This is a genomic window from Streptococcus mitis NCTC 12261, from assembly GCF_000148585.2.
Lineage (GTDB): Bacteria > Bacillota > Bacilli > Lactobacillales > Streptococcaceae > Streptococcus > Streptococcus mitis.
This window is the reverse complement of sequence record NZ_CP028414.1, coordinates 177501-235171: the sequence shown is the minus strand read 5'-3', so window position 1 is coordinate 235171 and position 57671 is coordinate 177501. Positions and strand designations below refer to the sequence as shown.

Here is a 57671-nt window from a genome sequence, read left to right as displayed (position 1 = left end):
CTGCGGCTAGTTTCCTAGTTTGCTCTTTGATTTTCATTGAGTATCAGATTTAAGAAATTAACTTCCTCGTCTCCAGAAAATCGCTAAGACAATCATGGAACCTAGTACTGCCGGAATAATGGCAGTTCCTGCTATTATCGGTCCCCAAGTCCCAAAAAGCAAGTGCCCTATAAAGGCACCAATCCAGCCTAGAAACATTTTCCCAAAACATCCCATGCGCTCTCCACGATTGGTTAGAGTACCTGCTAAAAATCCCACTAGGAGACCAACGAACATACTTCCTAACATATTATCTCCTTAATTTGCCCAATCTCCGTTACGGAAGAGTGGTACACGTGTCCCATCCTCACGGATACCATCGATATCCATTTGACTAGACCCAATCATAAAGTCCACATGAACATCTGAACGGTTAAGCCCTGCAGCTTCAAGCTCTTCTTCGCTCATCTCTGCTCCACCAACGACGCTAGTCGCATAGGCTGCACCGATAGCCAAGTGGTTTGAAGCATTCTCATCAAAAAGGGTGTTGAAGAAGGTAATGCCTGACTGAGAAATTGGACTTGGATCTGGTACCAAGGCACATTCACCCAAGGCACGCGCACCCGCATTTTCAAAGACAAGGTCTTTCATGACTTGATCGCCTTTTTCTGCAGCAATATCCACAATTTGTCCATCCTTGAAGGTTACTTTAATTCCTTCGATGATATTTCCATTATAGCTAAGCGGTTTTGTAGAAGTGACATAACCATCTGCGCGACGGAAGTCAGGTGCTGTGAATACTTCCTCTGTCGGCATATTCGGCAAGAATCCTTCACCCTGCGCATTGATAGCACCAGCTGATTCCCAAACGTGGTTCTTCGGCAAGCCAAGTGTCAAATCAGTTCCTGGTGCTGTGTAATGAAGGGCTGAAAATTGTTCTTTATTAAGCATATCAGCCTTACTCTTGAGGATGGCTGCATGCTCTTCCCAAGCCTTAACAGGATCTGCTTCGTAGACACGGCAAGTTTTGAAGATTTGGTCCCATAGGAGATCAACTGCTTCTTCGTCGCTAGCAGCATTTGGAAAGACTTTTTTAGCCCACTCAAGTCCAGCAGCAGCTGCTACCGTCCAGCTGACCTTGTTGGATTGCGTTGCAATACGCATTGGCTTCATAGCAAGTCCCATAGCTTTAGCAGAAGCTGAAAGCTTGTCAGCATCCACTCCGTTCAAGGCACCTGGATCAGAAGAACGGACACCAAGACGGCTAGCCTTGTTCTCCAAGAGATAGTTCATCTCAGCAATCTTATATTCTGGCACATTGTCCAGACGCTCCATCGGCGCATGGAGAAATTTCTCACGGTTAATCACATCATCTGTCCACTGAACAATAACCTCATGCGCACCCAAGGCGTAAGCTTCTTTCACAATCAAATGCGCCAACTCGCGTTGCTCCACATCGATAGAAAGAGCCAAAGTGTGACCAGGTTGCACGTTGATTCCATTCGCAACCAATAATTTCGCATATTTTTCTAGATTTTCTTTAAAATTTGGTAAAACCATTCTATTCTTCCTTTTCTATTTTTATTTTTCTTTCAAAGCAGAAAATAATCCTGCCAAAGCAATAGCACCAGACAAAAATGCTGTTGATAGAAGTATTGTCTGGTCAGCAAGTTCCAATTGATACTCAAACACCTTCTCAGCCGGCTTGTCTTCCGCAAAGATTCTTAGTTTCATCTTTTTTCCTCCAAGACCTTAAAACAACTCATCAAACAAACTGAGCTGGTTATCCTCTGGCATATTGCCCAGAATCCCCATTTCATCCATCTTTTCAACCAAGGTAGATGAGAGGCCACCGCGTTTGCGTAGTTCTGTTTTGGAGAGGAATTCTCCCTCTTCACGCGCTCGCACCAACTGCTTAGCAACGTTCTCTCCCAGACCATCCATTGCTACAAATGGTGGAATGAGGGTATCCCCATCGATGAGGAACTCTATCGCCTGACTACGGTAGAGATCGAGTTTACCAAACTTGAAACCTCGTTCCCACATCTCATTGACAATCTCAAGAGTTGTATAGAGATCAATTTCCACATTAGAAGCCTCATTGTTCTTCCGTTTTTCAGAGATTTCTTCCATTCTGCGCTTGATGGCATCCAAGCCCGCACCCATAGTCTTGATATCAAAGGCTTTAGCACGGATTGAGAAGTAAGCACAGTAGTAATAAATAGGATGGTGAACCTTGAAGTAAGCTACACGCAAGGCCATCATAACGTAGGCTGCCGCATGGGCTTTAGGGAACATATACTTAATTTTCCCACAGGATTCGATATACCACTCTGGCACCTTATTGGCCTTCATAGCTTCGATATAGCCATTTCTCTCCTCTTCGGAAATCTTGAGCCACAAGCCCTTACGTACCCGTTCCATGATGGTAAAGGCCATCTTAGGTTCAAGACCAGCATGCATGAGGTACACCATGATGTCGTCCCGACAACCGATAACGGTTGATAGGTCCGCTATTCCTTGCTTAATCAAATCTTGGGCATTGCCCAGCCAAACGTCAGTACCGTGGGACAGACCTGAGAGCTGAAGCAACTCCGCAAAAGTCGTCGGATGCGTCTCATCTACCATCCCACGTACAAAGTTGGTTCCAAATTCTGGAATCCCCAGCATGCCCGTAGGCGTTCCAATTTGTTCAGGTGTTACCCCAAGCACATCCGTCCCAGAAAAGAGGGCCATCACACCTTCGTCATCCATAGGGATTTCATTAGGATCAATCCCAGACAAGTCCTGGAGTTTTCGAATCATAGTCGGATCATCATGTCCCAGTACATCAAGTTTGAGGACGTTCTCGTCGATATCATGGAAGTTAAAGTGAGTGGTCTGCCATTCAGCGGTCACGTCATCCGCTGGATACTGAACAGGAGTAAAATCGTAGACATCCATGTAGTTCGGAATAACAACAATTCCCCCCGGGTGTTGACCTGTTGTCCGCTTGACACCCGCCGCTCCTTGAGCGAGGCGTTCTACCTCTGCATCACGGTAAAACTTTCCATAGTCCCGCTCATAACCCTTGACAAATCCATAGGCAGTCTTGGCAGCTACCGTACCAACCGTTCCCGCACGGAAGGCATATTCCTCACCAAAGATATCACGCACATCCAAATGGGCGCTAGGTTGATCTTCTCCCGAGAAGTTCAAGTCAATATCAGGAACCTTGTCTCCATCAAAACCAAGGAAGGTTTCAAACGGAATATCCTGCCCATTTTTGCTGAGTTTGTGACCACACTTTGGGCAGTCCTTATTAGGCATATCAAATCCTGAACCGTACGAACCATCGGTGATAAACTCACTGTATTGACATTGACCACAGACATAGTGAGGAGAGAGAGGATTGACCTCTGTAATACCAATCATGGTCGCAACAAAACTAGATCCTACAGACCCACGAGAACCAACCAAGTAGCCCCGTTCATTGGAACGTAGCACCAGCATCTGCGATGCCAGATAAATCACGGCAAATCCATTCCCCAGAATGGAAGTCAATTCTTTTTCAATCCGCAAATCGACAATATCTGGCAGCGGATTTCCATAAATCTCAAAGGCCTTCTTATAGGTCAACTCGGCAACTGTTTCTTCAGCCTTGTCGATGAAAGGCGTATACAAGTCCCCCTTAACAACCTCAACAGGTTCAAAGATATCTGCCAAGGCATTGGTGTTTTCAATAACCAATTTCCGAGCTAATTCCTCTCCCAAGAAGGCAAATTCATCCAACATCTCATTGGTTGTTCGAAAATGAGCCTTCGGAAGAGGAGCTGGTTGGGCATGTTCCCCATGACCGATAGTTCGGTTAACCATAGCTCCCTGTCCCAAACTACGGACAATAATTTCACGGTAAATTTCTTCTTCTGGTTCGATATAGTGGACATTTCCCGTAGCCAAAACGGGCTTACCAAGGCGTTCTCCAACCTCTATCAAACTTTTGATAATGGTCTGGAGTTCTTCCATATCCTTAACCTGCTCCTTGGCAATCAAGGGAGCATAGATAGCTGGTGGCATGACCTCGATAAAGTCATAATACTTGGCCACCTCAACCGCCGCATCCACGCCCTGGGAAACGACTGCATCAAAAACTTCACCTTCTGCACAGGCTGAGCCTAAAATCAAGCCCTCCCGATGGGCATCTAGAACCGTTCTCGGAATTCGTGGCACCCCTTCAAAGTATTTGGTATTGGACAAAGAAACCAACTTAAAGATATTTTTTAGACCTACCTGATTCTTGACATAAATGGTCGCATGCTTGATTCGAGCTTTTTTATAAGAATCTGGACTAACCAAATCAATATTGAGTCTAGCTAGATCGGTCACACCATGTTTTTCTGCTACTTCTTTGATAAAGATGAAAAGCAGGCGACCTGTAGCTTCCGCATCGTAGTTGGCCATGTGGTGATGCTCTAAGGCCACACCAAAACGCTTGGTCAAAGGCCCCAAACCATGACGTTTATACTCAGGATAGAGATTTCTAGCAAACTCGAGCGTATCAATAACTGGCTGACTAATCTTTGGCAGACCATGACGTTCATAGTTGGCATTCATAAAGCCAACGTCAAAGGTGGCATTGTGGGCGACTAGGACCGTATCCTTACAAAATTCTTGGAATTCTTGCAAAACTTGTTCCAGTGGCTTGGCATTTTTGACATGATCATCTGTAATTCCAGTCAACTCAGTAGTAAAAGCTGACAAGGGATGCCCAGGATTGATAAATTCATCAAATTCAGCAATGACATTCCCCTTGTACATCTTAGAAGCTGCAACCTGAATCAAGTCATTATAGATAGCTGAAAGTCCTGTCGTTTCCACGTCAAAGACCACGTAGGTCGCTTCTGACAAGTCCATCTCCACTTCGTTATAGACGATAGGGACACGGTCCTCCACGATATTGGCTTCCATTCCATAGATTAGCTGGATTCCCGCTTTCTTAGCAGCCTTATAGCCGTGTGGGAAGGACTGGACATTCCCATGGTCCGTGATGGCAACCGCCTTGTGTCCCCACTTAGCAGCTGTCGCAACGATTTCTTCGACCTCTGGCAGAGCATCCATAGTCGACATGTTAGTATGAGCATGAAACTCAACTCGACGCTCTCCTTCTGGCATCAAATCCTTCCGCTCATAGTGAACAACTTCCTGCACATCCTGTACGTTCATAGTCAAATCACGTGTGAAGTTATTCATCTCCACATTCCCACGAACTCGGAGCCAAGAATTTTTCTTAATTAGGTCAAACTTCTGGGCCTCTTCCTCGTTCTTAACCCACTTTTGCATAGAAAAACTTGAAGTGTAGTCAGTCATTTTAAAGTTGATCAAAACACGCCCTGTTCTGGTCACTTTTTGCTCCACATCAAAAACAACCCCTTCAAAGACCAGACGATTTTCCTCCGTCGTCACTTCGATCATAGGAGTAATCTCTGCCTTATCCAGCTTGGGTTTAGCTGCAGCTTTTTTAGCTTGAAAATCAAAGGATGGTTTCTCTTCCGCTGGAGGAGGTGCCATCTGTTCTAGTTGTTCCATAGCACGGAGCGCTTCCTCATTGGCCGCTTGAACAATCTGCTCATTTTCAGCTTGAAAGGCTTCTTCCTGCTCATGAGTCAGCATATCATTCTTCTCTACTTGACAGTTAAAAGTTGGAAATCCAAATTTTTCAAGTTGTTTCGCTAAATTAGGAAGGTGATTCTTCTTAAAGTGTTCCTTATCAATCGCCTCGGAACCTTCAATAAAGAGTTGGTTCCCCTCCGCACGAACTTGCAAATTTTGATAAAGGGACTTAAAACCTTGACTCGAACACGGACCTTCAGAAAAAGCCTCTCTATAGTAGGACTGCAAGAGCTGATTTGAAAATTCTTGAGACAGAGTCTTGATTTCGAAAATAGCTTTATTGCCTGTCTTAAAAAATTCTTCCCTCAAACCTTTCTTTAATTCTAAAAAGATTTCAATCGGTAAAATATTAGAAAATACGAAATGAAACTCCAATACCTTACTAATTTTATGAACCACAACTCGCTCAATATCGGCCTGTGCTAAAGCAGGAGCCTGTCTCATTTCAGCAGGCATCCCCAGTTGATTCATCAAAATTTCAAAACTATTTGACATTCATTTTCCTCACATTATTCTCCTACTATTTTACCATACTTAGAGGTGTTTTCTAAAGACAAAAGGAAGCCACTAAGTGACTTCCTTCTAGAGTGAGGACTGATTAGTCTTCACCTTTGTTTTTCTTAATGATTTCTTCTTGTACTGACTTAGGTACATCTTCGTAGTGGTCAAATACCATCATGAATGTACCACGTCCTTGAGATGCAGAACGAAGAACTGTTGCGTAACCGAACATTTCAGCAAGTGGAACGTAAGCACGAACGATTTGGCTGTTACCGTGTGCTTCCATACCATCTACACGTCCACGACGAGCAGTTACGTGACCCATAACATCACCAAGGTTTTCTTCTGGAACAGTGATTGTTACAAGCATCATTGGCTCAAGGATAGCTGGTTGTGCTGATTTAGCAGCTTCTTTAAGAGCAAGTGAAGCCGCAATCTTGAAGGCAGTTTCAGATGAGTCGACATCGTGGTATGAACCATCGTAAAGCTTAGCTTTAACGTCAACCATTGGGTAACCTGCAAGTACACCGTTAGCCATAGATTCTACCAAACCTTTTTCAACCGCTGGGATAAATTCACGAGGAACCACACCACCGACGATTGCGTTTTCGAATTCGAATCCTTTACCTTCTTCGTTTGGAGTAAATTCAATCCATACATCACCGAATTGACCTTTACCACCAGACTGACGTTTGAAGAATCCACGTGCTTGAGTAGAAGCGCGGAATGTTTCACGGTAAGATACTTGAGGAGCACCTACGTTTGCTTCAACTTTGAACTCACGACGCATACGGTCAACAAGGACGTCAAGGTGAAGCTCACCCATACCAGAGATAACTGTTTCACCAGTTTCAACGTTTGTTTCAACGCGGAATGTTGGATCTTCTTCAGCCAATTTTTGAAGGGCGATACCCATCTTGTCTTGGTCAGCTTTAGATTTTGGCTCAACCATCAATTGGATAACTGGTTCTGGAACGTTGATTGACTCAAGAATGATTTTAGCTTTTTCATCTGTCAATGAGTCACCAGTTGTAGTATCTTTCAAACCAACGGCAGCAGCGATATCACCTGAGTAAACAGTGTCAATTTCTTGACGGCTGTTGGCGTGCATTTGAAGGATACGTCCGATACGCTCACGTTTACCTTTAGAAGTGTTCAATACGTATGAACCTGATTGAAGAACACCTGAGTAAACACGGAAGAATGTCAAACGACCTACGAATGGGTCTGTCATGATCTTGAAGGCAAGAGCTGCAAATGGCTCTTCATCAGATGCTGGACGAGTTTCTTCTTCATCTGTATCTGGGTTGATACCTTTGATCGCTGGGATGTCAAGTGGGCTTGGAAGGTAGTCAATAACCGCATCAAGCATCAATTGAACACCTTTGTTCTTGAAGGCAGAGCCACACAATACTGGGAAGAATTCAACGTTGATAGTCGCTTTACGGATACCAGCTTTCAATTCTTCGTTAGTGATTTCTTCACCTTCGAGGTATTTCATCATCAATTCTTCGTCAGTTTCAGCAACTGCTTCGATCAATTTTTCACGGTATTCTTGAGCTTGGTCAAGGTATTCAGCTGGGATGTCTTCTTCAAGGATATCTGTACCAAGGTCGTTAGTATAGATTTCAGCTTTCATCTTGATCAAGTCGATGATACCACGGAAGTCATCTTCAGAACCGATTGGCAATTGGATTGGGTGTGCATTTGCTTGAAGACGATCGTGAAGTGTGCTTACAGAGTAAAGGAAGTCAGCACCGATTTTGTCCATTTTGTTGGCAAATACGATACGTGGAACTCCATACTCAGTTGCTTGACGCCAAACTGTTTCAGTTTGAGGCTCAACACCTGATTGTGAGTCAAGAACGGTAACAGCACCATCCAATACACGAAGAGAACGTTGTACTTCGATTGTGAAGTCCACGTGTCCTGGTGTGTCGATAATGTTTACGCGGTGGTTGTTCCATTGAGCTGTTGTCGCAGCAGATGTGATAGTGATACCACGTTCTTGCTCTTGCTCCATCCAGTCCATTTGTGACGCACCTTCGTGAGTTTCACCGATTTTGTGGATTTTACCAGTGTAGTAAAGAATACGCTCAGTAGTTGTTGTTTTACCAGCATCGACGTGAGCCATGATACCGATATTACGAGTTTTTTCAAGTGAAAATTCGCGTGCCATGAGGTTTGTTTCTCCTATTTATTTTTGATTTCTATTCTATTATAACATGATTTTAATAAAAACGGATAGGCAGGACCTACCCGTTCTCAATGTTTTCATGCTATTGTTGGTTTCAACTTGTAGATTTACAAGTTGAATTGAACTCGGGCTAAAGTTAATTAGCCGATTTGAGCCGGAACGGGATGCTGTGTGAAAAAGATAAACTTCCTTGTATTCGTCGAATACTGCGTCAGTTTTCTATTTTCACCTTGCATCCTTACCGTTCCTAGCATCATGATTTTACCAACGGAAGTGTGCGAATGCACGGTTAGCTTCAGCCATACGGTGAGTGTCTTCACGTTTCTTAACAGCTGCACCAGTGTTGTTAGCAGCGTCCAAGATTTCTTTTGCAAGACGGTCTTGCATTGTGTGTTCACCACGAAGGCGAGCGATTGTTACCAACCAACGAAGTCCAAGTGTTGTACGACGTTCTGGACGAACTTCAACTGGGACTTGGTAGTTAGAACCACCAACACGACGTGCACGTACTTCAAGTACAGGCATGATGTTTTCCATAGCTGTTTCAAATACTTCAAGTGCATCGTTTCCAGTAGCTTCTTTGATTTGCTCAAAGGCACCGTAAACGATTGAAGCAGCTGTACCACGTTTACCATCAAGCATAACGCGGTTGATAAGACGAGTAACTAGTTGTGAATTGTAAAGCGGATCTGGCAATACGTCACGTTTTGGAGCTCTATTTTTACGACTCATTTCTCTTTATCCCCTTTCCTTATGCTTTTGGACGTTTAGTACCGTATTTAGAACGGCCTTGTTTACGATCGTTAACACCTGCAGTATCAAGTGCACCACGGACGATATGGTAACGTACCCCTGGAAGGTCTTTTACACGTCCACCACGAAGAAGAACCACGCTGTGCTCTTGCAAGTTGTGTCCGATACCTGGGATGTAGGCAGTAACTTCGATAAGGTTGCTCAAACGTACACGAGCGAATTTACGAAGGGCTGAGTTAGGTTTTTTAGGTGTCATTGTTCCAACACGAGTTGCAACACCACGTTTTTGTGGTGAAGAAACGTTTGTTTGAACTTTTTTATGACTGTTGTAACCAACGTTCAAAGCTGGTGATTTAGATTTTTCTACTTTTGATTTACGCGGTTTGCGAACCAATTGGTTAATTGTAGGCATCTACATTCTCCTGTGTTTTTTTATTTTTGGTGATGATACACTTGGTGACAGCTATCATCTGTGTGTACTTTTGCAACATTTGTCAGCACGTCCCTGTACACTCTTGAGAGACCAAAAGTAAAAAGTACCGTGTATTATTGTAACAAAATTTTCCCTTGGTTGTCAAGATATTTTTCTTTTTTATTGTTAATTTTAGCTCTTTTGTAGTGCTCCCTAAAAAAGAAAAAGGAGGAATCCCACCCTCCTAAAGTTAGTATTGTTCCATTCAATCCCATCAATTTTAGCACATAATGGTTTTCGAGATATGATAGTATCACAACCAACCAGATTCTTTAGCGATATTGGCTGCCTCTGTTCGATTACCTGCATCTAGTTTCGAAAGAATATTGGTGACATAGTTTCGGACTGTTCCGTTGGATAGATAAAGTTTGTCTGCAATTTCTTGGTTAGAGAAGCCCTGAGCAATTCCCTTTAAAACTGCGATTTCTTGTTCTGTTAATGGATTGGGATGCGTCATCACCACTTCCATCAATTCAGGCGAATACTCCTTGCGTCCTTCTAGGACGGTGTGCAAGGTTTGCATGAGGTCTGCAATGTTTCTTTCTTTTAATACATAAGCATCTACTCCAGCCTTGACCGCACGTTCAAAATACCCAGGACGCTTGAAGGTCGTCACCACAACCACCCTTGTTTCAAGCTTTTCTGCTCGTATCCATTCCAAGACTTCAAGACCTGTCTTAACAGGCATTTCTACGTCAAGGATGGCGATATCCACAGACGCCTTTTTTAATAGTTGGATTGCTTCTTGCCCATTCTTTGCTTGAAAGACAGACTCTACATCCGGTTGAAGCGTGAGCAACTGGCACATGGCATCTCGCAACATACTTTGATCTTCTGCGACTAATACTTTCATCTACTTTCTCTCCTTATAAGGTAGTCGAACCTGAACTACTGTCGGTTGTTTCTGACTAATTACCTTTACTTCTCCCGAAAATGGAAGAACACGATCTCGAACTGTATGGAGGTCATCCCCCTTTATAGAAGTAAAGCCACAGCCATCATCTCTCACTGTTAGAATGAGTTCTTTCTCTGTCCGTTCTAATTTTAAGTAGACTTTAGACGCTTTAGCATGCTTGATGATATTGGTCACTAACTCAAGCAAAATCATGGAAGCCGTTGACTCCAATTCCTGAGTAAGGCTAGCGGTATCTAGTTGATTAGCCGTTTCCACCTCAATTCCAGCAATCTCTAGCATCTTTTTGACAGTTTCAAGTTCTGATGCTAAGGTCCGTGATTTCAGATTTTCCACAATGGTTCGCACTTCATTCATGGAATCCTTACTGATCTGGTGAATTTCTTTTAATTCCTTTTCCACCTGTGGATAAGCCTCCATCTGAAACAACTGCAAGGCTAAATCTGTCTTGACACTCAGCATAGCAAAAGTGTGTCCCAGACTATCATGCAAATCCTGACCGATACGACTGCGTTCATTTTCAGCAAGCAATAGATTTATCTGGGCATTTTGCTTAGCCTGCGCTTCTTTCAAATCCTCCACAATCCGAATCCGAACCAATCCAAAAGTCATTAAATCGACAAAAGTAAGAATTACAAGTAGATAGAATAGAAACTCAACTTCGATTCTCTGAAAAATCAAAAGTTGGCCCACAACAAGGACTTGAGCAAGAAGAAAAGTCCAGACATGTAAAGACTTTAAACTACGTACGCCAAAATGATAACTTAAGAGGTTAGAAAGGAAAAAGAAGAACCAGATATAATTAACAGCAACAAAGGCAGTATTCCCAACTACATAAGTCAGCATGAGACCCCAATATATCCAAGATAGGCGCTGGCTCTTAGTTGTTAAAACACCCAAATATGCCACTACAAATAGAATATCAATGAATAAATGCCAGACAGAAAGCCACCCAGTCACTACAGGTAGGATGGGGAAAATCATAAAAATTAAACTGGCCCAAAACATATAGTGTATGCTTTTCAGTCTTTCAAGCATTAAGAATTCTCCTTATGACCTTGAAGGTAAATGGTCAAACCAAACAAAACTGCTGAAAAAACAAGTAGATAAACTGTGGCTGATAGATTGATGCCACCCTCGTTTAAGAAGGTCTTGAGCAACTCCATCAACTGATAGGTTGGTAGGCACTTCCCGATTGCTTGCATCCAGTCTGGAAATAAAGAGATGGGCATCCAGAGTCCACCTAACACAGCCAAGCCTAGATAGAGAAGATTGCCCACTACAGACATCAGCTGACTAGACGGTAAGAGTGTCAGGGTCAAGCCAAGTGCTACAAAGGCTATACTTCCCGCAATCAGCAAGAGCGCAGCCCAAATCCAGCTTCCTAAAGGCATATCCACACCTCTAACCAAGTGCCCAACTGAGAAAACAACCAGGATTGAGACCAAATAATCAACCATCATACTTGTTATCTTTGATAGATAATATTCTACCATATTTACCGGAGTATGGCGCAATGTTTTCTGCCAGTTGTTGATTTTATCGGTATGTAAGACAGCTGGAAATGAAAACATGGCTGTCGACATCATGGAAAAAGCCGTCATGGAGATGAGGTAATCACGCATAAAATTAGCTGGTCCACCGGGTGTGTCCTGGTACATGCCTGAAAAGAATAAATAGAAGGCTGTCGGCATACCTACTGATAATAAATAATAGACTAATTGTCGTTTGGTCAATAGAAATTCTATCTTGTTTAGTGCGATCCATCGTTTCATCTTAGTCATCTCCCTTTTGTGTTTCTTCAAAGATTGTATCCAACAAACTACGATTATTGACTTCAATTTCTTGAATCCTACATCCTGCTTGCACTAACAGTTCCCAGAAAGCATTTGCCTCTCGTGTGACTACTTGCAGAGCATCTTGTTTTTGTACCCACCTTTCAACCAAGTTTGACTGCTCAACGACTTCCTTGTAAGCTAGAGGAAGGATAAAATGCTTTTCAATCTCCTCACTACGCATAGCAAGAGGCGTCGTGTCACGAATCAATTCACCCTTGTGGAGCACCAAGATTCGATCAGCCGTATGCTCCACCTCTTCGATATAGTGAGAAGAATAGACAATGGTGACTCCTTGCGCTTTTAGGTCCCGAACAATTTCCCAAAAACGTTGACGAGTAGAGGTATCCATGGCAGCAGTTGGCTCATCTAAAAAAACAAGCTTTGGTCGCCCAATTAAGGTCAAGACAAAAGAGAAAAGACGCTTTTGCCCACCTGATAATTTTTCTGCAAATTGCTCTTTTTGTTGCTTATCAAACTGCAATAGTTGATCGATTTCCTGGTTACTCAAGTGATTTGGATAAATTTTTTGAAAGAAAACAATCAACTCTTTTACCTTTAGTTTCTGAACGATTACATTCTCTTGAGGGAGGTAGGATCTTGTATAGTCTAACTTAGAGCTCGTTACCGGCAAATCTTGGATAGATACTTGCCCACTGGTGACCAGTTTATCTCCAAGCAAACATGCCAAAAGTGTCGTCTTCCCAGCACCATTGGGACCAATCAAGGCAACACATTCACCATCGTTGATTTCAAAAGAGATGTTCCGCAAGATCTCCTTGTCTTTTATTTTCTTACACAATTTCTCAACTTTAATCACAGTCATGAGATTCTCCCTTCAACCACTCCATTCCCATAGGGAAAACGACGAAAATCATAAATCCTAGTCCCCAGGCACCACGGATGAATTGGTGAAGGAAGGCTTGATCAAACCAACCTGTAAACATTTCCACCAACCATACCACTAGTGATAGTCCAATAAAAAGATAGAGAAACGCTTTTTTCATTTTTCAAACTCCTTTTTCACATCACTGACTAATTTCAAACCTTCTCTGATAAGCCAAGACATCATTCCAAAGCCAGCAAAGAGCTCCCAAGGAAAATGGTAGAAACCCTCATCCAACCCTGAAAACATGAGATAGGTCATAACTCCTGCTACTACTAAACTCACTGCTATAATCATTTTATTTCTCATCTCTTCTTCCTCCATTTCATACTTCAATTATAGCCTTTTGAAGTTAGCGGAGCTAGATGCTTCTGTCACTAGGAAATATGACAAATGTCATAAAAGATTCTGTTCAAAACAAGAAAGATACACTATACAATGAAACACAAGTAGAAAAACCTAAGGCAGCTTCCTCAAAAGAAATATCAAACCCAATCCACACTATAATGTAAACTAATACACATTCAAAATCAAAAAAGCAGAAATTTTTATCATACAAACACATATATTATACGTTGAACAAAACTCTTCTATTGCTTTCTTAAAAATTTATAAGAGTTATAAAATCTGTTAAATTTCAATGTGTATAATTAACTACTGTATTTATTAAACGATTTTTATTAAAATCATTATATAAAATGAATTACTAAAATTCTTCAACACACTACAGTTGACAAAGAAACAAAAAAGAGAGAACCAAACTGATTCCCTCTTAATGTATATAATATCGGCTCTATAATATTTGTAGTGGGTAAATCCCCTATAAATATTATGGAGCCTATTTTTGTGTAGAAAAAAAGTCCCATATGACCTATAATGAAAAGTGACCAAACAACTCATTAGAAAGATTCATATGGAACAATTACATTTTATCACAAAACTACTCGATATCAAAGACCCTAATATCAAATTTATGGATATCATCAATAGGAATACTCACAAAGAAATCATCGCTAAACTAGATTATGAGGCACCATCTTGCCCTGATTGCGGAAGTCAAATGAAGAAATATGACTTCCAAAAACCGTCGAAAATTCCTTACCTCGAAACGACTGGTATGCCTACTAGAATTCTCCTTAGAAAGCGTCGTTTTAAGTGCTACCAGTGCTCGAAAATAGCGGTCGCTGAGACTCCTCTAGTAAAGAAAAATCATCAAATCCCTCGTATCATCAACCAAAAAATTGCTCATAAGCTGATTGAAAAGACTTCTATGACCGATATTGCACATCAGCTTTCCATTTCAACTTCAACTGTCATTCGAAAACTCAATGACTTCCGTTTTAAGCATGATTTTTCTCATCTTCCTGAGATTATGTCCTGGGACGAGTATGCCTTTACAAAGGGAAAAATGAGTTTCATTGCACAAGACTTTGATAATCTCAACATTATCACCGTTCTTGAAGGTAGAACACAAGCTATCATCCGAAATCACTTTCTGCGCTACGATAGAGTCGTTCGTTGTCAGGTGAAAATCATTACGATGGATATGTTTAGTCCTTATTATGCCTTGGCTAAACAGCTTTTTCCATGTGCTAAAATCGTTCTAGATCGATTTCACATTGTACAACACTTAAGCCGTGCTATGAGTCGTGTTCGTGTCCAAATCATGAATCAATTTGAGCGAAAATCTCATGAATACAAGGCTATCAAACGCTACTGGAAGCTCATCCAGCAGGATAGTCGTAAACTGAGTGATAAACGTTTTTATCGCCCTACTTTTCGCATGCACTTAACGAATAAAGAGATTCTAGACAAGCTTTTGAGCTATTCAGAAGAGTTGAAACACCACTATCATCTCTATCAACTCTTACTTTTTCACTTTCAGAACAAGGAGCCAGACAAATTCTTCGGACTTATTGAGGACAATCTAAAACAGGCTCATCCTCTTTTTCAGACTGTCTTTAAAACCTTTCTCAAGGATAAAGAGAAAATCGTCAATGCCCTTCAACTACCCTACTCCAACGCCAAATTAGAAGCAACAAATAATCTCATTAAACTCATCAAACGCAATGCCTTTGGATTTCGGAACTTTGAAAACTTCAAAAAACGGATTTTTATCGCTCTGAATATCAAAAAAGAAAGGACAAAATTTGTCCTTTCTAGATCTTAGCTTTTCTTCAACCCACTACAGTTGACAAAGAGCCATAATATCTAGTTAAATAAAAAAGATACGCTTGCGTATCTCTGTACTAAATCGGGAAGACAGGATTCGAACCTGCGACACCTTGGTCCCAAACCAAGTACTCTACCAAGCTGAGCTACTTCCCGAGTTAAATAGAAAAATGCACCCTAGAGGAGTCGAACCTCTAACCGCCTGATTCGTAGTCAGGTACTCTATCCAGTTGAGCTAAGGGTGCTCATTATATTATGCCGAGGACCGGAATCGAACCGGTACGATCGTTACCAATCGCAGGATTTTAAGTCCTGTGCGTCTGCCAGTTCCGCCACCCCGGCCTCTCTAAGCGAACGACGGGATTCGAACCCGCGACCCCCACCTTGGCAAGGTGGTGTTCTACCACTGAACTACGTTCGCACTGTTTTCTTCTATCTAAAAATGCCGGCTACATGACTTGAACACGCGACCCTCTGATTACAAATCAGATGCTCTACCAACTGAGCTAAGCCGGCTCATTTATTATATCTTAATGCGGGTTAAGGGACTTGAACCCCCACGCCGTTAAGCGCCAGATCCTAAATCTGGTGCGTCTGCCAATTCCGCCAAACCCGCATATATGACCCGTACTGGGCTCGAACCAGTGACCCATTGATTAAAAGTCAATTGCTCTACCAACTGAGCTAACGAGTCTAAAATAACTTACGTTATTCTAACGGTCCCGACGGGAATCGAACCCGCGATCTTCGCCGTGACAGGGCGACGTGATAACCGCTACACTACGGGACCTTTGGGAGTTAACGGGATCGAACCGCTGACCCTCTGCTTGTAAGGCAGATGCTCTCCCAGCTGAGCTAAACTCCCTAGAGCTAAGCGACTTCCATATCTCACAGGGGGCAACCCCCAACTACTTCCGGCGTTCTAGGGCTTAACTTCTGTGTTCGGCATGGGTACAGGTGTATCTCCTAGGCTATCGTCACTTAACTCTGAGTAATACCTACTCAAAATTGAATATCTATTCAAACCAAGAAAACCTTGCGCTTTCATATTCTCAGTTACTTTGGATAAGTCCTCGAGCTATTAGTATTAGTCCGCTACATGTGTCGCCACACTTCCACTTCTAACCTATCTACCTGATCATCTCTCAGGGCTCTTACTGATATAAAATCATGGGAAATCTCATCTTGAGGTGGGTTTCACACTTAGATGCTTTCAGCGTTTATCCCTTCCCTACATAGCTACCCAGCGATGCCTTTGGCAAGACAACTGGTACACCAGCGGTAAGTCCACTCTGGTCCTCTCGTACTAGGAGCAGATCCTCTCAAATTTCCTACGCCCGCGACGGATAGGGACCGAACTGTCTCACGACGTTCTGAACCCAGCTCGCGTGCCGCTTTAATGGGCGAACAGCCCAACCCTTGGGACCGACTACAGCCCCAGGATGCGACGAGCCGACATCGAGGTGCCAAACCTCCCCGTCGATGTGAACTCTTGGGGGAGATAAGCCTGTTATCCCCAGGGTAGCTTTTATCCGTTGAGCGATGGCCCTTCCATACGGAACCACCGGATCACTAAGCCCGACTTTCGTCCCTGCTCGAGTTGTAGCTCTCGCAGTCAAGCTCCCTTATACCTTTACACTCTGCGAATGATTTCCAACCATTCTGAGGGAACCTTTGGGCGCCTCCGTTACCTTTTAGGAGGCGACCGCCCCAGTCAAACTGCCCGTCAGACACTGTCTCCGATAGGGATCACCTATCTGGGTTAGAGTGGCCATAACACAAGGGTAGTATCCCAACAACGTCTCCTTCGAAACTGGCGTCCCGATCTCATAGACTCCTACCTATCCTGTACATGTGGTACAGACACTCAATATCAAACTGCAGTAAAGCTCCATGGGGTCTTTCCGTCCTGTCGCGGGTAACCTGCATCTTCACAGGTACTAAAATTTCACCGAGTCTCTCGTTGAGACAGTGCCCAAATCATTACGCCTTTCGTGCGGGTCGGAACTTACCCGACAAGGAATTTCGCTACCTTAGGACCGTTATAGTTACGGCCGCCGTTTACTGGGGCTTCAATTCATACCTTCGCTTACGCTAAGCACTCCTCTTAACCTTCCAGCACCGGGCAGGCGTCACCCCCTATACATCATCTTACGATTTAGCAGAGAGCTGTGTTTTTGATAAACAGTTGCTTGGGCCTATTCACTGCGGCTGACTTAAAGTCAGCACCCCTTCTCCCGAAGTTACGGGGTCATTTTGCCGAGTTCCTTAACGAGAGTTCTCTCGCTCACCTGAGGCTACTCGCCTCGACTACCTGTGTCGGTTTGCGGTACGGGTAGAGTATGCTTAAACGCTAGAAGCTTTTCTTGGCAGTGTGACGTCACTAACTTCGCTACTAAACTTCGCTCCCCATCACAGCTCAATGTTATAGATATAAGCATTTGACTCATATCACACCTCACTGCTTAGACAGACACTTCCAATCGTCTGCTTTAGTTAGCCTACTGCGTCCCTCCATCACTACATACTCTAGTACAGGAATATCAACCTGTTGTCCATCGGATACACCTTTCGGTCTCTCCTTAGGTCCCGACTAACCCAGGGCGGACGAGCCTTCCCCTGGAAACCTTAGTCTTACGGTGGACAGGATTCTCACCTGTCTTTCGCTACTCATACCGGCATTCTCACTTCTATGCGTTCCAGCACTCCTCACGGTACACCTTCTTCACACATAGAACGCTCTCCTACCATACCTATAAAGGTATCCACAGCTTCGGTAAATTGTTTTAGCCCCGGTACATTTTCGGCGCAGGGTCACTCGACTAGTGAGCTATTACGCACTCTTTGAATGAATAGCTGCTTCTAAGCTAACATCCTAGTTGTCTGTGCAACCCCACATCCTTTTCCACTTAACAATTATTTTGGGACCTTAGCTGGTGGTCTGGGCTGTTTCCCTTTCGACTACGGATCTTAGCACTCGCAGTCTGACTGCCGACCATAATTCATTGGCATTCGGAGTTTATCTGAGATTGGTAATCCGGGATGGACCCCTCACCCAAACAGTGCTCTACCTCCAAGAATCTCTAATGTCGACGCTAGCCCTAAAGCTATTTCGGAGAGAACCAGCTATCTCCAAGTTCGTTTGGAATTTCTCCGCTACCCACAAGTCATCCAAGCACTTTTCAACGTGCCCTGGTTCGGTCCTCCAGTGCGTCTTACCGCACCTTCAACCTGCTCATGGGTAGGTCACATGGTTTCGGGTCTACGTCATGATACTAATCCGCCCTATTCAGACTCGGTTTCCCTACGGCTCCGTCTCTTCAACTTAACCTCGCATCATAACGTAACTCGCCGGTTCATTCTACAAAAGGCACGCTCTCACCCATTAACGGGCTCGAACTTGTTGTAGGCACACGGTTTCAGGTTCTATTTCACTCCCCTCCCGGGGTGCTTTTCACCTTTCCCTCACGGTACTGGTTCACTATCGGTCACTAGGGAGTATTTAGGGTTGGGAGATGGTCCTCCCAGATTCCGACGGGATTTCACGTGTCCCGCCGTACTCAGGATACTGCTAGGTACAAAGACTATTTTAAATACGAGGCTATTACTCTCTTTGGCTGATCTTCCCAAATCATTCTTCTATAATCTTTGAGTCCACATTGCAGTCCTACAACCCCGAAGAGTAAACTCTCCGGTTTGCCCTTCTGCCGTTTCGCTCGCCGCTACTAAGGCAATCGCTTTTGCTTTCTCTTCCTGCAGCTACTTAGATGTTTCAGTTCACTGCGTCTTCCTCCTCACATCCTTAACAGATGCGGGTAACAGGTAGTACCTGTTGGGTTCCCCCATTCGGAAATCCCTGGATCATCGCTTACTTACAGCTACCCAAGGCATATCGTCGTTTGTCACGTCCTTCTTCGGCTCCTAGTGCCAAGGCATCCACCGTGCGCCCTTATTAACTTAACCTTATTTTTTGACCTTTCAGTCATAAACTCTTATTAATACTACAGCGTTTTCGGTTTATTTTCTTGTTACTATTTGATATAGATATTCAATTTTCAATGTGCATTACTTGGTGATCTCTCACCAATGGAGCCTAGCGGGATCGAACCGCTGACCTCCTGCGTGCAAAGCAGGCGCTCTCCCAGCTGAGCTAAGGCCCCACAAGACCTCTCAAGACTAAACAAGACCAATGCGCAGTTCCTTATCCTTAGAAAGGAGGTGATCCAGCCGCACCTTCCGATACGGCTACCTTGTTACGACTTCACCCCAATCATCTATCCCACCTTAGGCGGCTGGCTCCTAAAAGGTTACCTCACCGACTTCGGGTGTTACAAACTCTCGTGGTGTGACGGGCGGTGTGTACAAGGCCCGGGAACGTATTCACCGCGGCGTGCTGATCCGCGATTACTAGCGATTCCGACTTCATGTAGGCGAGTTGCAGCCTACAATCCGAACTGAGACTGGCTTTAAGAGATTAGCTTGCCGTCACCGGCTTGCGACTCGTTGTACCAGCCATTGTAGCACGTGTGTAGCCCAGGTCATAAGGGGCATGATGATTTGACGTCATCCCCACCTTCCTCCGGTTTATTACCGGCAGTCTCGCTAGAGTGCCCAACTAAATGATGGCAACTAACAATAGGGGTTGCGCTCGTTGCGGGACTTAACCCAACATCTCACGACACGAGCTGACGACAACCATGCACCACCTGTCACCTCTGTCCCGAAGGAAAACTCTATCTCTAGAGCGGTCAGAGGGATGTCAAGACCTGGTAAGGTTCTTCGCGTTGCTTCGAATTAAACCACATGCTCCACCGCTTGTGCGGGCCCCCGTCAATTCCTTTGAGTTTCAACCTTGCGGTCGTACTCCCCAGGCGGAGTGCTTAATGCGTTAGCTGCGGCACTAAACCCCGGAAAGGGTCTAACACCTAGCACTCATCGTTTACGGCGTGGACTACCAGGGTATCTAATCCTGTTTGCTCCCCACGCTTTCGAGCCTCAGCGTCAGTTACAAGCCAGAGAGCCGCTTTCGCCACCGGTGTTCCTCCATATATCTACGCATTTCACCGCTACACATGGAATTCCACTCTCCCCTCTTGCACTCAAGTTAAACAGTTTCCAAAGCGTACTATGGTTAAGCCACAGCCTTTAACTTCAGACTTATCTAACCGCCTGCGCTCGCTTTACGCCCAATAAATCCGGACAACGCTCGGGACCTACGTATTACCGCGGCTGCTGGCACGTAGTTAGCCGTCCCTTTCTGGTAAGATACCGTCACAGTGTGAACTTTCCACTCTCACACTCGTTCTTCTCTTACAACAGAGCTTTACGATCCGAAAACCTTCTTCACTCACGCGGCGTTGCTCGGTCAGACTTCCGTCCATTGCCGAAGATTCCCTACTGCTGCCTCCCGTAGGAGTCTGGGCCGTGTCTCAGTCCCAGTGTGGCCGATCACCCTCTCAGGTCGGCTATGTATCGTCGCCTTGGTGAGCCGTTACCCCACCAACTAGCTAATACAACGCAGGTCCATCTGGTAGTGATGCAATTGCACCTTTTAAGCAAATGTCATGCAACATCTACTCTTATGCGGTATTAGCTATCGTTTCCAATAGTTATCCCCCGCTACCAGGCAGGTTACCTACGCGTTACTCACCCGTTCGCAACTCATCCGGAGAAGCAAGCTCCTCCTTCAGCGTTCTACTTGCATGTATTAGGCACGCCGCCAGCGTTCGTCCTGAGCCAGGATCAAACTCTCATTAAAAGTTTGAGTTCTCACTCATTTCTGTCACTGACAGATTTATTGTTTTTTCATTGTTCAGTACTATAACCTTAGTTATAGTGCCCTGCACATTGGTTCGTCTTGTTCAGTTTTCAAAGGTCTTTGTCACTTGCTTCTCTCAAGTGACAACTATATTAGTATATCACAGTCGCTTTCGCTTGTCAACACTTTTTTGAAACTTTTTTAATCTTTTTTCATCAAGTGCCTCAACCGCAACATACCATAGTCCGTACGGGATTCGAACCCGTGTTACCGCCGTGAAAAGGCGGTGTCTTAACCCCTTGACCAACGGACCTGAGCTGTTATTTTCAACTCTTACTATTATACAGACTTTTTCTGACTTGTCAACAACTTTTTTAAACTTTTTATGTTTTTTTGTATGACTCCCTAATGAGTACGGATATCAAACTCCTTAAACACAATACGTAAGTCTCTCAATACTCTTTGACGCCCTCGGAAGCGTTCATGTCTTAAGACGCGTTCTAACTCTTCTTGTTTGTCTTTACTTTGTTTGTTTCTATAATCTCTTAGTGTCTCATGAAAGAGATAATACTCATCTAGCCACATACCTCCCTCACTGATACGATGACTAATCTCACCTACTTCTTCATAGGGTTCTTTATCATATCTACGCTTCTGGCTTTCTTGTTTACGGATATGGTCTAAAATTCGATTACGGAATTTAGTTTTGAAGTATTTACGTAAACGAGGAATATCTTCTACTAGCTCTTCTTCTCTACTGATCAATTCATGTAAGCAAATCATTCCCTCTTGGTCCCAATCTGATAGCTCCCATAAATGAAGGTAATATTCATTTCTACACTTGTATACAATTCCTTGGACTTCTTCATATAATTCTTTAAACATAACGTCCCCCTTTCTAGATACAGTTTAACAAATAATGAAGCCAATTCGGTTCTTTTCTCCATTCTGTTCCCTACACCGTCTAAACTGCATAAAAAAGAGAGGTCTTGCCTCTCTCAGGGTTATAATTCTGCAATTTGGTTTAGGTTTACTTCTGCAACTGTGTCATTACCAAACATAGAGATAATCATCTTCACTTTATTATTATCAATCTCTGTAATCTTACCAGTATAGTCTGCAAAAGCACCATCAATGATACGTACAGTTTGACCAACTTCAACATCGATATCAAACTCTTGTACAGTTTGTCCCATAGAAACCAAGATATCACGGATTTCTTGTTCCAATAATGGAGTTGGTTTTGATCTATTTCCGTGAGATCCGACGAATCCTGTAACGTTTGGTGTGTTTCGAACAACAAACCAAGCTTCATCTGTCATCACCATTTCCACAAGAACATAACCTGGAAAGCGATTCTCTTCTACTTCTTTTCTCTTTCCATTTTTTTCAACTTGCACTGTTTGTGTTGGAATTTCAACACGTAAAATATTATCCAACATATTGTAGGTTTGTGCACGTTGTAATAGATTTTCTTTTACCTTATTTTCATAACCAGAATAAGTTTGTAAGACAAACCACCCTTTATCAAAACTATCCATGATACTTCCTTTCATAACAGAAGATTTTTAGCGTGAATAACTCCACAGATCTTCTAAAAAATGTTAATAAATCGAATCAAACCTGAAACAATCAACTTGTCAAAAATATAAATAATCACAACAAAGAAAGCAGTGTATTCCATGATAGAACGAAAATCTCTCCAGCTTTCCTTGCGAGTTGGCCATGTTGTGTCTTTAAGAAGTCTAAAAATATCTCCAATAAAACGCATCGCTCTCTCCTATCTCGTTTCTCTGTGTGTAGTGTACTTACCACAATGTTTACAAAATTTATTTACTTCTAGTCGTGTTGGCTTGGGGTTTCCGCTGATCTTGATTGAATAGTTTCTCGAACCACAAACTGCACAAGCTAGGCTTGCTTTTTTTAGTGCCATAACGCCTCCATCTTATCTATTATAACAAGAAAGCTAGGCTTTGACAAGCATCTTAGCGAAATAGATTGACTACCGAATCCCATATTGTTTGAGCCTTTTCCTTAATCTTCGCATCCGAGATAGCACGACTAGCCTCATCTACCAGATTTTGTGCACGACTTCTAATATCAGAAAGGCTATTATCCGCCTGATTTTCTTCATTACGCTGTACTTGATTTCTTGTATTGGCTGGTGCAATTCCATTTTGCTTATAAGCATTTTCAACCGTAAAGGTACTTCCTGGCGTATAAGGTAAAATGGTATTAGCAATGTTTCTAAAGACATGAGCTGCACCGTTTGAAGTAGATCCTGCTAGATAGTGATTTTCATCAGTGGTAGGGAAACCAAGCCAGTGACTAATCACTACATCCGGAGTATAACCAATTACCCACTGGTCACTTGTGTATTCCGGATTGAAAACAGCTTCAGTTGTTCCAGTTTTTCCTGCCATGACATAGTCTGCAGGCGATGAACTAATACCTGTTCCGTTTGTAAATGTTCCCAACATCATACTGGTCATCTTGTCAGCTACAGACTTATCAATCACCCGTTTTTGTGAATTTTTATGGCTCGCAATGACCTGACCACTAGCATTTTCAATTCTACTAATAAAATGAGCTTCCGGCATTAATCCTTCATTTGCAAAGGCAGCATATGCTTGAGCCATTTGAAGAGGGTTGGTTTCAACACCGCTTCCCAAGGCGACACCAAGAACACGATCGACTTTTTCCATGTTGAGTCCGAATTTTTCGCCCGCCTCAAAAGCCTTATCAACGCCCAAATCATTAACAGTGGCAACAGCAGGCAGATTAAGCGATTCTGCCAAGGCTTGATACATAGGAACTTCTCGACTCGTTTTGATCCCTGCATAGTTATCAACCTTATAGCTGTCATACTGCATGGTATGGTTATCCAACTGCTTATTCAAAGCCCAGCCAGCTTCAACTGCAGGCGTATAAACAACTAAAGGCTTAATTGTAGAACCAGGGCTACGTTTTGATTGAGTTGCATAGTTGAAATTCCGGAATCCAGTTTTATCATTGCCAGCAACCTGACCGACAACTCCACGAACTCCACCTGTTTTCGGTTCGAGAGCTACACTTCCTGATTGAGCAAATGTTCCATCCTCTGCCCTAGGAAATAGAGCTGTATTTTCATAGACAACCTGCATATTTGCTTGGTAGTTTTGGTCCAGCTCTGTGTAAATGCGGTAGCCATTATTTACGATTTCTTCCTCTGTTAGATTATACTTGGAAACAGCTTCATTAACAACCGCATCAAAGTAAGAAGGATAGCGGTAATCTGAGATTTTTCCTTCATACTTATCGTGCAATTGCGAAGTCATATCAACTTCTGCTGCTTCGGTTTCTTGGTTTTTATCAATGTAACCCGCTGCAAGCATATTCTGCAAAACAGTATCGCGACGATTGGTAGAATCTTCTACAGAATTCAAAGGATTATACAGTTCCGGCCCCTTTAGCATTCCTGCCAGAGTCGCAGCTTGATCCAGACTCACTTCTGATGCAGAAACTCCAAAGTATTTCTTACTCGCATCTTCTACACCCCACACACCATTTCCAAAATAAGCGTTGTTAAGGTACATGGTTAGAATTTGATCCTTACTATATTTTTTTGTTAATTCTAAGGCAAGGAAAAATTCTTTCGCTTTTCTCTCAACAGTTTGATCCTGTGACAAATAAGCGTTTTTAGCTAGCTGTTGGGTAATAGTAGATCCACCACCTGAACGGCCAGCTGTTACAATAGCCAAGAAGAAACGACCATAGTTAATCCCGTCATTTTTATAGAAAGAACGGTCTTCTGTCGCAATAACGGCATTCTGCAAATTTTTACTGATATCAGTCAGTTCAACATAGGTTCCTTTTTGACCAGACAAGGCACCAGCCTCCTTTTCTTCACGGTCAAAAATAAGAGTTCGAGTTTTCAAGGCATTTTGCAAATCATTGACATTGGTTGACTTGGCTACAGCAAACAAATAGGTTCCAACTAGCAAGCCTGCACTCAAACCTAGTATAAGGACAATCTTTGTTAGATGATAGCGACGCCAGAATTTTCGAATTGGACCCACTTGGGCTAATTTTTTTCTATCACTGCGAGAACGACGCAAGCTAGTAGACCCAGAATCCTCTGATTCACTTGTTTCTTTTTTAAAAAGAGAAAGAAATTTCTCGAATAATTTATCTAATTTCATGCGTTTATTTTATCATCTTCATCATAGGAAGACAAGAATTTAGCTATTTCCTATCAAAATAGGGCTTTTTTTGTTACAATATCTGTATGCAATTCACATTTACATTACCAGACTCTCTACCTCAAATGACGGTAAAGCAATTACTTGAGGAACAACTCCTCATTCCTAGAAAAATCCGGCATTTTTTGAGAATCAAGAAACATATTTTAATTAATCAGCGAGAAGTTCGCTGGAACGAGATGGTAAATCCTGGAGATATTTGCCAGTTAACGTTTGACAAGGAAGATTATCCCGAAAAAGAAATCCCTTGGGGCAATCCTAACCTCGTTCAAGAGGTTTATCAAGATCAACACTTGATTATTGTCAACAAACCAGAGGGGATGAAAACGCATGGTAATCAGCCAAACGAAATCGCCCTTCTTAACCATGTCAGTGCCTATGTTGGCCAAACCTGCTATGTCGTTCATCGTCTGGACATGGAAACCAGTGGTTTGGTTCTCTTTGCCAAAAATCCTTTTATCCTGCCTATTCTCAATCGCTTACTGGAGAAAAAAGAGATTTCTAGGGAATATTGGGCACAGGTCGACGGACATATCAACAGCAAAGAACTTGTTTTCAAAGACAAAATTGGACGTGATCGCCATGATCGCAGAAAGCGAATAGTTGATACAAAAAATGGACAATATGCTGAAACACATGTAAGCAGATTAAAGCAATTCCCAAACAAAACTTCCTTGGTTCGTTGCAAACTAAAGACAGGGCGAACCCATCAAATTCGTGTGCACCTTTCGCATCATAACTTCCCTATTTTAGGCGACCCTCTCTATAATAGTAAATCAAAAACAAGTCGGCTTATGCTCCACGCCTTTCGACTGTCCTTTACCCATCCGCTTACTCTAGAGAAATTAAGCTTCACTACCCTATCAGATACTTTTGAAAAAGAGTTAAAAAAGAATGGATGATAGCGTCATCCATTTTTAAATATTTAAAAAGCAAGACCAGAGGCCTTGCTTTTTATCGACTCATGAATTATTTAGCGATTTTTGCGAAGTATTCAAGAGTACGAACAAGTTGTGCAGTGTATGACATTTCGTTGTCGTACCATGATACAACTTTAACCAATTGTTTACCGTCAACGTCAAGAACTTTAGTTTGAGTTGCGTCAAACAATGAACCGTAAGACATACCTAGGATATCTGAAGATACGATTGGATCTTCAGTGTATCCGTATGATTCGTTTGAAGCTGCTTTCATAGCTGCGTTCACTTCGTCAACAGTAACGTTCTTTTCAAGAACTGCTACCAACTCAGTTACAGAGCCTGCTGGAACAGGAACACGTTGAGCAGCTCCGTCCAATTTACCGTTCAATTCTGGGATTACAAGACCGATAGCTTTTGCAGCACCAGTTGAGTTAGGAACGATGTTTACAGCACCAGCGCGAGCACGGCGAAGGTCACCACCACGGTGTGGTCCGTCAAGAATCATTTGGTCACCAGTGTAAGCGTGGATAGTAGTCATCAATCCTTCAACAACACCAAAGTTGTCTTGAAGAGCTTTAGCCATTGGAGCCAAGCAGTTTGTAGTACATGAAGCACCTGAGATAACTGTTTCAGTACCGTCAAGAACGTCGTGGTTAGTGTTGAATACAACTGTTTTAACGTCGTTTCCACCAGGAGCAGTGATAACAACTTTTTTAGCTCCACCAGCGTGCAAGTGTTTTTCAGCAGCTGCTTTCTTAGCAAAGAAACCAGTAGCTTCAAGAACGATTTCTACACCGTCGTTAGCCCAGTCGATTTGTTCTGGATCACGTTCAGCAGAAACTTTGATGAATTTACCGTTAACTTCAAATCCACCTTCTTTAACTTCAACAGTACCGTCGAAACGACCTTGAGTTGTGTCGTATTTCAACAAGTGTGCAAGCATAACTGGATCTGTAAGGTCGTTGATACGAGTAACTTCAACACCTTCTACGTTTTGGATACGACGGAAAGCAAGACGACCGATACGTCCGAAACCGTTAATACCAACTTTAACTACCATTAGTGATTTCCTCCTTATGAAAATCATGAAATTTTTATTGTGAAAAGAGTAACTTGAATCACTACAAATCACCTTTCAACAAACCTATTATATAACTATTTGAGTTGAATTGCAAGTACGGGCGTTGTTTTTTGTCTATACCCCACTTATTTTTCTTTCTCCTTCAAAAGCCTATACTGCTGTCTTTCTTTGTCTACCTAGTCATTTCCCACTTTCCTTTTCAAATGAAAAGTAAAAAATAGAAAAGCTAAAAATTATTTTCAACACTCCAATTCCACAAGAAAAGAGACAGGGAATTCCTGCCTCTAGGCTGATAACAATTATTTACGGCGTCCTGGTCTTTCTTTGTAACCATAGTAAGAATCTTCGATGATTTCTTGCATATGGTCAACCATTGGAAGACGTGGGTTTGCAGGTGAACATTGGTCTTCATAAGCAAGGAAGGCCAATTCACGTGAATGTTCTTTCCATTCTTTTTCGTCAACACCTTGTGCTTTGAAGTTCATTTGGATACCTACGCGCTCACCGAGTTCGTAAACAGCTTTTGCAAAAGATTCAACCCCTTCTTCTGGTGTAGAAGCTGGAAGTCCAAGCATACGAGCGATATCTTGATATTTCTCGTCTGCACGGTAGTAGTTGTACTTAGGCCATGTAGCTGTCTTAGCTGGGCGAGTACCGTTGTAACGGATAACGTATGGAAGCAAGATTGCATTTGTACGACCGTGGATTGTGTGGAATTGCGCACCAATCTTATGGGCCATTGAGTGAGAAATACCTAGGAAGGCATTGGCAAAGGCCATACCAGCGATTGTTGAAGCGTTATGCATTTTCTCACGTGAGTGGAAGTCTGCATTCTTAACTGAGCTTTCAAGGTTTTCGAATACAAGTTTGATGGCTTGAAGTGCAAGACCGTCAGTGTAGTCGCTAGCCATTTGTGATACGTAAGCTTCAGTCGCATGGGTCAATACGTCCATACCAGTGTCCGCAGCAACAAATCCAGGAACTGTCAATACCAAAGCAGGGTCTACGATTGCCACGGTTGGTGTCAATGAGTAGTCAGCGATTGGATATTTACGGTTATTTGCTTTATCAGAGATAACGGCAAATGGTGTTACTTCAGATCCTGTACCAGATGTTGTTGGGATTGCGATGAATTTAGTCTTCTTACCAAGCAATGGGAATTTGAAGGCACGTTTACGGATATCCATGAATTTTTGAACAAGGTCACGGAAGTCCACTTCTGGTTGTTCATAGAAGAGCCACATTACTTTAGCAGCATCCATTGGAGATCCACCACCAAGAGCGATGATTGTATCTGGTTTGAAGGCACGCATGATTTCAGTACCACGTTCAACTGTAGTGATATCTGGATCTGGTTCTACATCAGCAAAGATTTGGTAAACAACCTTATTGCGACGAAGATCAAGTTGTTCGATGATACGATCAAGGAAACCAAGCTCTACCATGGCATGGTCAGTAACGATCATGACACGTTCAACGTCACGACATTTTTGAAGGTATTGAATTGAATCACGTTCAAAGTATGTTTTTGAAGGAAGTTTCATCCATTGCATGTTATTTCTCCGTCTTCCGACTTTTTTGATATTCAAAAGGTTAATGGCACTAACGTTATCCCCAACTGAGTTACGTCCGTAAGAACCACATCCGAGTGTCAATGATGGCAAGAAGGCATTGTAAACGTCCCCGATACCACCGAAAGTAGAAGGTGAGTTACAGATAACACGAATAGCTTTAACAGCTTTACCAAATTCTTTAGTCAATTCTTCGTCAGCTGTGTGGATAGCTGCTGAGTGACCAAGACCGTTAAATTCAACCATTTGACGAGCTTTGGAAATACCATCTTCACGGCTTTCAGATTTCAAAACTGCGATAACTGGTGACAATTTTTCACGAGTCAATGGCTCGTTTTCACCAACTTCTTTACATTCTGCAGCAAGAATGTTTGTTCCTTCTGGAACTGTAAATCCTGCTTGCTCTGCAATCCAAGTTGCTGGTTTACCAACGATGTCAGCGTTCAATTTCGCACCAGCACAGTTTTTGCTGTTTGCTTTCACGCCGAAGCAGAATTCTTCAAGAAGTGCTTTTTCTTTTTTGTTTACAAAGTAAGTATGATATGATTTAAACTCTGCTACAAATTCATCGTAAATTTCTTTATCAATGATAACCGCTTGTTCAGATGCACAGACCATCCCATTATCAAATGATTTAGACATAACGATATCGTGTGCAGCTTGACGAATGTTTGCTGACTTTTCAACATAAGCTGGAACGTTTCCGGCACCTACTCCAAGAGCTGGTTTACCACATGAGTATGCAGCTTTAACCATGGCATTACCACCTGTTGCAAGGATTGTCGCAACACCTTCGTGGTTCATAAGGGCACTAGTTGCTTCCATAGATGGCTCAGTGATCCACTGTACGCAGTTTTCAGGAGCTCCTGCTTTAATCGCAGCATCACGAACGATTTGAGCTGCGTGAGCTGATGATTCTTGAGCTGATGGGTGGAAGGCAAAGACGATTGGATTACGTGTCTTCAATGAAATCAATGCCTTAAAGATTGCTGTTGATGTTGGGTTTGTTGTTGGAGTGATACCACAAACAACGCCAACCGGTTCAGCGATGAGAGTCAATCCTGTTACATCGTCTTCTTCGATAACGCCAACTGTCTTAGTGTGACGCATGTTGTTTACTACATGTTCACAAGCAAACAAGTTCTTAGTTGCTTTATCTTCAAATACACCACGTCCTGTTTCTTCATAGGCATGTAAAGCCAATTCTCCGTGGGCATCCAAAGCTGCTACTGACGCTTTAGCTACGATGTAGTCAGCTTGCTCTTGGTCCAACTTACGCATTTCTTCAAGGGCAACTAGAGCTTTTTGCACCAACCCATCGACATGCTTTTCAGCAGCGAGTTTCTTTTCTTCTGGTGTCACAGTTTTTTTATCAGCCTTATTTTCCTCCATAGCTTTCAAGGATTGATATCCTTTGTTAATTTTTTCACAAGTTTATTATAACGCATTATTTCAACTTTGTAAACAGTTTCATAAACATTTCACAAAGAATTTTTTATTGTTTGTGAATTTTTTATCATTTTCTTTACTTATCAAGTTTTTCCGTTAGAGTTTGTGAAATCAATTTCAAATATTTTTTATTTCACAAGCTTGATTGGAAGAGGAGCTTGGAAAGAGATAGATTTTCTAGTAAGCGCTTACTTTTAGATGCTAACAATACCTCCTTTGATAAGGAGGCTTTATTTTTGTTGAAAAACGCCTTGTTTAAAAGTCCCTTCATAAACAACTTCTTGTTCTGTTGTTAGTTTCCCTTTTCCTTCAGCCTGACCATTTACAAAATCACCTTCGTAGGTCCAGCCTTCTTTAGATTGAAAGGTACCTTTTCCGTTGAAGGCTCCATTGTTGAAACCACCAGTATACTGGTCTCCATTTTGGAAGGTAATGGTACCTTGTCCATTCATTTTACCACGTACAAGACTGCCATCGTAAACAATGGTTCCATTATCAAGCTTTAGAACACCTTTTCCGGGAATATTTAGAAAAAAGACGAGCACAGCACAAAAAACAATCGTAACTACTGCCAAAAGCTCTAAACGTTGACGAGTCAGATAGACACGATACTTTTCGTAAAAATTCTTAAGATTTTCCATCTTCACTCTCCTTCTCTAAACGTTCTAACCATGCTTGACAACCCTCTTGAACACGCTGATAGGTTTCCTCAAAATCTCCTGTATACCAAGGATCTGGAACACTTTCAGATGCAAATGAGTAAATCTTATCTTGACAGTCTACTGGACACATCTGACGTAAGTCAGAAACATTTGAAGCATCCATTCCGATAATATAATCAAAGGCTTCAAAATCTTCCTTACTAATCTGAAGCGATGTTTTGGTTTTGTCGTAAGGAATCTCATACTGTTGAAAAATCCCTTGAGTTCCCTTATGAATCGAATTGCCATGTTCCCAAGAAGAAGTCGCTCGACTTTGGATTTCATAATTATCTGTCATTGATTTCATAACAAACTCGGCCATAGGACTGCGGCAAATATTTCCTAGACAGACAAAGACTAATTTTTTCATCCCATTTCCTTTCTTTTATAGAAAAACGGGAGTTAGTAATCCCGTCTTATTTTTCAATTGCGCCTTCTAGTGAAGCTGTTTCTTTCAGCGGTAATACAGTCTTGATAGCAGCTAGTTCAAAAGTCAAGTAAACTCCATCTACATCAAGAACAATCGTTCTCTTCTCAGTATCTACTTCATCGACTGTTCCGTAAAGTCCACCGATTGTAATCACTTCATAGCCTTTTTGTAGTTTATTTAAGCTTTCCATACGTTTTTGTGCTTGTTTCTTTTGAGAGCGTTGCATAAAGAACATCAAGCCCAACATCGCTACAAGCATAATTAAAAATGTATAATTTGGATTCATTGTATTCTCCTTTGTCTTTTACATAGGACTACTATATCAAATTTCAGCTACTTTTACAAGATTGTACCTGCTTTTCTAGTAAGAAAAACCAGAGCTTACGCTCTGATTCTTAGGATTATTTCAAGTCTTGAACGACTTTTACAAGATTTTCTACAGTAAAGCCATATTCTGCCAATACTTTTGGTGCTGGGGCAGAGGCTCCGAAGGTATCAATACCTAGAACGGCACCATCAAGACCAACATATTTGTACCAGTTTTGAGTTGCACCCATTTCGACTGCAACACGACGGCGAACTTCATTTGGAAGAATTTCTTCCTTGTAAGCCACATCTTGTTTATCAAAGACATCTGTAGATGGCATGCTGACTACGCGGACTTTTGCACCTTGACTAGCCAATTCTTTGGCAGCTGAGACAGCAAGATTAACCTCTGAACCTGTCGCAATCAAGATGGTATCAAAGTCTGATGCATTTTCATAGACAACATAGGCACCTTTTGCAACCTTGTCGAAGTCTGTTCCTTCTTCAACAGTCAAGTTTTGACGTGTCAAGACAAGGGCAGTTGGTGTTTTTTCACTTGTCACTGCAAGGTACCAAGCCGCTTGCGTTTCACGCGCATCTGCTGGACGGAAAACATTCAGATTTGGCATGGCACGAAGACCTGCTAAATGCTCAACTGGTTCGTGCGTTGGACCGTCTTCCCCAACCGCGATTGAATCGTGGGTAAAGACATAAGTCACAGGAAGACCTTGCAAAGCTGACAAGCGAACAGCTGCCTTCACATAGTCAGAGAAGACGAAGAAAGTACCACCGTATACACGAAGTCCACCGTGAAGGGCCATCCCGTTCAAGATAGTTCCCATTGCAAATTCACGAACACCAAACTGAATGTTACGGTTCAAGCGATTGGCATCGTCTTGAAGTCCATCAGTCTTGATATAAGTCATGTTTGAGTGAGCAAGGTCAGCTGATCCACCTAAGAAGGTCGGCAACTTAGCCGCTACAACGTTCAAGGCATCCTGACTTGAGTTACGAGTTGCTTGTGAGAAGCCATTTTCTAAAGCTGGGAAGTCTGCTGGAGTCACTTCAACTGGATCACGTCCATCGATAATAGCTTCTACTTCTGCAGCCAGTTCTGGGTGAGCTTCTTTATAATCAGCAACTAGTTTTGTCCAAGCTTGATAAGCTGATGCACCACGGTCTGCAACATGTTCTTTGAAATCAGCATAAACTTGTTCTGGAATTTCAAATGGTTCGTAGTCCCAACCAAGAGCTTGACGAGTTGCTGCAGTCTCATCTGCTCCAAGAGGGGCACCGTGTACAGCATTAGTTCCTTGTTTGTTTGGAGAACCATATCCAATGACAGTCTTCACTTCAATCAAAGATGGTTTACCTGAAGCTTTAGCTGCTTCGATAGCAGCATGGATAGCTTCCAAGTCTGTTCCATCTTCAACCAAGGCTGTATGCCAACCGTAAGCATTGTAACGATCACGAACACTTTCTGTAAAGGAATCCTTTGTCTCACCATCCAAGTTGATGTCATTTGAATCATAAAGGACAACCAACTTATCTAGTTTTTGCAAACCTGCGTATGAAGCCGCCTCACTTGAGACACCTTCCATCAAGTCTCCGTCTCCACAGATAACGTAAGTATAGTGGTCAAAGATATTGTAGCCTTCGCGGTTATATTTGGCTGCCAAGAAACGTTCTGCCTGGGCAAAACCAGTAGCAGTTGAAATTCCTTGACCTAAAGGACCTGTGGTAGCATCAATCCCTGCTGTATGGCCAAATTCTGGGTGACCAGGTGTTTTTGAACCCCATTGACGGAAGCTCTTGATCTCATCCATGCTGACATCTTCAAAACCAGAAAGATGAAGAAGGGCATAAAGGAGCATTGAACCATGGCCTGCTGAAAGAATAAAGCGGTCACGGTTAATCCAGTTTGGTTGAGCTGGATTGATACGAAGTTGTTTTGTAAAGAGGCTGTATGCCATCGGAGCCGCTCCCATAACCACACCTGGGTGACCTGAGTTGGCTTTATTAATGGCGTCAATACCTAGGAAACGAATTGCATTAACAGATAGATTTGACATAGAATTTCCTTTCTATTTGAGGTGATTATTGGATCACACATTCTATTTTACTATTATATGAAAAAATACATAGAATAGCAATTAAACAATTCGACGTAAATAAGTATTCTATTTGCTATCCTCTAGTCGCCTGATAGTAGGGAAGTAAGCGTTTATAAGCATCTTCTAATTTTTCTAAAATCACTTCTAATGATTGATTTTCTATGATAGAAACATCTGCTTTAACTAACACTTTTCGGATTTCTTGACCGCCTACCTTCTCGACTAAGACCTGACGATTTTCTTCGCTCGCCTCCCACCGTTGACTTTGGCCATCAGAGTAGGCTAAATAATAAATCCCTTCTACCGCTGGAATTTCTAGGACCTTGGCCTGCTTTCCTAAAGTTTGCTCATCTTTCTTGCGCTCGATGAAACTGACTTCTAGTGAGACTCCAAAATCAGAAGGACTTCCATACAAACGAAGAGCCAACATAGGTTCTGTCACTTTCCCCTCACGCTGTATATAAGCCCAGAAGTGTGGTCGCAAGCGCTGCGCTTGGTTCATCCACTGGCTAGTCTGTTGGAGTTGCCATTCTGGATGGCTTGCTTGAAAGGCTTTGGCTAACTCTGTAAAAGCCTTTCTGGCCTCTTGACCTTTGTGGCGAAATGCCATCATTTTCTCTCGTTCTTCTCCCGCTTTATCAGGATTACGGTACTGTAAACCTGCAAAGTCTAGATAGTCTCTTATCTTATTCAACATTAATTTAATCTCCTCCAGCTAGCAAAAAATCAGGATAACCCTGATTTTACTTATTCTGTATCTACGACAACATAACGATTTGGCTCATCACCTTCAGAGTAACTGGTCACGCCATCCATACGTGAAATAATACGATGAATAATCTTGCGTTCACTATTTGACATAGGATCTGTTTGATGACTACGGCCTTCTTCTAAAACACGAGTCGCCAATTTTTGAGCATAGGTCTGCAAGACTTCTGCACGATGTTCAACATAATCATTGACATTAATAGTAATGTAGAAGGTTCTTGCATAGCGGTTGTAAAGATAATTTTGAGCCAATAGTTGTAAGGCCTTCAAAACTTTACCATGGTAACCGATAATACGACCTGGCTCATTGGTATCAATTTGTAAATTGATGCTACGACGGTTATAATCATTTGAAATCGTCGCCTCAACATCCATATCATCAATGATTGTTTGGACATAAGTCGTTACTTCCGTAGCTACTTGTTCAATGTCAAAGCTCGGTTCCACTTTTAAGCCCAAATCTTCTAATTCTTGACTTTCAGTTTGTTCAGCTCGACTCTCAACAATAGGAGTTTCTACTTCTTCCCCGAAACCAGCTTCTTCAAGCTGTAATTCATTTAAAATCTCAATATGCCCAGTTTCTTCTAAAATGGTGTTAGCATGTTTTTCATTTTTCAAAATTTCAGCCTTAACTTCATCAGAAACCCCTTGGCCTTCTTCTTCAATCTTTTTAATTGCTTCTACAACATGCCCTAAATCAACAGTCGCTTGACTGACTGTTTTGACTGGTTCATTTTGTTCGTTAATTTCTTTAGGAACACCCTTTACAGCCTGCTGATTAGCTTTAATGACCGTTGTTTCACTAATAGCTTCAATATCAACTTGAGCTGGTTTTTTACCAAATAAACCAAGAAAGCCATTTTTTTCACGAGAAATGACTTTGATATGAGCCTTCAGTCTTGGGATATCTAATTCTTTCAATCCTTTCTGGATTGCTTCTTCAACAGTTGAACCTGTAAATACTACCATTACCAGATTCCTCCTTATTATTTCGTTTTCTGAGCCTTTTTCTTGGCTTTTCTTTTTCTATTTTCCAAATCTTTCTGTGCCTGAACTACCGCCTCGCGCTCTGCGATAATCTTGAATGGATTGTTCAAGAAATAGGTTTGCAAGACTTGATAAGCATTGGACACTGTCCAGTATAGGGCGACTCCACCTGGTGCATAAACTGCAAAGATAAAGATCAAGACTGGAATCCCATACATCATCGCAGTCGTAGCGCCATTACGCTCAGACAAGGCCTTGTTGGACAACCAAGTACTTAAAAAGGTAAATACAGCTGCTAAAATCGGAAGAACAAGGGTTGTATCCACACCACCAAGGTTAATCCATAAGAAATGACCTGTCTTTAAAAAGTCAACTCTTGATAGAGCTTGGAACAAGGCCAAGATAACCGGCATCTGAATCAAAATCGGCCAAAGAGAATCTGACTGTCTGACACCCATTTCTTTAAAGACTTTACGCATTTCTTGCTCTAGCTTAGTTCTGCTTTCCATATCTCGACCTGGATATTGTTCTCGAAGCGCCTTAATGCGTGGTTGAGCTTCCTGCATTTTTCTGGATGCCACCATTTGCACTTGAAAGACTGGCAAGAGCACTGTACGAATCAAGATTGTAAAGAGAATAATCCCCACTCCGATACTGATATCAAACGATAAAAAGCGAATGATTTCCGCAAAGAAGTAAACAAATTTACTCCAAAAATCAGTCGAATCTGCTGTAATATCACTAGTTGTCCCATTTGTCGCACAGGCTGTCATGATAAATAGAGATAGACCTAGCAAACTAGTCAACTGTAGTTTCTTTTTCACTCCCATTTCCTTCCTGGTAAATCTTTGATAATTTTAATACGTGGAGTAGATTTTTCTCCATCTCTGCGTATTCCAAGGTTTCGACCCCTTTTCGAGCAATGACAACAAAGTCGACATCTTCTACCAGACTCCCTTTCGCATTCTGGATAATATGTCTAATTCGTCGCTTGATTTGATTTCTAGTGACGGCATTCCCCAGCTTTTTGCTAACTGATAGACCTACTCGAAAATGGTTTTTCTGATTTTCTAATTGGTAGACAACAAATTTGCGATTGGCAAAACTTGTCCCCTCCTTGAAAATCGCCTTAAAATCTTTCTCTCTTTTTACACGAAAGTTTTTCTTCAAAACTCAACTCCATCTATTAAATTACTACTATTATACCATATTTTTCAAAAAAGCCAATCATAGCAAGGTTTTGGACAATTTCATCAGAAAAAGAAGCTGGAAAAATCACTTTTCCAACTCCTTGTACGGAATATTTTTTCTGATTTTAGTTATTTTTTCAAACGTTCAACGTCACGGGCAATGACCAATTCTTCATCTGTTGGAATAACCAAGACACGAATCTTCGCAGCCTCTGTTGAGATGTCTCCTATCACACCAAAGACGTTCTTTTCATCATCAACATCACAACCAAACCAAGAAATTCCTGAGATAACATCCTTACGTACAACAGCTGCATTTTCTCCGATACCTGCAGTAAAGATAATAGCATCTGCCCCATTTAGGACTGCAAGGTATTGGCCGATATGTTTTTGGATACGATCAACATACATTTCATAGGCTAAAGTGGCATCGTGGTCCCCTTCTTCCATAGCAGCAATCACATCGCGCATATCACTAGACTTGCCTGAAACACCCATAAGGCCTGATTCACGATTAAGGACGTGACTAATGTCTTCAGGCGTGTTAAAGTCCTCTGTATATTGCATTAAATAAGGAATGATGGCTGGGTCAATATCCCCTGTACGAGTTCCCATCATCACACCACCAAGTGGAGTGAATCCCATTGAAGTATCGACAGACTGACCACCCTTAACAGCTGTAATAGATGCTCCATTACCGATGTGGCAAGTAATTAACTTCAAGTCTTCTAATGGACGTCCCAAGAGTTTTGCAGCTTCTCCTGCTACAAACTGGTGACTTGTACCATGAGCACCGTATTTACGAACCTTGTTTTCTGTGTAATATTTTGTTGGTAGAGGGTAGCGATAAGCTTTCTCTGGCATACTTGTGTGGAATGAAGTATCAAACACAACTACACTGGTAATGTCTGGCAACAATTCCTTGAAGGCACGAACACCTGCTGCATTGGCTGGATTGTGAAGAGGAGCCAACAAGCTCAACTCTTCAACTTTTTCTAAAACATCCCCTTCAACAACTGTTGATTCTTTGAAATATTCTCCACCGGCAACAACACGGTGGCCAACACCTGTAATCTCATCGTATGCCTTGATGATGTCGAAACGAATTAAGTCATCCAATAAGATTTTAACAGCTTGTGTGTGATTTTCGATATCCAAAACTTGTTGTTCGGAACGGCCATCAAATTTTACAGTTGAAATCGAATCTTTCAAACCGATACGTTCAATCAAGCCTTTCGCCAATACTTTTTCTTCTGGCATTAAGTATAATTGCCATTTTAAACTTGAACTTCCTGCATTGATTGCAATTGTTTTTGTCATAACAAGACTCCTCTTTTAAGCGTTTTCATCTATTATAACAAAATCTATTTTATATTTCAGTACCTTGAGTCCATTTTTGAAAATTTTCTTTAAATTTCATTAAAACACTTGCATCTTGCAGGCTAGCAAGTGGATAAACAAAGGGTTCTACTGGTATTTCACTTTTCTTTTGTAAGATAAAAATCGTCTTGGATTGTTTAGCATTAGCAAAGAGATTTTCAGGGAGACTGATCATGGCAACTAGATTTGCCTCTTCTTTCAACCACCCTTTCAATAAGTCACTTTGAGGACTGGTCAACAAATCACTCGGAGCTAGAAAAATAGCATAGCCATCTGATTTGAGATACTTAAGTCCTTGTTCCATGAGCAAGTGATGGGCGTAGGTATGTTCTTGACTAGAGGCTACTTGATGGCGCGCTGCAACGGCATCATCAGGATAATAGCCAACAGGCAAGTCGCTGATGACCACATCGCTTTCTTTGAGCATTTGTGGACGAACGGCATCTCCTTGGACAAAGCCAGCCTGCAAACCAATCACATCTGCCATGCTAGCTGCCAAATCAATCAGCAAATCATCTACTTCCATTCCCAAGTAATCCACTTTTTTAGCAAGCGAAGTCAAGAAAGTAGCGCCCAGAATTCCCATCCCAGAACCCATTTCGAGGATAGTAATTTCCTCCTCTTTAAACAGCTCTTCCACAATAAACACCAAAAGTAAAGCAATAGCATCTGGCGTAAACTGGTGATTGGCCTGTAAAGGCTCCGTTTGTCCTGCCTTCATCAAAAGAAACTGGTAGGTCTTGAGCCACTCTTCCTTGCGAAGCGCTAAGCGCTTAAGGGCTTGATTGTTCTCCTTGACCTGCTCTAGCTCAGTTTCACCATCCAAATAGATGCTGTTTTGCTCCACCAAGGCGTCATAAAAATTGGTCGCCAAATCACTTTGGATGACTTGGACATTCTCTAGTAAATAGGTATATGCTTGTTCAATTTTTTCAAAATCCATATTCCTATCTTATCAAATTTCCCTGCGTTTTTCCATCCTTATAGAAAAATCACTCCCTGACTAGGCGAGTGATTTTTGGGCTACTGTTAAAAAGAGTTCTGAGTAATTTCCTTGAAACAAGTCTTCAGCGCTATAAAGAATCTGACTATGCACAGATGAAAAACCGTTCTCAATTAGCTGTTTTTCCAGTTCAGTCAATTCAAAGCCGTGATGGTTGGTCTCCGTCTTGGTAAAATCAGCAATAAGGAGTCGTCCATCTTTCCTCAAATGTTGATGAAACAGCGAGAGAGCTGCATCCAAATCAGTCATATGATGAAGAACCCGACAAACAACAATGAGATCAAACTCTTGCTTCAAGGGACTTTTCAATAAATCTTGCTCCAAAAACTGGATATTCTTGATTTCTTGCTGTTCCGCTTTCAAACGAGCTTGCTCCAGCATTTTCTCAGAAATGTCTACAAGAGTGACTGACTTAGCCTGCTTGGCTAGGGGCAAGGTTAAGAGCCCCGTCCCACCACCAAAATCCAGAATTTCTTTGTCTGATAGAAGATCAAGCTGTTTCTCAATAGCTTGATAAACCAAGTTTGCTAGGAAGATATTTTTAGGTGAATCAAAAGTTTCTGCTTTGTGGTTAAAATCATGTTTCATATTTTTAGTTTAGCACAAAGTAGCTTGATTGGCTAGAAATTCTCTTTCTTTTCAACCTTCTCTTCTGATTTTTTCTTCTCTGCTTGATTACTTGAATCAGTCACTACCTTTTCCTTTTTATCCGTTTTCTCTTCTTTGATTTTGACGGAAGGAAAGATGAATTCATATTGGCTCTTAGGCGTACGAACCGTCGTCACCAAGCTTGTTTTCTTGTTTTGATAGCTTACCTGACCTAGGTTAAAGGCCTGTTCCCCACTTTCTTGCTCAACCTTATCTTTGGTTCGTTTAGCCATAGCAAAAGCAACCAATTTCTCTTTATTCAAAGTATAGTCTTGATAGTGGGCGACTTGTCGGTTCAAGTAAAATTGCAACAAAAGACTAAAGATGGCTGCCATGGTGACTGCATAGAGGAGAACTCCTGCCTTAACTTTTTGCTTTTTCCACACGATAGATGAACTCCCTTTCTAAGCCTTTTTGAAACTGGAAACGAAAACGAACCACTTGATTTTCCTCTGTAATCTGTGCGGATTTGAGACCATAAACCATAGGCTGATAGCCTCGTCCACTGGCATCGGTTTTTCGAAAATCGTCCGATTTAGACTTACCTATCGCAATTTCCTTGCCATCCTGCTTCATATAAATGCGATCGCCTTCTACTTTTTCGAACTGCGAACGGTCTAATTCTGCCTCCAGCTGGTCCACAAACAAGAGCCACTCTTTTTGCTCGCTTTGTTGCTGGTAGCGAACTTCTGAAATGAGGAGCTGACTCATGGCCTGAAAGAGGAGTAAACTTCCACTGATGACAATGAGGGCAATCAGGGATTCTAACAGGGTAAAAGCCTTGATTTTATGGCTCTTTGATAGCCAACAACTGTTCTGAACCATGGTAGACCTCCAATCCCTTTTCACTAGAAAACACCTGAATCTCAACTCCGTTGATGTTTACCTGATTTTGACCTGTCTGCAAGGCCATCTTAGCTACACGCAAGATCTCTTCTTTCTGCAAGATTTTTGCTTCTTCCTGCCTATTTTTCTGAATTTGTCCCAAAAGAAGGGTCGCAATGCTGGCAAAGATAGCTAAAGCGACTACTGCTTCCAGTAAAATCACTGCCCTAATCTTTTGTTTCCTTAATGCGTTTAATTTTTCCATTTCCTAGATATAATTGATAACGAATCGCTCCTTTACTGGTCTGAAATTCAACCTTAGCTAGGGACGAATTGCCCCCAGCTCGGTCAAATGTAATACTTTGGCCTGATGGTGCCTGAATTCCTTTAGGAACTGTCAACTTTTGACTGCCATTACTGATTGTCTTCCCATCTAAGTTTAGACTAGTCTTTTGCTGACTGGCTACACTGCGCTTTTGGGTTTCCCGATAAAGTTCCTCAAACTCCATAAAGAAAATCTGCTCCTCTACCGCCGCAAAAGTGGACTGGACAGAGCCAGACAAGCCCAAGGCAAGGATACTCACAAGTCCCAAAACCAAGAGACTTTCAAGCATGGTAAAGGCCTTAATCTGCAACGGTTTGACTGGTATTTTGTTTAGCATGGTATTCTTTATAAGCTTTAGCCTGTTCTTCTGTGATTCGCCCATCTGCTTGTAACTTGCTTAGACTAGCATCTTCATTTTTATCCAAGCTATAAAGCTCTGCCTGACTTTCCACCACCTTAACAACAGCAGCTTTTCCTTTGTCATTGACCGCTTCTTTTTGCTTGGTCAGATTAGGTACAAAGAGCAAGAGAAGCACGCTGATGATGAGCAAGACCACCAACATTTCCACAAGCGTGAAAGCTTTCACTTTCGCTTTTTTCAAGAATGTCATCATTTTTTTCATTTTAAAAATTTACCTCCATATTTTGATACATGGGCATGAGCATTGCCGCATAAAGTAAAACGATAATCAGAGCCACAAAGATAAAGACCAGTGGCTGCACCAGATTCATGGTGCGGTTGACTCGGGTAAAAAAGGCTTCCCAAGTTTTTTCAGCATAGATTTCCAACTCACTCCCCAACTTGGACTTGACTTCCCCATACTCGATGATGAGACTCAACTCCTTTTTAAAGAAAGGATAGGTTCCTATGGTTTGAGAAAATTCCTGACCATTTTGTAGGGCATGAGCCATATCTTGACCAATTTCTTTAAATAGCTGGGAACCTTGTTCCTGCATGATTTGAAAAATCTGCGTCAACTCCATCCCTTGAGAAATCATATTGCCCCATTCACGCGCATAATAGGCTGTCAGATAGGTCTGCACAAAAATTCCAAGAAAAGGAATGCGTGCCAGGATAGAAAAGACCCGCATCTTCGAACCTCTTTTATAAAAAGTGAGTGCTAAAAGGACACCTACTGAAACAAAGCCTACCATTCCTAGAAAAATTTGTGGCAGATTGCCAATAATTTGGGTGGCAATATTGCTACTATCCAGTTGTGGTAGTAGGTAGTTACGCAACCCCAGCATAATTAAGAGAAGAAACCCCAGCAAAATCAAGGGATAGGTCGCTACTTCAATTAGTTTTTTCTTGACCTTGGCCAAATTATCCAGATATTCTTCTATCTTTCCCAAACTCAGGTGTAGATTCCCATGAACCTCTGCTAGGGATAACTGAGTGACAATGGCACTTGAAAAGCCCAAACTTTCCATCATTTCTGAGAATGATTTCCCTTGAGATAAGCCCGCACGCATCTGGGTTACGCACTGCTTGTCCAACAAGGCACTCCTATCTAGAAAGGAGATAGTCTCTACCAGATGAAAACCGCTGGAAAAGAGATTATTAAACAAGGTGATGATATTTTTTTGCTTAGCTGTAGCTAATTTTTTCCGTTTCAGCCTGAAGACTTGTGATATGTCCATCTTTAAGAAGCTGGTCAATCTGCGCATTCCAGCTAGTTGACTGGTGTTCTTGATAGTCTTTGTTTGCAAAGTCAACGATTCCTCCTCCCCCGATTAATCTCTGGTAGCAGACTCCTTGCAGAACGACTGCCAATTCCTCCTCACTCACGCCCAACTCCAGTAAACGTTCATAAACTCCTCGGATACTCTTGGCATGAATGGTTGAAAAGACTGTCGCACCTGTCAAACTGGCTCTGACCACTGCACGCGCTGTCTCGCTGTCCCGAATTTCTCCGATAATCAAGAGATCAGGACGATGACGCAAGGAAAGTTTGATTAGATTTTCATAGGTCAACCCGATTGCTTCGTTCAACTGCAACTGGAGCATGTTGTCCTGCTTGATTTCTACAGGATCTTCGATGGACATAACTTGCTGTCCTTTAAAGAGAGATTTAGCCAATTCATGCATCAAGGTTGTCTTGCCACTTCCGACTGGACCAGCAAAAAGATAAAGTCCCCGTTGCCTGTACTGCTTGCCCAGTTCTTCAATATCCTGAAACCAAAAATGCAAATCCTGCTCCTCATCATGCAACAAGCGAATAACTAAACTCTCATGCCCTCGATAGTCGCCTACAGTAGATAACCGTAAGGACGCCATCTTCTGGTCATATTCATAGTCACAGGAACCAAGCTGACTACGTCGCTTTTCTCCAACATTCATACCCGCCACAAACTTAAAGTGACTGATGACGGCCGCAAATTTTTCAAAATCATAACAACCGATTTTACAGCGCTCGTCTCCTACCCTCATATGAAGCTCATAAGCGTCTAACTTAGGAACAAAATAAATATCCTGCGCCCCTTTTTTCCGAGCCGAACGAATGATTTCTTGTGCAATTTCTTGAACCATACTTACCTCCTCACCTATACTATTCGCAAAGATTTGGAAAAATAAAAAAAGCAACTCCAAAAAGTTACTTTTTCTCTATTTTAATTTCATACGGCAAGAACGGTGCCTTTCCTTACCTGTTTGTTTTTCATAGCCTGGGCGTAGTTTTTCATCTGGAATAACCTGCTCATCCTGCAAAAGAGCCAAAGAATGGTATTGTTGTAAATACTCGTCACATTCATCACACCAGCGTTGGTCTTCTGGATCCCAAAAAATGGTCATCAAGTCACTTCTACTTTTATAAAGAGGGGATTCTTGTTCCAATCTAAACCAGCAAGTTTTGTAGTATTTGAGAGCATCATAATACTGGTCAAATTTCTTACTTGCTACAATATCTTCTTCCCAACCTTCTAAGAACCACCACGGTTCAAAATCTCCGTACATTTCTATAACACGATACATATTCATTCATTCCTTTGTACCGTATATTATAACCAATTCCGCTAAACAAGGAAAGAAATATGCTCATTTCTTAATTTTTTGATAAAAAATCCAGCCATCTTATGATGACTGAATTTCTATTTGCTTGTGTTCCAAAATCTTTTTGCTACTTAATCTTCTGAAATATCGTTTTCGATGATGACCTTAATTGCATGGTGGTCTGCTGCTTTACTGAAAACTTCATAGGCTTTTTCAATTTCACTTAGTTTGAAATAATGAGTTACCAATTTTTCTGGTTCAATCTTATGACTTTCAAGAGCTTTCAACAATTGTGGAGTGGTATTTGTAGATACCAAACCAGTTGTTACATTGATGTTGCGAATCCAAAGTTTGTCCAAATCGAATTCGACTGGTTTACCATGTACACCACAGTTGGCAACTGTTCCGTCTATACCGATAATCTTTTGACAGAAATCAAATGTTGCAGGAATACCAACAGCTTCGATAGCAACATCTACACCACGACCATCTGTCAAATCATAAATTTCTTTAATAGCTTTTTCAGGGTCTGAAGAATTAACCTTGTGAGTCGCACCAAATGATACAGCAGTTTCCAAGCGGTTATCGTCTAAGTCCACCATAATCAATTTAGCTGGTGAATAGAATTGGGCTGTCAAAAGAGCAGCCAATCCAACTGGACCTGAACCAATAATTGCTACGCTGCAACCAGGTTCTACTTTCCCTTTTAAGACACCAATTTCATATCCAGTAGGTAGAATGTCTGATAGCATAACCAAGGCTTCATCTGACAAGTCTTCTGGAGTATGGTAGAGAGTGTTATCTGCATGAGGGACACGTAAATATTCAGCCTGCATACCATCAATCAAGTGACCGAAAATCCAGCCCCCTTCGTCTTCACAGTGGGCATAAATTCCTTTTTTACAGTAGTAGCATTTACCACAGGCACAGACACAAGAAATCAAGACCTTGTCGCCTTTTTTGAAGTTCGAAACTCCTTCTCCAACTTCTTCAACAATCCCAATCCCTTCGTGACCAAGAATGGTACCACTTTGACAAGCGGGAACATCCCCTTTGATAATATGGAGGTCTGTTCCACAAATAGTAGTTTTTACGATACGCACAATAGCGTCTGTTGGCTTGCGAATCACTGGTTTGTCAACATCAACAAAAGAAGCAAGTCCCGGTTTAACATAAGTATAGGCTTTCATAAAGCATTCCTCCGTTTTTTTATTTGTACTGTTTATAATATAATTGTAAGCCTTTTCATTTGCTTGTTCAAGTTTTTTTGTGATTTTTTTAATTTTTTTATTTACTGGTAAAGAAATATAGATAAAAAAGCAGAAGCTAATCCCTAACTTCTGCTTTCTCTCTTATGCTTGATAACGTTTCACACCATCTAGATAGGTTGCTACCAATTCCAAATCTTTATCTAGTACGATAAAGTCCGCGTCATAGCCTTCACGGATTTGACCACAGACATCATCAATGTGAACAGATTTAGCTGGGTTGAGGCTGGCCATCATGACTGCTTCATGCGGATTCGCAATGCCCCATTCGACCACATTCTTCAAACCGTCCTTGAGTTTGAGGATAGAACCTGCCAAATTACCTGTAGATTTGAGGCGAGCAGTTCCATTGACAACTACTACTGGGAATTCTCCCAACATATAGTCACCGTCTTCCAATCCACCCGCTGTCATACAGTCCGTGATAAGGGCGATATTTTCAGTTCCTTTTTGTTTGAGCAAAATATCACAGGCCTTGGGATCCACATGGTGACCATCACAAATCAATTCAGCATAAGTATGTGGTAATTCATACATGGCTCCCACCATACCGAGTTCACGGTGAGTCAAGCCACGCATGCCATTGTAGGCATGTACCCAAACGCTCGCTCCAGCATCGACTGCTTTTTTGGCTTCATCAAATGTCGCATTTGAATGCCCAAGAGCAACTGTCACACCTTCTCCAGTGATCGTCCGTACAAAGTCTTCTACACCTTCACGCTCTGGCGCAAGAGCAATTTTATTAAGCAAGCCATTAGCTGCTTTTTGCCAAGCACGAAACTCATCCATACGAGGATCTTTCATATAGGCAGGGTTTTGAGCTCCCTTGTATTTCTCTGTGAAATAAGGCCCTTCAAAGTAAATACCACGAATTTTTGCTCCACTTGCTTCCCGATAACGAGCACCGATATTTTCAGTTACCGCAAGCAATTGCTCATAAGAGGATGTCAAAGTGGTAGGCAAGAAGCTGGTAACACCTGTACTAAGTAGTCCTTCACTCATGGTATGAAGGGTTCCTTCGATATTATTATCCATAACATCCACACCACCAAATCCATGAATGTGGGTATCTACAAGTCCTGGAGCAATGCTATAACCTGTATAGTCAATCACCTCAGCGCCTTCAGGAATCTGTTCGACATGTTTTCCAAACTTGCCGTCCACAAGTTCCAGGTAACCGCCACGACGAACTCCGTGTGGGTAGAAAAATTGATCCGCTTTAATATAGTTAGGCATAATGTTAACCTCCTTAAAAGATTGATTCTACAATTTATTATGTCAATTACATTATAAACCTTTCTTTTTTATTTGTAAATGGTATAGACCTATTTTCTAGAGATATTTTAAAAGAGCTGGATTTCTCCAACTCTTCTCTTTTTAATACAAGTTATTTTGATTTAACTGGCTTGTCTTGAGCTGTTTGCAAGGCTGTAGCAATGGTATCTGCATACAATTTAGCTCCTGCTTCAATCTTACTATTGTCACTTCCAAAATGGACTTGGTCTGTTCCAGTCCAGATCTCTGGATGCTCTTTCGCAACTTGGTTCCAATCTGCTATCGTGATGTAAGGAGTCTTCTCTGCCAATTCTCTCATATAGGCAGCCTCTTTCTCAACGATTGCATAGGTCTCTTTTGTCTTATCTCCCTCATAAGGAGTCACCAAAACCATATGGTGGCCCTTAGGAAGATTTTTTACGATACTATCCCAGTCTTCCTTGTAATTTTCAGGATTATTTACCCCAGTTGCAATAACCACCATCTTTGGTAGAAATTTATTCTGGCTATTGTTGAGCATGATTTCGTTGGCGGTCTTGGTTGTTCTGCTGACTTGTGCATTAATCTGTGCTCCAGGAAGGGCTGTCTGCAAGGCTGTATTAGCTCTTAGTGCTACCGAATCACCAATTAACATAGTGCCATCAGCAATTCCTAAACTATCAGCTTCTGCTCGTTCTGTCATCACCTTGGTCTGGCTAATATTTGTTGCAGCTTGCTTCAAGCCATTGACAGTTAAGTCTGTCTCAAAAGCTCCCACTTGTGGTGCCAGCAAAGTTACTAAGAAGACAATGAAGGCCAAGATTCCAGTACTTGCTGCAAGGATTGTGTGAATATGAGGCAGGGGACGAAAGGCTTGTATAATAGGTGTGTTCTTTCCCGCAATCCAAGGTTCCAGCACATAAAATGACAGGCTGGCAAATCCATAAGAAAAAATCAAAGTCAGTAACACAGCAAGAAGATTTGATGTCAACTGTGAGAAAATAATGTAGAAAGGCCAATGGAAAAGATAAACCGCATAGCTAGTATCTGCTAAAAAGCTGATAATCTTTGGCTCCTGCATGTTAGGAGTCTTTTCATGTAAGACACGCGCCGCCAGAATCATAGCAAGGGCTGCAAGGCTGGCAAGCAAGAAGCCCATAAGATAGGCAAAGAGATAGGTAAATTTGACAAAGAAGGTCAAAATGAGTAAGAATCCAAAACCTCCCCCAAAAACCAAAAGGGTCTTGCGTAAATCCCAGATTTTATCCAACTGCTTGACGAGGGAAGTCGTCTGACGAACGCCTACAATCGTTGCTAGGATACTTCCCAAAAAGAATGGATAGACATGAGTTAAACTGGAGAAGTAAACAGAGGAATAAGAGGTCACTAGAAAACTACCAATAAACATGGAGAAGAAGCTGATTAAAAAGGCAGCAGCTGATAAGAGAAAAACCATCCCCTTCAATTGACCATTTGATTTAGCCTGTTTGGATAAGAACCAAACTGCCAATCCCCAGAGGATATAGTAGTGAACCTCAACGGCCAAGCTCCAATTATGAACAAACAAGTGAGGAATGAACTGTGATTCATAACTCCCACCTGTTAGAAGTTCATAGAAGTTAGTCATAAAGCCTAAGACACCCGCAATCTGACCGCCAATTCCAGCTACATAGTCTTGACGAACCAAGAAAGTAAAGGGCATGGTCACCAAGACCATCAAAACCACAGGTGGCACAATCCGATAAAAGCGTCTTCTAAAAAATCCAAGCAAATCAATTTCATGATTTTTAGAAAATTCTTCGATGAGTAGAGCCGTGATCAAGAAACCTGAAAATGTGAAAAAGACATCTACCCCGAAAAATCCTCCTGGAAAGATGGTCTGAAAGAAGTGATACAAGAGTACCAAAAGTAAACCTGTAATCCTAATCAAGGAAAACCATTTAATGCGCATACGAGTTTATTCTTCCTTTCATTGTACACTTTATTCTATCAAAAAAAGAAGAAAAATCCTAAGAGAAAACTTAGGATTTTTAGCTTATATCAATTCCAGTTTAAAAATTACGCCCTGATTTATTATAGCCATATTTTTCAACAAAATACTCACGGAACTCCAAGAGATTGTCATCCATAATGGCTTGTCGCACTTGCTTCATCAGGTTAAGCAAGAAGTAAAGATTGTGATAGCTAGTCAAGCGAATACCAAAGGTTTCATCAGCCTTGAGCAGGTGACGAAGGTAGGCGCGTGTATAGTTCTTACATGTGTAGCAATCACACTCAGGATCCAGTGGTGTAAAGTCCTCAGCAAACTGGGCATTTTTGACAACCAAACGTCCCTGACTGGTCATACAAGTCCCATTACGAGCGATACGAGTCGGCAAGACACAGTCAAACATATCTACACCACGAATCACCCCATCAATCAAGCTATCTGGCGCTCCCACACCCATCAAATAGCGAGGTTTATTTTCAGGTAGCAGTTGGGTTGTGAAGTCCAAGACGGCATTCATCTCTTCGTGGGTTTCTCCAACTGCTAAACCACCAATAGAGTAGCCTGGGAAATCCATGCTGACAAGGTCGTGAGCCGATTGACGGCGAAGATCTTCAAATCCAGCCCCCTGCACAATCCCAAATAACCCTTGGTCATGCGGACGACGGTGAGCCTTCAAACCACGCTCAGCCCAACGGCTGGTACGCTCGATTGATTTCTTAACGTAGTCGTAAGGTTGATAAAACTGAGGACATTCGTCAAAGGACATCATGATGTCTGAGCCCAAATTATTCTGAATAGAAATGGCTTTTTCTGGGGACAAGAACATCTTAGAACCATTGAGATGGTTTTTAAAGGTTACTCCTTCTTCTGTGATATTACGGCTATCTGCTAAGGAATAAACCTGAAAACCACCACTATCTGTCAAGATAGGCTGGTCCCAATTCATGAACTTGTGGAGACCACCTGCGCGTGCGATGAGTTCATCTCCAGGACGAAGCCAGAGATGATAGGTGTTTGACAGGATAATTCCCGAACCCATCTCCTTCAATTCTTCAGGCGACTGAGTTTTGACAGTGGCTTGTGTCCCAACTGGCATAAACATAGGTGTTGGGAAGGTACCGTGGGGAGTGATGATTTCTCCCAGACGAGCTCCCGTGTGTTTTTCTTTCTTAATCAAACGATATTTGATTGGTGAATCTGACATTTTTTACCTCCGAAGCTGGGAAAAACAGTCCCAGTTCATACTTTGTGCCCAAGGGCATACTGTATGATTTTATCAAAAAAAGCTGGAACTGTCACGAACTATGGTGTATAATGAGAGAATGAAATACCCAAAAATTGATTTAAAAACCATTCGTCTGCAAGCTAGACAATTTCAGGCTGAAAATCCCCGTCTCTTTCTCGTCTATCTCTTACCTAGCATGCTGATCATTTTGTCTGGCTTCCTCAATCCCTTAGAGCGCATCAACGAGAGTGTTTTAGAACAACCCTTTTTAAGCGTGTTTGGCCATGTATTCCAAGCCTACCTTTTTCCTCTATTAGTCTCCTTTATCGGAACAATACTTCTGACCAGTTCAGTCTATACAACGCTGAAACTCATCAAGAATCCAGATACAGAACTATCCGTCAAAAATAGTCTCACTCTCTTTAACGAAGAGCACTTTTCACAAACCTTTTTGACTCTACTTCTCAAACGTTTCTATCTCTTCTTATGGAGCATTCCTAGTTTACTCGGGATTTACTTTCTCTTTTACAGTAGCTTTTTAGCCAAGAAATTCGTTGTCCTTCATCCTGAGTTTCCTAATCTGGATCTCTCGTCAGTTGAAACTGAACGTTTCCTCATGACCTTTGGTCTCTATTTTCTAGCAAGTATCCTCTTGATGATTGTCGGAAATAGTCTCTATATTCCACAATACTATGCCTATTCGCAGGTAGAATTTCTCCTCTGTGACACCCTAGACTTGGGCCAAGCTAAACCAGGGCAAATCCTTAAAACCAGCCGTTTCCTGATGAAAGGCTATAAGTTTCAGCGTTTTGTACTAGACTTACAACTCCTTCCTTGGTACTTCCTCAATTGGATTACCTTTGGAATTGCTAGTTTTTCACTCCTACCCTACATTAAAATCAATAAAATGATTTTTTACCGAGCAGTACTGGCTCGAAAACGTCCAAAAGCTTGAAGGTGGCCCCTCAAGCTTTTTTCTATCAATGAGTTTCTCCACCTACCAACTTGAGATCCTGATCTCCATGTTCTATAATAGCCCCGATTGCCGCTTCTATCCCTCGCCTAATATCCACTAAACTCATAGCTGGAGTAGTCGGTCGATTCACCACCTGTTCCATCATATAAGGAATGTGCATAAAACCTGCCTTAACATGTGGAAATTTCTTTTCTACCAAATAGAGAGCCTGATACATCAAATGATTGCAGACAAAAGTCCCTGCCGTATTTGAAACAGAGGCCGGCAAGCCCTCTTTTTTTATAGCTTGGACCATCGCTTTAATCGGCAGACTACTAAAGTAAGCCGGAGCACCATCTGGACGAATGGGAAGGTCAATCGGCTGATTACCTTCGTTATCAGGAATGCGTGCATCGTCTTGATTTATAGCCACTCGCTCAGGTGTCAAGCTGGTTCTTCCACCTGCTTGGCCGATACAAAGGACAAAGTCCGGTTGATAACGACTCATTTCTTCTTCCAATACTTGGGCCGATTTGTGAAAGACTGTTGGCACTTCTAGCCAACGGACCTCAGCACCATGGATTTCAGCTGGTAAACCTTTAATGGCCTCCAAAGCTGGATTGACCTTTTCCCCTCCAAAGGGCTCAAAACCTGTCACTAATACTTTCATTTCTAACTCCTTACAACCAATTCCATGAAACTATTTTCTTAAAAACAAGTATAACATATTTCCCTTATTCTGGAGTGAAAAGGACTAGAGAGGATCAGACCGGCATTAAAGTTTATTTAAAGAGAAAAATACTAATCAAGGCCAAAATAGCTGGTCCACCTTGCTTCAAAATAATTTTCTTATCTGCTGTGAGAGAGCCATAAGCCGCAGCACCAATCACAAATAAAACAAAAATAGTCACAATTTCTAAATTCTGTGAGAAATAAATCCCATACAAGAGAAAGACTCCTACAGAGCATTATAAATCCCTTGATTTTTAAACAATGAACTTACTGACGGACGAGCCAGTTCTTCCTTGTCCATGTTAAAGACACGACTAGTCGCATCTGATTGCGTTGCAATACTTTCCAAATAAAAAATGTAAAAATGCTCCAAAGCAACAATCGTTGCTAAAATGATTGTAATAATTGACATCTATTTCTCCTTAAATTTCTATATTTTCAATACCCAAAACCAATTTATTTACTAAACGGCTGAGTTCTGTTCTTTCAGACTCTGTTAAGATACTTTCCATCTCTTCCTTAACCTTGATATGCTGCAGAGGCGGATTCACAACTAACTGCTCTTTGGCATACTTCGTAGCCTCCACCAAACCTTCCTTTTCCAGAATTTTGAAATGTCGGGTCAAAGCAGCCTAATCAATCTTCAAACGCTCCTGAACCGCTATTTGATTACAAGGGGAATGCTTCAGCAAAAATAATAAAATCTGATACCGTGTCAAACTAATCCCAAGTTTTTTTTAAAACAATTGCGTACTCGCTTGCTCAGACAAGCGGAGTTGATAAAGCAGATCTTGAATCTCTATCATTTCTTCCTCCTTTTTATTGATTGATCAATAGTTGACTAATCAGGTATAATGCAAAGTAAAATAAATTGCAAGAATGTTGCTTGGATTATTACAAGATGGTAACTTCCCATTCAAATTGACAAAGAAAAAACGAACGAGACTCGCTTCCTATCATGAAAGCTAGATCTCATTCGTAAAAATTATATGACAGAGTCTGGTTTATCCATTCATTGAAACGTGAACGTGGTCATAGTGGTTTTCTGTCACGCTACCACGGTCTGGCATTGGGTTCCAAGTATTAGCTGGTCCATATTTGCTATCGAATGGAGCATAGAAACGTTGTTTCCAGATGATGTAACTAATTCCACGGCTAGCCATGTTTTGAATAGCGTATTCCGCAATCTTATCCCCTAGTTCTGAGCTTTCTGGTACCATAAAGTCGATAGCCAAACCTTTTCCGTGATCTCCACTGTCTCCTGGACGGTAACCACTAAAGGATGTGATGCCAAACAAGTTAGCAATTTCTTCTTTAAAGGCCGCTGTTTGTGGTTGAAGGCCTGCATTTTCAGATTTCGCTACCGCAAGTCCAGCATAATCGGGCGCTGCTGGAGCTGCGTAAGTTGCTGAAGTTGTTTTCGTCTCTTCTGGTTGATAAGTAGAAACTGCTGCTGTAGCTTCACTTGATGATGCTACTTCTTTTGCTTCTTCTGAACTTGTTGCAGTTGTTTCAGGTGCTGTTTCTTCTACTGGTATTGTAGTTGCTTCCACTGCTGATTCAGCTTGAGTGCTTGCTTGTGTTTCATCTTTCTCAGCTGGAGTCGTTGCCTGAGGAGCTGCTTCTGCAACTGCACTACTCGTTTCGGCTGTTTGTTCCTCTGGGACAGAAGTTCCTGTAGATGGTGTCACTTCTTCTGAAGCAGTCACTGTCTCTGTAACTTCTGAACTTGTTGCTACTTCTTTTGTTCTTGTAGTTTCTACCGCTTTTGGAGCTTCTGCAATCGGTTGAGAAAGGTCTGCAACTTGAACAGTTTGATCATCTACGGTTACTTGATTGGTTGTCAAATCTGCTGTCGCAGTTGTCACTTCTTCACTAGAATCTGCTTGTGGAGTTTGGATTTCAACTTCCGTTACCTCTTCTGCTTCATTGACAGTCGTTGTCAAAACAGTTTCTGGGAAAATCAAGTCCATATTCGTGATTTTATTCAAATTCGCAAGAACTGTGACATCTACACCCAAGGCTTCTGCAATTGTGCTCAAGGTATCACCATACTGAACGGTATAACTTGTTTTGTTATCCGTTTTAGTCAAATCGTTTTGAATTTGCTCAACACTCTGTGCAGTCCAAAGAACTTCTTCTGCTTGAGTTGCCAATACTGGGGCAAATGACAAGGCTACCGTTGAGGCTAATAATATTCTTTTCTTCATTCTTTCAAATTCCTTTCAAATGAGTACCTGTCTATGATAACACAAAAAATGCAGAAAAAAAGCCCTCTCGGGCCTATTTAACAGAACTGTCTATTCCTTGTAACAAACTCGGTTACTTGAAATAGTTTGTTAGGTCTCTGTCACAAAACTGACACAATCTTTTTATCGCTCAGCCTTAAAAAAACGGGAAATATCTGCTAACCCTTGAATCCTATGATTTCCTTCATAAGTTGACTCTAAAAAATTAATGCTTTGAATCTTACTATTCTGCGCGAATTCCACATCCAGAATCCGATCCCCTATATAATAGGTCTTCTCAGAATCCAACTGATACTTGTCTAACAGATAGGTGGCCGCTTCTGAACTAGGTTTACGCGCAAAGCCACTCTGACTTGTTAAAATCTCTGTAAAATAAGATTCCAAACCCAAGTCTCTTAGAATGGTAAGAGCATTGTCTCCCTTATGAGTGTAAACAAACTGCTGAATTCCTGATTCCTCTGCCCAAGCTAGCACATCACGCGCACCTGGCATCAAAACTACCTGAGCATTCTTCTCAGCCAGACTCTGGGCACGCACCTGATTTAGCACCTCGACATCCAGTTTTCGCTCTTCCGCAACTTTCTCCAGCAAATCCTGCACAGAAAACTTGAGAATAAACTCTCTCACCTTCTCCTTATCATAAGGAATAGAAAACTGAGCAAAAGTTTCCTCAATCCCTGATAAAATCGCTTCATAAGAGTCCAATAAAGTCCCGTCTAAATCCCAAATAAAAGCTGTTTTTTGCATTTCCTATCCTTTCAAGCTCATATAGCGCTGGTAACGGTAACGTAGAAATAACCAACGAAAACCATTATCCAAAAGGGTTCCGGCCCAAATACCGGGCAAGCCCCAACCAAGCACAATCCCCATCAGATATCCTGTTCCAATGCGGATACACCACATTCCTATACTTGTCGCATAAAAGGGAAGCCGAGCATTGCCCAAACCCTGCCAGACTGCTGTATAGATGACTGTTCCTATCGTCATAGGAGTACCAAGTAGTGAAAAAAGTGTCACTAAAACACTAGCCTCCACCGCTAAAGAATCAGTCGTATAGAGATGAGTGAGTGGTATACCCAAAGCATAGATACTGAAGGTCAAGGGGAACATGAGGACCAGAGAAAGCCAAAAGGTTTGCTTGCTCAAATTAGCTACTCTTTCCCAATTATCCTCTCCAACTGCTCGGGCCACCAGCATGACCGTTGCCGTAGCGACGCCAAAGGCAGGCATATAGTTAAACTGGGTCAAGACTTCTCCGACTGCATTCCCAGCAACTGCCTCCGTTCCAAAAGACACAACCAAGGCAATGATCACGACATCACCAGCCCGCATCATAAGCCGCTCTCCAGCTGCTGGCAAAGCTAAGGTCAATAGTTTCTTATCTAAACCAAAAGTCGGTTTCTCAAAAGGCAACTTTAATTGCGACCATAAAATCACAAGACCTACCAAACGAGACAGAATTGTCCCCCAAGCAACACCAGCTATCCCCATATCCAGAATAAAAATAGCTAGACTTGAAAAAAGAATATTCAAGGCATTGGATAAAAGACTCACATAGAGAGGCAAACGTGGATTATGCGTTGCACGAATCAAAGCACCCAGACTCGTCATGAACCCCAAAAGAACAATCGATCCGCCTACCAAGGATAGATAGAGTCCGCCACTCTCAGCTACATCTCTCTCCGTTCCCAAGAGTCCAATCATCTCTTGCCCAGCGAAGATAGACAAAGCTCCTAAAATGAAACTTAATAGTAAAGTAATTTTTAACGCCTCAGTCACATGATAGGCTAGCTTAGACTGATCCTTCTGCCCCAAACTTTTTGAAATAACACTAGAAATAGCTGCCCCTAGAGCAATGAAAATCGCCTGATAAATCGTGATAATATTACCAGCTACTGAAACACCTGAAATAGCTATCAATCCTAAATGAGCAACCAAATAACTGTCCACCATTCCCATGAGCATCTGCAAAAAGTTTTCACCCATAGCTGGCAATGCAATATTAAGAATGTCTTTATTTTTCTTAAACAATCTCTCCTCCTGATGAAAAGAAACTCAGTTGGTTTCCCAACCGAGTTTACTCCCTCTGTCTTAAAGTCCTAGATAAGCCTCCACCGCTGCTTGCATATCAGTAGCTGCCACGGTTGTCTTGTGACGAACTGGAGATGTTTCAAGGCCATCAACTGCTGGTGGTACTGCAACACCTGAAATTTCATGTAATTGAGCCAAGGCTTCAAAGTCTGTTAAACCTACTTTCCCTGTTACAGCCTCTACTGCAACCACTGGGAACTTATAAGGACTAGCTGTTGAAGCAATCACTGTCTTAGTCACATCGCCAGTAGCCGCTTGGTATTTCTTATAAACTGCCGAGGCAACCGCCGTATGTGGATCCTCGATATAAGAATCTGACTCGTAGACACGCTTGATTTCTGCTGCCGTTTCTTCTTCAGTCGCATATTCAGCCGCGAAGAGTTCCAGAATCTCTGCATCAAAGTCTGTCAATTCATATTGTCCTTGTGTATTCAAGGCATTCATGAGTTCAGCTGTCTTAACCGCATCATTTCCCAAAAGATGGAAAATCAAGCGCTCTAAGTTTGAAGATACCAAGATATCCATAGATGGACTAGTTGTTACTTTAAACTCACGTTTCTTGTCGTAAACACGTGTCTTGAAGAAGTCTGTCAAGACATTGTTGTCATTTGAAGCACAAATTAATTTGCCAACTGGCAAACCAATTTGCTTAGCATAAAAGGCAGCTAAGATATTTCCAAAGTTTCCTGTTGGTACTGTGAAGTTAACCTTTTCACCAGCCACAATTTCACCAGTCTTAACCAACTGAGCGTAGGCATAAACATAATAAACAATTTGTGGTACCAAACGACCAATGTTCATAGAGTTAGCTGATGAAAATTGTAACTTGTTAGCAGCCAATTTTTCACGGAGAGCCACATCATTAAACATATGCTTCACGTTGGTTTGCGCATCGTCAAAGTTACCGTCAATGGCGATAACATGAGTATTGTCGCCAGCCTGAGTAGTCATTTGCAGCTCTTGTACCTTGCTGACACCATCTTTTGGATAAAAGACGATAATTTCAGTACCTGGAACATCTGCGAAGCCTGCCATAGCAGCTTTCCCAGTATCACCAGATGTCGCTGTCAAAATGACAATCTTGTTCTCCAAACCATGCTTCTTAGCAGCTGTTGTCATAAAGTATGGCAAGATAGACAAGGCCATATCCTTAAAGGCAATCGTTGAACCATGAAACAGTTCCAAGTTGTATTGGCCGTCTAATTTCACCAAAGGCGCTATAGCTGGAGTATCAAACTTGCTATCGTAGGCATTATTGATACAGTAGTCCAACTCCTCAGCCGTAAAGTCATCTAAAAAGGCTGACAAAACTAACTTAGCAACTTCCTGATAAGAAGCATCTTTCAATTTGTCAAAGTCCAAATCTACCTTTGGATAAGTGACTGGTGTAAACAAACCACCATCCGTTGCCAAACCTTGCAAAATTGCTTGGCTAGCAGTTACTGTATTGTTGGCATCACGTGTTGATTGATAAACTAATGTCATTACTCTCTATCCTTTATCTATAGTCTCTTCCATTATATCATGATTTTTCAGAAAATTCTCCTTTTATAAGAGAAATTATAGGCCCAATTCTTCTTTCAAAGGCTGTAAATAGCTTGTTTCTTGCTTATTTCTCATCTCCAGTCCTTCGCAAGCTAGCAGGAGTATGTGTTTGGAAAATTCAATAATCGCAGTTTCTTCCTCATTTGTAAGCTTTTTCTTAGAAAATTGTCGTCTTAAAAACTTGTAATTTCGCCCAAATTCTTTAAAGAAAGTCGCTGTTTCTAAGTAAGCTTCTAACTTATCTAAATTAACCAACAATCCTAAGTGAAAAGCTGCAGAAGCGAAGGTTCTCTCTAGAGGTTGAGTACACACACTACGA

At 41.9% G+C, this 57671-nt stretch carries 52 protein-coding genes, 11 tRNA genes, 3 rRNA genes and 2 pseudogenes (1 of these 68 only partly in view); 3 read left to right on the top strand and 65 right to left on the bottom strand.

The window, feature by feature from the left end:
* Positions 1-57: 57 nt before the first annotated feature.
* The 13 genes from SM12261_RS01215 to SM12261_RS01150 form a co-directional block, all read right to left on the bottom strand.
* Complete coding sequence (locus SM12261_RS01215) at positions 58-288, bottom strand: GlsB/YeaQ/YmgE family stress response membrane protein (protein WP_000901572.1); 231 nt, start codon at positions 286-288, stop codon at positions 58-60.
* Between the two features lie 9 nt (positions 289-297).
* Positions 298-1539: an aminopeptidase gene (locus SM12261_RS01210; RefSeq protein ID WP_000243928.1), complete on the bottom strand. Its 1242-nt coding sequence runs from the start codon at positions 1537-1539 to the stop codon at positions 298-300.
* 21 nt (positions 1540-1560) lie between these two features.
* Positions 1561-1713 (bottom strand): hypothetical protein, encoded by a 153-nt coding sequence (locus SM12261_RS09465; RefSeq protein ID WP_000776625.1) that lies wholly within the window; start codon positions 1711-1713, stop codon positions 1561-1563.
* A gap of 18 nt (positions 1714-1731) precedes the next feature.
* Entirely contained in the window at positions 1732-6123 is a 4392-nt protein-coding gene (locus SM12261_RS01200; protein WP_000071371.1) for a PolC-type DNA polymerase III, read from the bottom strand.
* A gap of 103 nt (positions 6124-6226) precedes the next feature.
* On the bottom strand, positions 6227-8308 hold the full coding sequence (gene fusA, locus SM12261_RS01195; protein WP_000090348.1) for an elongation factor G: 2082 nt from the start codon (positions 8306-8308) through the stop codon (positions 6227-6229).
* Positions 8309-8587: 279 nt separating this feature from the next.
* The gene (rpsG, locus tag SM12261_RS01190) at positions 8588-9058 is read right to left on the bottom strand and encodes a 30S ribosomal protein S7 (protein ID WP_000087873.1); all 471 of its coding nucleotides are present in this window, start codon (positions 9056-9058) and stop codon (positions 8588-8590) included.
* A gap of 19 nt (positions 9059-9077) precedes the next feature.
* Positions 9078-9491: a 30S ribosomal protein S12 gene (gene rpsL, locus SM12261_RS01185; protein ID WP_001142332.1), complete on the bottom strand. Its 414-nt coding sequence runs from the start codon at positions 9489-9491 to the stop codon at positions 9078-9080.
* A 313-nt stretch (positions 9492-9804) separates the two neighbouring features.
* Positions 9805-10404 carry a response regulator transcription factor gene (locus SM12261_RS01175; RefSeq protein ID WP_000866712.1) on the bottom strand — a complete coding sequence of 200 codons (600 nt, stop codon included), beginning with the start codon at positions 10402-10404 and terminating at the stop codon, positions 9805-9807.
* Positions 10405-11502, bottom strand: a complete 1098-nt coding sequence (locus tag SM12261_RS01170; RefSeq protein WP_000893526.1) for a sensor histidine kinase — start codon at positions 11500-11502, stop codon at positions 10405-10407. It lies immediately after the preceding gene.
* Positions 11502-12239: an ABC transporter permease gene (locus SM12261_RS01165; protein WP_004238887.1), complete on the bottom strand. Its 738-nt coding sequence runs from the start codon at positions 12237-12239 to the stop codon at positions 11502-11504. The genes SM12261_RS01170 and SM12261_RS01165 overlap by 1 nt, the downstream gene beginning before the upstream one ends.
* Before the next feature lies 1 nt (position 12240).
* Entirely contained in the window at positions 12241-13125 is an 885-nt protein-coding gene (locus tag SM12261_RS01160; RefSeq protein ID WP_000216036.1) for an ABC transporter ATP-binding protein, read from the bottom strand.
* The gene (locus tag SM12261_RS01155) at positions 13112-13306 is read right to left on the bottom strand and encodes a hypothetical protein (RefSeq protein ID WP_000708871.1); all 195 of its coding nucleotides are present in this window, start codon (positions 13304-13306) and stop codon (positions 13112-13114) included. The genes SM12261_RS01160 and SM12261_RS01155 overlap by 14 nt, the downstream gene beginning before the upstream one ends.
* On the bottom strand, positions 13303-13509 hold the full coding sequence (locus SM12261_RS01150; RefSeq protein ID WP_000390703.1) for a hypothetical protein: 207 nt from the start codon (positions 13507-13509) through the stop codon (positions 13303-13305). The genes SM12261_RS01155 and SM12261_RS01150 overlap by 4 nt, the downstream gene beginning before the upstream one ends.
* Positions 13510-14098: 589 nt before the next feature.
* Here SM12261_RS01150 and SM12261_RS01145 point away from each other — a divergent pair.
* Positions 14099-15355: an ISL3 family transposase gene (locus SM12261_RS01145; RefSeq protein ID WP_000436169.1), complete on the top strand. Its 1257-nt coding sequence runs from the start codon at positions 14099-14101 to the stop codon at positions 15353-15355.
* Positions 15356-15439: 84 nt separating this feature from the next.
* Here SM12261_RS01145 and SM12261_RS01140 read toward each other — a convergent pair.
* The 19 genes from SM12261_RS01140 to pbp2a all read right to left on the bottom strand — a co-directional run bounded on the left by SM12261_RS01140 (position 15440) and on the right by pbp2a (position 25296).
* Positions 15440-15513, bottom strand: a tRNA-Pro gene (locus tag SM12261_RS01140).
* A 15-nt stretch (positions 15514-15528) separates the two neighbouring features.
* Positions 15529-15602 (bottom strand) — tRNA-Arg (locus SM12261_RS01135).
* A gap of 11 nt (positions 15603-15613) precedes the next feature.
* Positions 15614-15699: transfer RNA gene (locus SM12261_RS01130), tRNA-Leu, on the bottom strand.
* Between the two features lie 7 nt (positions 15700-15706).
* Positions 15707-15778, bottom strand: a tRNA-Gly gene (locus tag SM12261_RS01125).
* Positions 15779-15800: 22 nt separating this feature from the next.
* Positions 15801-15873 (bottom strand) — tRNA-Thr (locus SM12261_RS01120).
* Between the two features lie 18 nt (positions 15874-15891).
* A tRNA-Leu gene (locus tag SM12261_RS01115) sits at positions 15892-15973 on the bottom strand.
* 5 nt (positions 15974-15978) lie between these two features.
* Positions 15979-16051 (bottom strand) — tRNA-Lys (locus tag SM12261_RS01110).
* 23 nt (positions 16052-16074) lie between these two features.
* Positions 16075-16147 (bottom strand) — tRNA-Asp (locus SM12261_RS01105).
* A 2-nt stretch (positions 16148-16149) separates the two neighbouring features.
* Positions 16150-16222 (bottom strand) — tRNA-Val (locus tag SM12261_RS01100).
* A gap of 4 nt (positions 16223-16226) precedes the next feature.
* A 5S ribosomal RNA gene (gene rrf / locus SM12261_RS01095) occupies positions 16227-16342 on the bottom strand.
* A gap of 76 nt (positions 16343-16418) precedes the next feature.
* Positions 16419-19320 (bottom strand): 23S ribosomal RNA (locus SM12261_RS01090).
* A gap of 124 nt (positions 19321-19444) precedes the next feature.
* A tRNA-Ala gene (locus SM12261_RS01085) sits at positions 19445-19517 on the bottom strand.
* 51 nt (positions 19518-19568) lie between these two features.
* A 16S ribosomal RNA gene (locus SM12261_RS01080) occupies positions 19569-21115 on the bottom strand.
* The 16S, 23S and 5S rRNA genes sit together here with 11 tRNA genes alongside, the layout of an rRNA operon.
* A gap of 241 nt (positions 21116-21356) precedes the next feature.
* Positions 21357-21428: transfer RNA gene (locus tag SM12261_RS01075), tRNA-Glu, on the bottom strand.
* 92 nt (positions 21429-21520) lie between these two features.
* Complete coding sequence (locus SM12261_RS01070) at positions 21521-22000, bottom strand: sigma-70 RNA polymerase sigma factor region 4 domain-containing protein (protein WP_000471940.1); 480 nt, start codon at positions 21998-22000, stop codon at positions 21521-21523.
* Positions 22001-22119: 119 nt separating this feature from the next.
* Positions 22120-22656 carry a transcription termination/antitermination protein NusG gene (gene nusG / locus SM12261_RS01065; RefSeq protein ID WP_000376740.1) on the bottom strand — a complete coding sequence of 179 codons (537 nt, stop codon included), beginning with the start codon at positions 22654-22656 and terminating at the stop codon, positions 22120-22122.
* Positions 22657-22709: 53 nt separating this feature from the next.
* Positions 22710-22886, bottom strand: a complete 177-nt coding sequence (gene secE, locus SM12261_RS01060) for a preprotein translocase subunit SecE (RefSeq protein ID WP_001210990.1) — start codon at positions 22884-22886, stop codon at positions 22710-22712.
* Between the two features lie 9 nt (positions 22887-22895).
* Positions 22896-23048, bottom strand: coding sequence for a 50S ribosomal protein L33 (gene rpmG, locus SM12261_RS01055; RefSeq protein WP_001809375.1), 153 nt, complete (start codon positions 23046-23048; stop codon positions 22896-22898).
* Positions 23049-23100: 52 nt separating this feature from the next.
* The gene (gene pbp2a / locus SM12261_RS01050; protein ID WP_000762651.1) at positions 23101-25296 is read right to left on the bottom strand and encodes a penicillin-binding protein PBP2A; all 2196 of its coding nucleotides are present in this window, start codon (positions 25294-25296) and stop codon (positions 23101-23103) included.
* Positions 25297-25382: 86 nt separating this feature from the next.
* Between pbp2a and SM12261_RS01045 the strand changes: the two genes are divergently transcribed.
* Entirely contained in the window at positions 25383-26258 is an 876-nt protein-coding gene (locus SM12261_RS01045) for an RluA family pseudouridine synthase (protein WP_004238891.1), read from the top strand.
* 67 nt (positions 26259-26325) lie between these two features.
* Here SM12261_RS01045 and gap read toward each other — a convergent pair whose 3' ends face one another.
* From gap to tgt, 25 genes are all read right to left on the bottom strand, one after another.
* Positions 26326-27336, bottom strand: a complete 1011-nt coding sequence (gene gap, locus SM12261_RS01040) for a type I glyceraldehyde-3-phosphate dehydrogenase (RefSeq protein WP_000260662.1) — start codon at positions 27334-27336, stop codon at positions 26326-26328.
* A 320-nt stretch (positions 27337-27656) separates the two neighbouring features.
* Positions 27657-30320, bottom strand: a complete 2664-nt coding sequence (adhE, locus tag SM12261_RS01035; protein ID WP_025169744.1) for a bifunctional acetaldehyde-CoA/alcohol dehydrogenase — start codon at positions 30318-30320, stop codon at positions 27657-27659.
* Between the two features lie 287 nt (positions 30321-30607).
* Positions 30608-31018 carry an MORN repeat-containing protein gene (locus SM12261_RS01030; protein ID WP_000429319.1) on the bottom strand — a complete coding sequence of 137 codons (411 nt, stop codon included), beginning with the start codon at positions 31016-31018 and terminating at the stop codon, positions 30608-30610.
* Entirely contained in the window at positions 31005-31448 is a 444-nt protein-coding gene (locus SM12261_RS01025; RefSeq protein ID WP_000737456.1) for a low molecular weight protein-tyrosine-phosphatase, read from the bottom strand. Before SM12261_RS01025 ends, SM12261_RS01030 begins: the two co-directional genes overlap by 14 nt.
* Before the next feature lie 46 nt (positions 31449-31494).
* Positions 31495-31794 carry a preprotein translocase subunit YajC gene (gene yajC / locus SM12261_RS01020; RefSeq protein WP_001069289.1) on the bottom strand — a complete coding sequence of 100 codons (300 nt, stop codon included), beginning with the start codon at positions 31792-31794 and terminating at the stop codon, positions 31495-31497.
* A gap of 115 nt (positions 31795-31909) precedes the next feature.
* Positions 31910-33886, bottom strand: a complete 1977-nt coding sequence (tkt, locus tag SM12261_RS01015; protein WP_000067880.1) for a transketolase — start codon at positions 33884-33886, stop codon at positions 31910-31912.
* Between the two features lie 115 nt (positions 33887-34001).
* Positions 34002-34625, bottom strand: a complete 624-nt coding sequence (locus tag SM12261_RS01010) for a hypothetical protein (protein ID WP_000932648.1) — start codon at positions 34623-34625, stop codon at positions 34002-34004.
* 50 nt (positions 34626-34675) lie between these two features.
* Complete coding sequence (gene jag, locus SM12261_RS01005) at positions 34676-35665, bottom strand: RNA-binding cell elongation regulator Jag/EloR (RefSeq protein ID WP_000260003.1); 990 nt, start codon at positions 35663-35665, stop codon at positions 34676-34678.
* 17 nt (positions 35666-35682) lie between these two features.
* A complete protein-coding gene (locus tag SM12261_RS01000) occupies positions 35683-36507 on the bottom strand; it encodes a membrane protein insertase YidC (protein WP_004238894.1) in 825 nt (274 codons plus the stop codon).
* On the bottom strand, positions 36482-36853 hold the full coding sequence (gene rnpA, locus SM12261_RS00995; RefSeq protein WP_000739243.1) for a ribonuclease P protein component: 372 nt from the start codon (positions 36851-36853) through the stop codon (positions 36482-36484). Before rnpA ends, SM12261_RS01000 begins: the two co-directional genes overlap by 26 nt.
* Positions 36854-37002: 149 nt before the next feature.
* The gene (locus SM12261_RS00990) at positions 37003-38193 is read right to left on the bottom strand and encodes an acetate kinase (protein WP_000167778.1); all 1191 of its coding nucleotides are present in this window, start codon (positions 38191-38193) and stop codon (positions 37003-37005) included.
* A gap of 49 nt (positions 38194-38242) precedes the next feature.
* Positions 38243-39196 (bottom strand): class I SAM-dependent methyltransferase, encoded by a 954-nt coding sequence (locus tag SM12261_RS00985; protein WP_000345104.1) that lies wholly within the window; start codon positions 39194-39196, stop codon positions 38243-38245.
* A gap of 60 nt (positions 39197-39256) precedes the next feature.
* Complete coding sequence (locus SM12261_RS00980; RefSeq protein ID WP_000679792.1) at positions 39257-39844, bottom strand: class I SAM-dependent methyltransferase; 588 nt, start codon at positions 39842-39844, stop codon at positions 39257-39259.
* 32 nt (positions 39845-39876) lie between these two features.
* Complete coding sequence (gene comGG / locus SM12261_RS00975) at positions 39877-40290, bottom strand: competence type IV pilus minor pilin ComGG (protein ID WP_000265657.1); 414 nt, start codon at positions 40288-40290, stop codon at positions 39877-39879.
* A complete protein-coding gene (gene comGF / locus SM12261_RS00970) occupies positions 40268-40729 on the bottom strand; it encodes a competence type IV pilus minor pilin ComGF (protein WP_000250509.1) in 462 nt (153 codons plus the stop codon). The genes comGG and comGF overlap by 23 nt, the downstream gene beginning before the upstream one ends.
* The gene (gene comGE, locus SM12261_RS00965) at positions 40692-40994 is read right to left on the bottom strand and encodes a competence type IV pilus minor pilin ComGE (RefSeq protein ID WP_045597458.1); all 303 of its coding nucleotides are present in this window, start codon (positions 40992-40994) and stop codon (positions 40692-40694) included. The genes comGF and comGE overlap by 38 nt, the downstream gene beginning before the upstream one ends.
* Positions 40957-41391, bottom strand: a complete 435-nt coding sequence (gene comGD, locus SM12261_RS00960; RefSeq protein WP_029689647.1) for a competence type IV pilus minor pilin ComGD — start codon at positions 41389-41391, stop codon at positions 40957-40959. The genes comGE and comGD overlap by 38 nt, the downstream gene beginning before the upstream one ends.
* Complete coding sequence (gene comGC, locus SM12261_RS00955; RefSeq protein WP_000738641.1) at positions 41354-41677, bottom strand: comG operon protein ComGC; 324 nt, start codon at positions 41675-41677, stop codon at positions 41354-41356. Before comGC ends, comGD begins: the two co-directional genes overlap by 38 nt.
* Before the next feature lies 1 nt (position 41678).
* On the bottom strand, positions 41679-42695 hold the full coding sequence (gene comGB, locus SM12261_RS00950; protein ID WP_004238896.1) for a competence type IV pilus assembly protein ComGB: 1017 nt from the start codon (positions 42693-42695) through the stop codon (positions 41679-41681).
* A complete protein-coding gene (gene comGA, locus SM12261_RS00945; protein ID WP_000249545.1) occupies positions 42643-43584 on the bottom strand; it encodes a competence type IV pilus ATPase ComGA in 942 nt (313 codons plus the stop codon). The genes comGB and comGA overlap by 53 nt, the downstream gene beginning before the upstream one ends.
* 75 nt (positions 43585-43659) lie before the next feature.
* A complete protein-coding gene (locus SM12261_RS00940) occupies positions 43660-44025 on the bottom strand; it encodes a DUF1033 family protein (RefSeq protein WP_000286405.1) in 366 nt (121 codons plus the stop codon).
* Between the two features lie 149 nt (positions 44026-44174).
* Positions 44175-45233 carry a zinc-dependent alcohol dehydrogenase family protein gene (locus SM12261_RS00935; protein ID WP_000649460.1) on the bottom strand — a complete coding sequence of 353 codons (1059 nt, stop codon included), beginning with the start codon at positions 45231-45233 and terminating at the stop codon, positions 44175-44177.
* Between the two features lie 162 nt (positions 45234-45395).
* The gene (gene nagA / locus SM12261_RS00930) at positions 45396-46547 is read right to left on the bottom strand and encodes an N-acetylglucosamine-6-phosphate deacetylase (protein WP_001134449.1); all 1152 of its coding nucleotides are present in this window, start codon (positions 46545-46547) and stop codon (positions 45396-45398) included.
* A 151-nt stretch (positions 46548-46698) separates the two neighbouring features.
* Entirely contained in the window at positions 46699-48516 is a 1818-nt protein-coding gene (locus SM12261_RS00925; protein ID WP_001220872.1) for an acyltransferase family protein, read from the bottom strand.
* 100 nt (positions 48517-48616) lie between these two features.
* On the bottom strand, positions 48617-49759 hold the full coding sequence (tgt, locus tag SM12261_RS00920; RefSeq protein ID WP_001285237.1) for a tRNA guanosine(34) transglycosylase Tgt: 1143 nt from the start codon (positions 49757-49759) through the stop codon (positions 48617-48619).
* A gap of 118 nt (positions 49760-49877) precedes the next feature.
* On the opposite strand from tgt, the gene SM12261_RS00915 reads away from it, so the two are divergent.
* Positions 49878-50735: a DUF975 family protein gene (locus tag SM12261_RS00915; RefSeq protein WP_000876906.1), complete on the top strand. Its 858-nt coding sequence runs from the start codon at positions 49878-49880 to the stop codon at positions 50733-50735.
* Between the two features lie 25 nt (positions 50736-50760).
* Here SM12261_RS00915 and pcp read toward each other — a convergent pair whose 3' ends face one another.
* The 8 genes and pseudogenes from pcp to SM12261_RS00870 form a co-directional block, all read right to left on the bottom strand.
* Positions 50761-51405 (bottom strand): pyroglutamyl-peptidase I, encoded by a 645-nt coding sequence (gene pcp, locus SM12261_RS00910; RefSeq protein ID WP_000866923.1) that lies wholly within the window; start codon positions 51403-51405, stop codon positions 50761-50763.
* Between the two features lie 112 nt (positions 51406-51517).
* Positions 51518-51879: pseudogene (locus SM12261_RS00905) on the bottom strand (DUF1304 domain-containing protein).
* A 10-nt stretch (positions 51880-51889) separates the two neighbouring features.
* Positions 51890-52192, bottom strand: a pseudogene (locus tag SM12261_RS00900) (winged helix-turn-helix domain-containing protein).
* A gap of 279 nt (positions 52193-52471) precedes the next feature.
* Positions 52472-53677: a LysM peptidoglycan-binding domain-containing protein gene (locus SM12261_RS00890; RefSeq protein WP_000746055.1), complete on the bottom strand. Its 1206-nt coding sequence runs from the start codon at positions 53675-53677 to the stop codon at positions 52472-52474.
* Positions 53678-53839: 162 nt separating this feature from the next.
* Positions 53840-54463, bottom strand: coding sequence for an HAD family hydrolase (locus SM12261_RS00885; RefSeq protein ID WP_001172831.1), 624 nt, complete (start codon positions 54461-54463; stop codon positions 53840-53842).
* 3 nt (positions 54464-54466) lie between these two features.
* Positions 54467-55747 carry an MATE family efflux transporter gene (locus SM12261_RS00880; protein ID WP_000473986.1) on the bottom strand — a complete coding sequence of 427 codons (1281 nt, stop codon included), beginning with the start codon at positions 55745-55747 and terminating at the stop codon, positions 54467-54469.
* 60 nt (positions 55748-55807) lie between these two features.
* Positions 55808-57292, bottom strand: coding sequence for a threonine synthase (gene thrC, locus SM12261_RS00875; protein WP_000177152.1), 1485 nt, complete (start codon positions 57290-57292; stop codon positions 55808-55810).
* 75 nt (positions 57293-57367) lie between these two features.
* A protein-coding gene (locus tag SM12261_RS00870) for a glutamate-cysteine ligase family protein (RefSeq protein ID WP_000091376.1) crosses the window boundary here: on the bottom strand, positions 57368-57671 show its end. Its footprint extends 974 nt past the window's final position; the window shows 304 of its 1278 coding nt (coding positions 975-1278); the start codon falls outside the window, past its right edge; it ends in the stop codon at positions 57368-57370.

Bases quoted from the DNA above. Each gene is read 5' to 3' on its own strand.
- SM12261_RS01215 (WP_000901572.1), bottom strand. From the start codon at position 288: ATGTTAGGAAGTATGTTCGTTGGTCTCCTAGTGGGATTTTTAGCAGGT.
- SM12261_RS01210 (WP_000243928.1), bottom strand. From the start codon at position 1,539: ATGGTTTTACCAAATTTTAAAGAAAATCTAGAAAAATATGCGAAATTA.
- SM12261_RS09465 (WP_000776625.1), bottom strand. From the start codon at position 1,713: ATGAAACTAAGAATCTTTGCGGAAGACAAGCCGGCTGAGAAGGTGTTT.
- SM12261_RS01200 (WP_000071371.1), bottom strand. From the start codon at position 6,123: ATGTCAAATAGTTTTGAAATTTTGATGAATCAACTGGGGATGCCTGCT.
- fusA (WP_000090348.1), bottom strand. From the start codon at position 8,308: ATGGCACGCGAATTTTCACTTGAAAAAACTCGTAATATCGGTATCATG.
- rpsG (WP_000087873.1), bottom strand. From the start codon at position 9,058: ATGAGTCGTAAAAATAGAGCTCCAAAACGTGACGTATTGCCAGATCCG.
- rpsL (WP_001142332.1), bottom strand. From the start codon at position 9,491: ATGCCTACAATTAACCAATTGGTTCGCAAACCGCGTAAATCAAAAGTA.
- SM12261_RS01175 (WP_000866712.1), bottom strand. From the start codon at position 10,404: ATGAAAGTATTAGTCGCAGAAGATCAAAGTATGTTGCGAGATGCCATG.
- SM12261_RS01170 (WP_000893526.1), bottom strand. From the start codon at position 11,502: ATGCTTGAAAGACTGAAAAGCATACACTATATGTTTTGGGCCAGTTTA.
- SM12261_RS01165 (WP_004238887.1), bottom strand. From the start codon at position 12,239: ATGAAACGATGGATCGCACTAAACAAGATAGAATTTCTATTGACCAAA.
- SM12261_RS01160 (WP_000216036.1), bottom strand. From the start codon at position 13,125: ATGACTGTGATTAAAGTTGAGAAATTGTGTAAGAAAATAAAAGACAAG.
- SM12261_RS01155 (WP_000708871.1), bottom strand. From the start codon at position 13,306: ATGAAAAAAGCGTTTCTCTATCTTTTTATTGGACTATCACTAGTGGTA.
- SM12261_RS01150 (WP_000390703.1), bottom strand. From the start codon at position 13,509: ATGGAGGAAGAAGAGATGAGAAATAAAATGATTATAGCAGTGAGTTTA.
- SM12261_RS01145 (WP_000436169.1), top strand. From the start codon at position 14,099: ATGGAACAATTACATTTTATCACAAAACTACTCGATATCAAAGACCCT.
- SM12261_RS01070 (WP_000471940.1), bottom strand. From the start codon at position 22,000: ATGTTTAAAGAATTATATGAAGAAGTCCAAGGAATTGTATACAAGTGT.
- nusG (WP_000376740.1), bottom strand. From the start codon at position 22,656: ATGGATAGTTTTGATAAAGGGTGGTTTGTCTTACAAACTTATTCTGGT.
- secE (WP_001210990.1), bottom strand. From the start codon at position 22,886: ATGCGTTTTATTGGAGATATTTTTAGACTTCTTAAAGACACAACATGG.
- rpmG (WP_001809375.1), bottom strand. From the start codon at position 23,048: ATGGCACTAAAAAAAGCAAGCCTAGCTTGTGCAGTTTGTGGTTCGAGA.
- pbp2a (WP_000762651.1), bottom strand. From the start codon at position 25,296: ATGAAATTAGATAAATTATTCGAGAAATTTCTTTCTCTTTTTAAAAAA.
- SM12261_RS01045 (WP_004238891.1), top strand. From the start codon at position 25,383: ATGCAATTCACATTTACATTACCAGACTCTCTACCTCAAATGACGGTA.
- gap (WP_000260662.1), bottom strand. From the start codon at position 27,336: ATGGTAGTTAAAGTTGGTATTAACGGTTTCGGACGTATCGGTCGTCTT.
- adhE (WP_025169744.1), bottom strand. From the start codon at position 30,320: ATGGAGGAAAATAAGGCTGATAAAAAAACTGTGACACCAGAAGAAAAG.
- SM12261_RS01030 (WP_000429319.1), bottom strand. From the start codon at position 31,018: ATGGAAAATCTTAAGAATTTTTACGAAAAGTATCGTGTCTATCTGACT.
- SM12261_RS01025 (WP_000737456.1), bottom strand. From the start codon at position 31,448: ATGAAAAAATTAGTCTTTGTCTGTCTAGGAAATATTTGCCGCAGTCCT.
- yajC (WP_001069289.1), bottom strand. From the start codon at position 31,794: ATGAATCCAAATTATACATTTTTAATTATGCTTGTAGCGATGTTGGGC.
- tkt (WP_000067880.1), bottom strand. From the start codon at position 33,886: ATGTCAAATCTATCTGTTAATGCAATTCGTTTCCTAGGTATTGACGCC.
- SM12261_RS01010 (WP_000932648.1), bottom strand. From the start codon at position 34,625: ATGTTGAATAAGATAAGAGACTATCTAGACTTTGCAGGTTTACAGTAC.
- jag (WP_000260003.1), bottom strand. From the start codon at position 35,665: ATGGTAGTATTTACAGGTTCAACTGTTGAAGAAGCAATCCAGAAAGGA.
- SM12261_RS00990 (WP_000167778.1), bottom strand. From the start codon at position 38,193: ATGACAAAAACAATTGCAATCAATGCAGGAAGTTCAAGTTTAAAATGG.
- SM12261_RS00985 (WP_000345104.1), bottom strand. From the start codon at position 39,196: ATGGATTTTGAAAAAATTGAACAAGCATATACCTATTTACTAGAGAAT.
- SM12261_RS00980 (WP_000679792.1), bottom strand. From the start codon at position 39,844: ATGAAACATGATTTTAACCACAAAGCAGAAACTTTTGATTCACCTAAA.
- comGF (WP_000250509.1), bottom strand. From the start codon at position 40,729: ATGGTTCAGAACAGTTGTTGGCTATCAAAGAGCCATAAAATCAAGGCT.
- comGE (WP_045597458.1), bottom strand. From the start codon at position 40,994: ATGGAAAAATTAAACGCATTAAGGAAACAAAAGATTAGGGCAGTGATT.
- comGD (WP_029689647.1), bottom strand. From the start codon at position 41,391: ATGCTAAACAAAATACCAGTCAAACCGTTGCAGATTAAGGCCTTTACC.
- comGC (WP_000738641.1), bottom strand. From the start codon at position 41,677: ATGAAAAAAATGATGACATTCTTGAAAAAAGCGAAAGTGAAAGCTTTC.
- comGB (WP_004238896.1), bottom strand. From the start codon at position 42,695: ATGGACATATCACAAGTCTTCAGGCTGAAACGGAAAAAATTAGCTACA.
- comGA (WP_000249545.1), bottom strand. From the start codon at position 43,584: ATGGTTCAAGAAATTGCACAAGAAATCATTCGTTCGGCTCGGAAAAAA.
- SM12261_RS00940 (WP_000286405.1), bottom strand. From the start codon at position 44,025: ATGTATCGTGTTATAGAAATGTACGGAGATTTTGAACCGTGGTGGTTC.
- SM12261_RS00935 (WP_000649460.1), bottom strand. From the start codon at position 45,233: ATGAAAGCCTATACTTATGTTAAACCGGGACTTGCTTCTTTTGTTGAT.
- nagA (WP_001134449.1), bottom strand. From the start codon at position 46,547: ATGCCTAACTATATTAAAGCGGATCAATTTTTCTACCCACACGGAGTT.
- SM12261_RS00925 (WP_001220872.1), bottom strand. From the start codon at position 48,516: ATGCGCATTAAATGGTTTTCCTTGATTAGGATTACAGGTTTACTTTTG.
- tgt (WP_001285237.1), bottom strand. From the start codon at position 49,759: ATGTCAGATTCACCAATCAAATATCGTTTGATTAAGAAAGAAAAACAC.
- SM12261_RS00915 (WP_000876906.1), top strand. From the start codon at position 49,878: ATGAAATACCCAAAAATTGATTTAAAAACCATTCGTCTGCAAGCTAGA.
- pcp (WP_000866923.1), bottom strand. From the start codon at position 51,405: ATGAAAGTATTAGTGACAGGTTTTGAGCCCTTTGGAGGGGAAAAGGTC.
- SM12261_RS00890 (WP_000746055.1), bottom strand. From the start codon at position 53,677: ATGAAGAAAAGAATATTATTAGCCTCAACGGTAGCCTTGTCATTTGCC.
- SM12261_RS00885 (WP_001172831.1), bottom strand. From the start codon at position 54,463: ATGCAAAAAACAGCTTTTATTTGGGATTTAGACGGGACTTTATTGGAC.
- thrC (WP_000177152.1), bottom strand. From the start codon at position 57,292: ATGACATTAGTTTATCAATCAACACGTGATGCCAACAATACAGTAACT.